The following is a 52,678-nucleotide window of genomic DNA, read 5'->3' on the forward strand; positions in this document are numbered from 1 at the left end:
CGCCGCCCAGGCGCCCGCTGCCGATTTTGTCGAGCGTCGTGCGGCTGGTGTGCAGCCCCTCGCGGTCGTGTGTGCCGTTGGTGGCGACGATGCCGTCGAGCGGGGTCTCGAGCAGGATGTTGCTGATTTCGTCGATGACGTTGTCCGGCATGTCGGGCGATATTTTGAGCATGATCGGCCGGTACTGGTTCTGCCCGCGCCGGAAGTCGAACAGCGGGTCGAGTATCTGGAGGATATGTTCGCGGGTGTGGGTCGTACCTTCGCGGCACGAGTTGTCACAGCTGATGTTTACGGTGAAGTAATCCGCATACTGGTAGAGGTTGCGGAAGAGCTTGAGGTAATCCGCCGCCGCATTTTCAGCGGGGGTGGCGGTGTTTTTGCCGATATTGCAGCCTACGATGATGCCGTCGTGCGGCCGCCGCAGGTGGGTGATGGTCTTCTCCAGCCCGCGGTTGGCCAGGCCGATGCGGTTGATGATGGCCTGGTCTTTCGGGAGGCGGAAGACGCGGGGGCGGGGATTGCCCGCCTGCGGGCGCGGGGTGACGGTGCCCACTTCGATGAAGCCGAATCCCAGGGCGGCCAGTTCGCGGAACGCCTCGCCGTTGCGGTCGAAGCCTGCGGCCAGGCCGACGGGGTTGGCGAACTTGATGCCGAATACCTCGCGCTCGAGCGCCGGGTGCTCCACGGCGTAACATTTGCGCAGCAGCCACCGGCCGCCGGGTATCAGACCGATGACGCGCAGCAGCAACAGCACCGCACGGTGCGCCCGCTCGATGGTAAGCGAGAAAAGGATAGGTTTTATGATTCTCCGGTACATCTCTCCAGTAGCATTGTCCGCGATGCCGCAAAGGTACTAAAAAAGAATTGATTTCACTAAAAGTATTCGCGGCGGTAAGGGTAATGGTCGCGCATCCGTTCGAAATCTGCGGGCTGCGCCTTGAGGCCGCGGCTTTCGGCTTCGATGTCGTATGCGCCGCGGATTGTCGTGCAAAGCTCCTGCCATGTAATCGGACGGGGCGCCGGGGGTGCCGCCTCGGACGGGTACCATTCCGTGAGGGGCAGGCCGAAGAAACGGGCCAGCGTGGCGACCGACATGGCCGTGGCCATGGCTTTGCCCTGCTCGGAATATCCGGCCACGTGCGGCGTCGCGAGCAGCGTGTGCCCGAGCAGCGCCGGGTCGAGGTACGGCTCGTGCTCCCAGACGTCGAGCACGCAGGGGTGTCCGCTTTGCAGCAGGGCACCTCCGTCGACCACCTCCCCGCGCGAGGAGTTCAGCACCACGGCTCCGGGTTTCATTTGTTCGAACAAAGCGCTGTTTGCCATATGGCGCGTCGTGTCGTCGAGCGGCGTGTGGAAGGTGATGATGTCGGCTTCGCGGGCGAGCTCCGCGAGGTGGCGGAACCCGCAGTGCTCGCGCTCTTCGCGCGGCGGGTCGCAGCAGACGACGCGAAAACCCCACATTCGGGCGTATTCCCGTACGAGCGAGCCGACGTGTCCCACGCCGACGATGCCCAGTGTGCGCTGTGCGGGCTGCCAGCCCTGCGAGCGTGCGAGGTAGGCCAACACGGCGCCGACCCATTGCAGTACGCCCCGGGCGTTGCAGCCTGCGGCGGTCGCGACCCGGATGCCGTTCGCTGCGCACCACGCCGTGTCGATGTGGTCGAATCCGATGGTGGCCGTGGCGATTAGCCGCACGCGGGAGCCGGCGAGCAAGCGCTCGTCGCAGCGGGTGCGGGTGCGGATGACAAGGGCGTCGGCGTTGACAACGTCCTGCGGGGCGATCTGGCTGCCGGGCAGGTAACATACCTCGGCCCACGGCTCGAGCACACCCCGCAGGAAAGGGATGGCGCTGTCGGCGATAATCTTCATGGCTGGTTGCTTTTTCCGGATTTCTTTCCTTTACGGGAAGCAAATATAGGGAAAAAATAAAATTTTTGTACCTTTGTTATTTAAAACGAACATTTTCGACAGGCGAAGGCACGGACTGCGGACAGTGCATGCCGGGCACGGAAAATGAAGAATGAAATTCAACCGCATGGAACTGAAAACGTTCGACCCCGATGGGGTCGGTGTGGATAACGGAACCTATTTCGGGCTGCCTTTCGAGCCGGAAACGGCCGAGCTGGTGCTTATTTCGGCGCCCTGGGATGTGACGGTCTCCTACGGGGCGGGGACGGCGTATGCCCCCGACGCCATTATCGAGGCCTCGACGCAGCTCGATTTCCACGAGCCGCTGGCGCCCGGCGCATGGCGCCGCGGCATCGCTACGGCCGATGTGGATTATTCCCTGCAGGAGGAGTCGCAGCGCTTGCGCGGCGACGCCGAGAAGGTAATCGCCCACCTCGAGGCAGGCGGATGTCCCGAGGAGGACTATGTGGTGCGTAAGATACGCCGCATAAACGAAGGCTGTGCGGCCATGAACGCCAACATCGAGGCGCAGGCCGGCCGCTGGCTCGACGCCGGGAAGACCGTGGGGCTGGTCGGCGGCGACCACTCGACGCCCTACGGGCTGATTCGCGCCCTGGGCAGCCGCTGTGCGGAGTTCGGCATCCTGCACATCGACGCCCATTGCGATTTGCGCGACGCCTATGAAGGGTTCGGGTTTTCGCATGCCTCGATTATGTTCAATGTCCTGCGCGACGTTCCTGCCGTGACGAAAATCGCCCAGGTCGCCGTGCGCGACTTCAGCGAGAAAGAGGCGGCGCTGGCCGCTTCGTCCGGACGTGTAATCACCTTCGACGACCTGTCGCTCGCCGCCGCCGGATTCCGCGGCGAAACGTGGGACACGCTGTGTCGCCGTATCGTGGAAACGCTGCCGCAGCAGGTCTATGTGAGCTTCGACATCGACGGCCTGTCTTTCGAGAACTGCCCCCATACGGGTACGCCCGTGTGCGGCGGGCTGACTTTCAACCAGGCGGTCTGGCTGCTCGATACGCTGGTGCGTTCAGGGCGCCGCATCGTCGGCTTCGACGTGGTGGAAGTCACGCCCGTACCCGAGGAGCGCATCGACGCCATTACGGGCGCGCGGGTGCTTTGGAAATTGTGTAATTTAACTTTAAAATCAAACGAACGATAAATGCGACTATTTTCGATGTACCGCTGGGTGCGTGAGCGTCATATGATCGGTATACGCGGCCGCAACTTCCTGGAAGCCCCCTGGGCGGGGGGCGTCGTGCTGCTGGGTTGTGTGATCATAGCCATGCTGCTGGCCAACCTGCCCGCGACTTCGCTTTACTACCGCCATCTGCTCGAAACCGACCTTTCGCTGATGGTGCACAGTCCCGACGGGCTGATCGACTGGGTTTTCCCGCGGGGAATGACCGTCGAAAAGCTGATTAACGACGGCCTGATGGTGATTTTCTTCTTCGCCGTGGGGCTCGAAATCAAACGGGAAATCGTCTGCGGACAGCTTTCGTCGGCGCGGCAGGCCATCCTGCCGGTGTTGGCCGCCGCGGGCGGCATGCTCGCCCCGGCCATTGTCTTCATCGCTTTCAACCACGGCACCATGGCGGCCAACGGCTGGGGTATTCCCACGGCCACCGATATCGCCTTTGCCATCGGCATCCTCTCGATGCTGGGCGACCGCGTGCCCGTGTCGCTCAAGATATTTCTGACGGCGCTGGCCATTGCCGACGACCTCGGGGCCATTCTGGTCATCGCGCTCTTTTACGGCGAGCAGGTGCAGATGGCCTGCCTGCTGGCGGCGCTGGTCATCATGCTCGGCGTCTATTTCATGAAGGAGATGGGCGAGAAACGCATGTTCCTCTACCTGGTGCCTGCGGTGGTCGTCTGGGCGCTGTTCTACTATTCGGGCGTGCATTCGACCATCTCGGGCGTGGCGATGGCCATGCTGATTCCGATGACGCCCCGATACAGCAAGGAGTATTTCGTGCATAAGATGCGCCACCTGAAGGAGCTGATGCTTGCGGCCACTACTTCCGGGGACGATTTCCCCAACGAAAGCCACCGTTTCTACATGCGCCGCATGCGCAGCCTCGCCGCCGATTCGGTCGGCATGAGCTATCGGCTCGAGCATTCGCTCGCCCCGTATGTCACGTTTCTCGTGATGCCGATTTTCGCACTGGCCAACGCCGGGGTCGAAATCACCTCGCTGGAATACCTGAACATTTTCCACTACTCGCCCGAAATCGGGTCGGTAGGCATGGGCGTGTTCTTCGGACTGGTGGTCGGCAAGCCGCTGGGTATATTTCTTGCGAGCTGGGGCGCCGTGCGTTCCGGGCTCGCCGTGATGCCCGAGGGGGCTACGTGGCGCCTGCTGTTCGCCGTGGCCTGCCTCGGCGGTATCGGGTTCACGATGTCGCTGTTCGTCGACTCGCTGGCTTACTCGGAACCCGATCTGATCGACCGGGGCAAAATCGCTATCCTGATGGGGTCGACGGTCGCCGCCGCGGTGGGCTGCCTGCTGATTTTGGTTTTTTCGAAAAAACGGAAATGATATTATGCGTAAGACACTGTTTGTCCTGACGGCCGCCGCATTGCTGGCCGGAGCCTGCTCGAAAAAGACGGGCGGAGGCGTGAAACTCAAGGCCGACACCGATTCGGTAGCCTACATCATCGGTATGAACGTGGGCATGAACCTGCTGAAGATGGATTCGACGCTCAACGTGAACGCCGTGTGCGAGGGAATACGCGACGTGTTCCGCGCGGGGACGAAGCTCTCGGCGGCCGATGCCGAAACCTACTACCTGCGTTACATGAATTATATCCTGCCCGAAAAGGCGCGGGCCTATGAGGAGCAGTTCCTGGCGGATATCGCCAAGACCAACCGCAGCTATGCCCGCACATCGTCGGGCGTGACCTACACGGTCGAGGTGCTGGGCGACCAGGAGCAGATACCCGTTTCCGACCGCGACAGCATCGTCCTGCGCTATGTTATCCGCACGGCCGACGGCGAGCAGGTTTATTCCTCCTACGAGCGGGGCGATTCGCTGCGCACGAACCTCGGCGGGCTTAACAAGGGGATGAAAGAGAGTGTGAAACTGGTCGGCAAGGGCGGTAAAATCAACGCCTGGATGCCCTCGTCCGCAGCTTACGGTGCGGCGGGCGACCAGCAGCTCGGGATACGCCCGAACGCCACGCTGTATTATGAAATCGAGCTGGTCGATGTCGATAAATATGCGAATTGGTCGCGGCGCAATAATTTACGTCGGTAATATTGACCGATAATTCCAATTATTTTATAACTTTGCGCGGGTGAAGCAATAAGCGGACACAAATGATCAAACATATTCGAAAAACAATGAAAAAGATTCTTTTTGCTGCAGCGCTTGCGGGCGCTGCGGTTCTGACCGCCTGCGGCGGTAAGGACAACGGTGTCCGTATGGGCAGCCTGTCCGATTTCGACTCGCTGTCGTATGCGCTGGGTGCCAATATCGGTTACGGCATGAGTTATGAGATGAAGGACGTTCCCTTCGACTACAAGGCTATCGACAAGGGTGTCAAAGAGGGCGCGATGGGTAAGGCCACGATGGAGCACGACAAGGCGCTCGAAATGCTGCGCAACTTCCTGATGAATACGCGCAGCGAGCGTGCACAGAAGATTGCCGCCCAGCGTGCCGAGCAGGACAGCATCCGCCTGGCTGGCGGCGACAGCACGAAAGTGGAGTATCCCGCCGCCGATCCCGCGATGTTCGAGAGCGAGGAGGAGCGTGCCGAGATTTCGTATGCACTGGGCAGCGACATCGGTTACAATATCGGCCAGAGCGGCATGCCTATCCAGCTGATATGGATCGGCCAGGCCATGCAGGACGTACGCGACGGCAATGCGAAGATGTCGGCCGACGAGGTGAACCAGTACCTGCAGTACTATTTCATGATTAAACTTCCGGCGGAAAACCTGGCAGCTTCGAAAGCATGGCTGGAGAAAATCGAGAAGAAATCGGGTGTGAAGAAGACCGAGTCGGGCCTGCTCTACAAGGTTACCAAGGCCGGCGACGAGTCGGTGATGGCAAAAGACCCCCGCGATGAGGTGGAGGTGCACTACACCGGCCGTACGCGTCAGGGCAAGGTGTTCGACACTTCGATTTTCGCCAACCGCACCAAAGAGCAGCAGGAGATGATGAAGAAGATGCGTCCGGACGATTACGACAAGGACGAGCCGGCGAAATTCCCGCTCAACCGGGTGATCAAGGGCTGGACCGAAGGCCTGCAGCTAATCGGCAAGGGCGGTAAGATTACGCTCTGGATTCCGGCCGACCTGGCTTACGGCGCACGCGGCATCGGCCGTGACATCGGCCCCAACGAAGCGCTCGAGTTCGAGGTGGAACTCATTGACGTGACTCCCTACGAGGAGCCGGCTCCGGCGGATTCGACCGCAACGGACGCTGCTCCCGAGGCTGCTCCCGCGAAATAAGCAACGCAACGGATATAAGGAACCCGGACTCGCAAGAGCCCGGGTTCTTTATTAATGCTCCTATATTATAAATGGTACTCCATCGGCGTGTACCGGATGCCGTCGGTCGTGCGCTCGGGGCCAATCGCGGTGAATCCCAGTTTCCGGTATATGCCGACGGCGTAGGGCGACGAGTTGACCGTGAGCCGTGTGATTGCGGGGCCGGTGCGGCAGCTTTCGCAGGCCCGGGCGAAGAGGGCCCGGGCAATTCCCCGGCGGTGGCAGGATTTGTCCACGAAGAGGAGGCTTATGTGGTCGCGATGGGTCAGGGCGATGATTCCGACGGGTGTTTCCTGCCGGAATGCGCCCCACATCAGCATCGTGCCCCGGCGGAGCTGTTCCGCCAAAGCTTCCGGTGCGATGAAACGGTAAAAGGTTTCGGTGCCCTGCGGGGCGTACTCCGGGGCTTCGAATTCGGCGAACACGCGCCTGATGAGCGCCGACGCTGCCGCCATCTCCTCTTCGCGCAGGAGCCGGATGCCGGCCTGCAGGCCGGTTGCTAGGTTTTCCATGACTGTGTCGTAAAATGAACGGCGGCCGGAGTTTCCCGGCCGCCGCTCTGTTTTCATGTCCGATTCAGCATCAGAACGGGAGGTCGTCGACCTCGGCGGACGAAGAGGCGTAGGAGGGCTCTTCGGCGATGGGCGGCATGTCGGGCATCGGGGCGCCGCCGGATACTTCGGCCTGTTTGGGCTGGATGCGCCATGCACGGATGTCGGTGTACCAGCGGCCGTTGTATTCGCGCGACTCGATATTGACCGAAACGGTGTAAGCGGCGCCCTCTTTCAGGCGGGCGACGTCCTCGGGCTTGTTGAAGAACGTCACGCAGATTTTACGCGCGAACGACCCTTCGTTCATCTCGAATACTACGTCCTGGCGCTGCCATTCGCCGCGTGCGGACGTGCCCTTTGTCACGGGCATTATTTTGTAAACTGTTCCTTCGAATTCCATGGTATCGGTATGAGATGTGTTAATATGTTTTATATGGGACAAAGGTAGCAAAAAAATCGGGACATCCGGATTTGCCGCCATCAAAAAACCGAGGGATTTTTTCTGCCGGCCAGGACATAACGGCCGATTTTTTCCTAATTTGCAGGGCAAAACCGAAAAAAACGGAGCGACGGCGCGTTTCCTGCCGTAATTCCATTCGTTTAGTTTAGTAAACTGTACCAGATCTATGTTTCAGACAGAGCGATATGACGCTTTTTTGCGCGAGATCGGCGGATTCGTTCCCCGGGAGCGTATTTATACGGACCACCTGCGGCGGTTGGCGTGGGGAACCGATGCGGGCTTTTACCGGCTCGTTCCGCAAATCGTCGTCCGTTCGCAGGGCGAGGAGGAGGTGGCCCGCCTGCTGCGGGCGGCCTTCCGGCTGCAGCTGCCCGTGACCTTCCGGGCTGCCGGAACCAGCCTTTCGGGGCAGGCAATCAGCGATTCGATTCTGATTGTGGCGGGGAAAAATTGGGAGAGTTATGAAATCTCGCCCGACGGGGAGCGGATTCGCATGCAGCCGGGGATTGTGGGGCAGCGCGTCAACGAACTGCTGAAACCTTACGGCCGGAAATTCGCTCCCGACCCCGCTTCGGTCAAGAGCGCCATGGTGGGCGGCATCGTGATGAACAATGCCTCGGGCATGAACTGCGGTACCCATGCCAACAGCGACAAGGAGCTACTCTCGGTGCGTGTCGTGCTGGCCGACGGGACGAGGCTCGATACGGGCGACGGGCAAAGCCGTGCGGCATTCGCACGAAGCCATCCGGAGTTTATCCGCCGCATCGAGGCACTGCGCGACAGGGTGCGTGCCGACGGCGTGCTCGCCGGGCGTATCCGGCGTAAATACGCAATCAAAAACGTTACGGGGCTGAACATCCTGCCTTTCGTACGTTTCGACGACCCGTTCGAGATTATCGCCCACCTGATGGTCGGTTCGGAGGGGACGCTGGCTTTCCTCTCGGAGGTCGTCATGCGGACGGCCTACGACTATCCCTCGAAAGCGAGTGCGATGCTCTATTTCGGGGATATCCGCGAAGCCTGCCGTGCGGTGGTGGCGATGAAGAAGCTGGTCGACGAGCACGGCGAATGGATTGTCCGGGGCGCGGAGCTGCTCGACAGCAAATCGCTCTCGGCGGTCGGCGATCCGACGGGCGAAGGGCTGACGGCGGTGCTGACCGAAACGATGGCCCGCACGCCGGAGGAACTGCACCGCAATATAAAGGTTATCGAAGCGGCGCTGGCACCGTTCCGCACCTCTGTTCCCGTGCGATTTACCGATTGTCCGGAAGAGTACGCGAAATACTGGGCTGTCCGTTCGGGTATTTTTCCGTCGGTGGGCGGCACGCGTCCGCTGGGGACGACCTCCCTGATTGAGGACGTGGCCTTCCACATCGACGACCTGCCCGATGCGACGGCCGACCTGCAGGAGCTGATTGCCCGCCACGGCTACGACGATGCCTGCATCTACGGACATGCGTTGGAGGGTAACTACCATTTTATCATCAACCAGTCGTTCGGCACGCAGGCCGAAGTCGACCGTTACGAGGCGCTGATGGACGACGTGGTGCGGCTGGTCGTGGATAAATACGACGGTTCGCTCAAGGCCGAGCACGGTACGGGCCGCAACATGGCGCCGTTCGTCCGCAGGGAGTGGGGCGATGAGGCGTATGCCGTCATGAAAGCCGTCAAGGAGCTTTTCGACCCCGGCAACCTGCTCAATCCCGGGGTGATTTTCAACGACGATCCGAAATGCCACCTGCGGAATTTCAAGCCCCTGCCGCTGACCGATCCGCACGTCGACCGCTGTATCGAATGCGGTTTTTGCGAGGTCAACTGCCTGACGTGCGGCTTTACGCTCTCGTCGCGGCAGCGCATCGTCATCCGCCGTGAAATCTCGCGCCTGAAACAGACGGGCGAAGACGCAGCGCGGCTGGCGGAACTGGAGAAGGGTTACCGTTATCCCGGGAACCAGACCTGTGCGGGCGACGGCCTGTGTTCGATGTCGTGCCCGATGGGCATCAACACGGGCGAGCTGACCCACGAACTGCGTCGCGGGGAGCTGCCCCGGGGCGGTGCGGGCTGGCGGGCCGGGGATTTTGCCGCCCGCCATTTCGCAGGGGTGAAATCGGCATTGCGGCCCGTGCTCACGCTGGCCGATACCGCCCATGCGGTGTTGGGGACGAAAGCCATGTCCGGCCTGGCAAACGGCCTGCACAGGCTGGGCGTGCCGCTGTGGACACCCGCCATGCCGAAAGCCTACCGCAAACGCCTCGGACCGGCGACTTCCCCCGAAGTGGTTCCGGAGCCGCTGCGCGTCGTCTATTTCCCGAGTTGTATCAACCAGACGATGGGGCTGGCGCGTCGGTCGCCCGTGGATGTACCGCTGGTCGACAAGATGGAGGCTTTGCTTCGCAAGGCCGGTTGCGAAGTGATTTATCCCCGGAACATGGAGAAGCTCTGCTGCGGTACGATTTGGGAGAGCAAGGGCATGCCCGACATTGCCGACCGCAAGGTCGCGGAACTGGAAGAGGCGCTGTGGCAGGCGAGCGACGGCGGGCGCTATCCCGTGCTTTGCGATCAGAGCCCCTGCCTGCACCGCATGCGGGAGAAGATAGGGCGCATGAAACTCTATGAACCTGCCGGATTTATCTGGACTTTCCTGCGCGAGAGGCTCGAATTTATACCGACCGGGCGTCCCGTGGCCGTGCATGTCACCTGCTCGATGCGCCGCATGGGGCTGGCCGATACGATTGTGGCGCTTGCGAAGCTCTGTTCGGCGCATGTGTTCGTACCTGCGCAGGTCGGATGCTGCGGGTTTGCCGGCGACCGCGGATTCCTTCGTCCGGAGGTGAATGCGTATGCGCTGCGCAAACTGCGGCCGCAGCTTGTGCGCGAGGGGATTGCCGTCGGTTACTCCAACAGCCGCACCTGCGAAATCGGGCTGACGACGCATGCCGGGATTCCGTATGTTTCGATTGCCTACCTGGTCGACGAATGCACCCGTGCGAAATGACCGGGCGGTGCGGCGCCGGGGCCGGTTCTCGTAACCTGCTGTATCTTTTCTGAAATGATATGCCGTGCGACCCGCCCATTTCGGGCGGGCCGCACGTTTTGCGTTGCTGTGGGTCGGAAAGGGGAGCGAATGTTAGAAAACTGATTTTTTGTTTTAGAATTCTGACCTTTTGCATTTTATTTCGTATTTGGATGCGGAAAAGTTAATGAAAACCGCTATATTTGGCTGTAAAGGAAATAAAAACAACCAGAAGCGAAACTAAACCTAATCCATTATGAAAAAAGTATTATTGCTGTTTCCGTTGTTGTTCGGATGCCTGTGGGCTGTTGCCGCGGGCGAATTCCGGGCCGCGGAACTCCGGTGCGATTACCGGGACAATCCGTTGTCCGTCAATACCCTGACGCCGCAGTTCAGTTGGCAGACCCTTTCCGTCGGCCGCGGGTTCCTGCAGTCGGGCTACCAGATTCAGGTCGCCGCCGACCCCGCCGATTTGGAGCGGGGTAAAAAACTGTTGTGGGACGAACGGCGCAAATCCGACGCTTCGCTGCATGTGCGTTATGCGGGTCGTGCGCTGGAGCCCGGCCGCAGCTATTACTGGCGTGTGCGGGTGACCGACCAGTCGGGCCATGTTTCGCCGTGGAGCGAAACGCACTGTTTTTCGGTCGGCCTGCTCGGACGGGGCGACTGGGGCGGCGCCGAATGGATTGCTTTCGAGGAGCTGCCCGACAGCCTGCGCGTGGTGCCGGGACAGGAGTTCAACAAGATTAAAATCGGCGACCGCAAGACGGCGCTCAACCGCCTGCCGCAGTTCCGCCGCGAAGTGGCGCTGGACAAGCCCGTGAAGCGGGCCGTGGTCTATGTGAGCGGCCTGGGGCAGTTCGAACTGTTCCTGAACGGCGAAAAGGTCGGCGACAACTTCCTCGATCCCGCGTGGAGCGATTACGACAAGCAGGTTTGTTACCAGACGTTCGACATTACCGGGGAGTTGCAGCGCGGGGCCAATGTCTTCGGCGTAATGCTCGGCAACGGGTTGTATAACGTGCCGCGCGAACGCTATTTCAAGGCGCTCATCAGTTTCGGATACCCCAAGATGATTTTCAAAGCGGAGATCGAATATGCAGACGGTACGCGTGAAACGGTCGTCAGCGACCGTACGTGGCGCGTGACCGAGAGTCCCGTGACTTACAGCAGTATTTTCGGCGGGGAGGATTACGATGCCACACGCGAGTGTACGGGCTGGATGCAGCCCGCGTACGACGCTTCGGCGTGGAGCGTGCCCCTGGTTACGACCCAGCGCGGCGAGCTGATCGCTCCCGTCGCCGAGCCCGTACGGGTGATGGAGGAGTTCCCGGTGGTGTCGATTCGCAAGACCCGCCACGGAAAATGGCTGTACGACATGGGCCAGAACTTCTCCGGCACGGTGCAAATCGAGGTCAGCGGTAAGCGGGGTCAGCGCGTGCAACTCAATACGACCGAGTTGTTCAATTTCGAGTGCGACTCGATAACCGAGTGCGGCGGTTACCGCGGCGAATACCGCCTTACCTATACGTTGAGGGGCGACGAGTCGGAAACATGGCATCCGCAGTTCACCTATTTCGGCCAGCGTTACGTGCTGGTCGGCGGAGCCGTTCCCGCGGGGGAGGAGAATCCCGACGGGCTGCCCGAAATCATCTCGCTGCGCGGCCTGCACACCCGCAACGCCACGCAGACGGCCGGAACGTTCCACTGCTCGAACGACCTGCTCAACAAGACCGAGCAGCTTATTTCGTGGGGCATCAAGGGCAATATGGTCAGCTATTTCACCGACTGCCCCCACCGCGAGAAACTGCCGTGGATCGAGCAGCTGCACCTGATGTTCGGGTCGCTGCAGTCCAAATTCGACGTTTATACGCTCTATGACAAGATGCTGACCGATATGGAACTGGCGCAGACCCCCGAGGGGCTCATCCCCGACATCTGCCCCGAATACGTTACGTTCCTCGACGGGTTCCGCGACTCGCCCGAATGGGGCAGCGCCTTTGTGCTGGCTCCGTGGCTGGTTTACGAATATTACGGGGATTTCCGCCTGGTCGAGCGGCATTACGAGGCGATGAAGCGTTATGTGGATTACCTCACTTCGAAAGCCGACGGGCACATCCTCTCGCACGGTCTGGGCGACTGGTGCGACCTCGGCCCGAAATATCCCGGACGGGCGCAGCTCACTTCGCTGGCCGGGACGGCTACACCTATCTATTATATGGATGCCGTGACAATCTGCAAGGCGGCTGAAAAGATGGGGCGCAGGGCCGATGCCGCGAAATACGGGCAGCTCGCAAAAGACATTCGTGCCGCCTACAATGCGAAATACTACCATCCCGAAACCGGCAGCTACGACAAGAACAGCCAGGCCGGCAATGCGCTGGCGCTCTATTCGGGCATCTGCGAGCCGCAGAACCGCGACGCCGTGCTGGCAAACCTGGTGCAGGACATCCGCAGCCGCGGCAATGCGCTGACGGCGGGCGACGTGGGGTACAACTACGTGCTTCGCGCGTTGGAGCAGAGCGGGAATTCGCAGGTCATCTTCGACATGAATTCGCGCTATGACGTGTACGGTTACGGCTATATGCTGGCACAAGGAGCTACGGCGCTGCCCGAATCGTGGCAGGCGCTGGCTAAAAAGTCGCATAACCACCTGATGCTGGGACACCTGCTCGAATGGTTCTATACCTATGTGGGCGGTATCCGCCGCGACGATTCGACGCAGGCATACAAAAAGTTCATCGTGCGTCCCGAAATCGTGGGCGACCTGCGCAGCGCCGAGGCGTCGTTCCGTTCGCCGTACGGGTTGATTCGCAGCGAGTGGACGACCGAACAGGGCGGTTTCGATTTGTTGGTGGAGGTGCCTGCCAACACCACGGCGCGGATTTACGTGCCTGCATCCGCCAAGAGCCGCATCAGCGAAAGCGGACTGGACGTGTCGCAGTGCAAGGATGTCGAACAACTCGGCGCAGAGGAGGGCTACCGTATCTTCGGCGTGGGGTCGGGAATCTACCGTTTCAGCGTGCGATAAACAGGCTGGACAGGACAAAAGGGGCCGTACTTTCGGGGTGCGGCCCCTTTTGTTTTCGACGCACGAGCGGTTGTTCCCGCTTGCCGGGCTCCGGCTGCGGGGGCGGGCTGGAATACCTCTGCCGGCAATGTATCCGGCGGGTGGTTGCAGTTTTTAATAATATTTACTATCTTTGCCCCGATGCCTTGTGTGAAAATCCGCATGGATGTTTGTTGGAGGCTGAAATCGGTAACTTGCAAATCGTAACTTCGAAACGCTGTATTTGTGAAAAACCGAGCCGATTTGTCAACTATAAATAAAGAAATGATGTGTGATGCGATTAAATCGATAGCGAACCGTTTGCGCGGGCTGCGCGACGTGCTCGAACTTTCGGAGCAGGAGGTTGCGGACAGTTGTCACCTGTCGGTCGAGGAGTACCGGGCGATGGAGAGCGGCAACGTCGATATTTCGGTGAACGTGCTGCAAACCATATCCCGCCGTTACGGAATCAGCCTCGATGTGCTGATGTTCGGGGAGGAGCCCAAGATGAGTTCCTATTTCATTACCCGTGCCGGGGCGGGCGTGTCGGTTGAACGGCGCAAAGCCTACAAATACGAGGCTCTGGCCTCGGGATTCCGCGACCGGAAAGCCGATCCGTTCATCGTGACAGTGGAGCCTTCGCTCGCCGACGCCCCGATGCACCTGAACAGCCACGAGGGACAGGAGATGAATTATGTGCTGGAAGGGCGTCTGCTGCTTTCGCTGAACGGCAAGGAACTGACATTGAACGTAGGCGACAGCCTCTATTTCGATTCGAGCCTGCCGCACGGGATGAAAGCGCTCGACGGGAAACCGGTTCGGTTTTTGGCTATAATAATGTAAGGCGTATGGTAGAGAGATTTTTGACCCGGACGACATTTTCCTCACAGGAGGATTATATAAGGAATTTTCATATCCGCGTCCCTGAAAACTTCAATTTCGGCTACGACGTAGTGGATGCCTATGCTGCGGAGCAGCCCGGCAAAAAGGCGCTGCTGTGGACGAACGACCAGGGCGCGGAAATCCAGTTCACGTTCGCCGACATGAAACGCGAGACCGACCGCACGGCCTCTTATTTCCAGAGCCTCGGCATTGGCAAGGGGGATGTGGTGATGCTGATTCTTAAGCGCCGCTACGAATTTTGGTTCTCCATCCTGGCGCTGCATAAACTGGGGGCGGTCGTAATCCCGGCGACCCACCTGCTGACCAAAAAAGACGTCGTTTACAGGTGCAACATGGCCGGAATCAAGGCGATTGTCGCGGCGGGAGAACGGGTGATCACCGACCATATCGCGGCGGCCATGCCCGAAAGCCCGACTACGGAGCTGCTGATTAGCGTGGGGCCTGAAATTCCCGACGGGTTTCTCGATTTCCATGCGGGAATAGCATCCGCGGCACCTTTCGTGCGCCCGCGGCATGTGAATACCAACGACGATATCATGATGATGTATTTCACCTCCGGCACGACGGGCGAGCCCAAGATGGTCGCCCACGACTTCACCTATCCGCTGGGGCATATCAGCACGGGCTGTTTCTGGCACAACCTCCACGACGGCAGCCTCCACCTGACGATTGCCGATACCGGGTGGGCGAAGGCCGCCTGGGGCAAGCTTTACGGGCAGTGGATTGCCGGCGCCAATATTTTCGTCTACGACCACGAGAAATTCACGCCTGCCGACATCCTGCACAAAATCGAGCAGTACCGCATAACCTCCCTGTGTGCGCCTCCCACGATTTACCGCTTCCTGATTCGCGAAGACCTCTCGAAGTACGACCTGTCGTCGCTCGAGTACTGTACGACGGCCGGCGAAGCGTTGAACGGTGCGGTTTACGATACGTTCAAACGCCTGACCGGCGTTCGCCTGATGGAGGGATTCGGACAGACCGAAACGACGCTGACCCTCGCCACATTCCCGTGGATGGAGCCTAAGCCCGGCAGCATGGGCGTGCCCAATCCCCAATATGAAATCGACCTGCTGACATCCGGCGGCCGTCCGGCCGAGGACGGCGAGCAGGGGCAGATCGTAATCCGCACCGACAAAGGAAAGCCGCTGGGGCTTTTCAAGGAGTATTACCTGAACGACGAACTGACGCACGAAACGTGGCATGACGGATATTACTATACGGGCGACGTGGCCTGGCGCGACGAGGACGGCTATTACTGGTTCGTGGGGCGTGCCGACGACGTAATCAAGAGTTCGGGCTACCGCATCGGGCCTTTCGAGGTGGAAAGCGCCCTGATGACGCATCCCGCCGTGGTGGAGTGCGCCATTACGGGCGTTCCCGACGAAATCCGCGGGCAGGTGGTCAAGGCTACGATTATCCTCGGGGAGAAGTACCGGGAGCAGGCCGGGGAGGCGCTGGTCAAGGAGTTGCAGGATCATGTAAAGCAGATTACGGCGCCTTATAAGTATCCGCGAATAATCGAATTCGTCGATGAACTGCCCAAGACGATCAGCGGTAAAATCCGCCGTAAGGAGATACGGAGCGGGGATGAGAAGCGGTAGCTTCTCCGTCGGCTCCGGAGGGAAAAACAAAGCGGTTGCGAGAATATCGCAACCGCTTTGTTATGAGTGGACCCAGAGGGGCATGATCCCACGACCTTCGGATTATGAGTCCGCTGCTCTGACCAACTGAGCTATGGGTCCGTCCTGCGGCCTTTGGCGGGCGCCGCGGGCACAAAGATAGCAAAACAAATCCGAATTCCCAATATGGTGCGGCGAATTTTTAGCGTGCGGGCCCTCCGGTATGGCTGTTACCGGCCGAAGATGTCGTTCAGGATCTTCGCCAGCCGGTAGCCGGCTTTCGTGAGCTGCGCTTCGGCCAGCGGCTTGTACTTCATCAGGAAGTCGTGTCCCAATTCGTCCCCCTCCTTTACGTCGTAGATGCACTTCGACACGGCGGCCGACTCGCGGCCCCAGTCGTAAATATCGCCTGCCGTAATCGCAGCCTGCTCCTCTTCGGTGCAGCGGTCGAGCAGGTAGGCGAGGTCGGAAAAACTCCACGGGTGGGGCGCCTGCAGGATGGGGGTGTCCCATATCGTGTGGTAACGGATTTCCGAGCCTTTCAGGACGACATTGAAATAACCGATTGTCTGGTTGCCCGGATAGCGGATGTGTCCGGGGCAGTGCATGTCGCCGAGCGAGTGTACGATGATCTGGATACACGCCATCCTTGTCGAGTCGTCCATCTCGCGGATATGGTTTTTCAGCCGGTCGGCGGATTGTTCGACGTAATAGAGGCAGTTGGCGAGCACCTTGTCGCCGGGCAGCCGGTTGCCGCGGAGCACCTCGCCGTCCTCGCCGACCGAGAAGGTGTGGGGCAGCATGTGCATGCGCGGCCCGTTGGCGGGGGTGTAGCCGAGGTCGACGAGCATCTGCGGCTTGAAATCGTCCATGTGGGAGGCGTAATAGACGATCGAGTTGCCGTCGAGGTATTTGTCCAGGTTGGCTTTGGCTTTTTTTGTCAGGTGCTGTTCGGCGATGTACGCCACCGTGGCGTGTCCGAGCCGTCCCCAGGCGGCGGCATCCCGGAGCGGTGTGAGTGCGGCGATGACCGCGATGAAAAGGAGTTTCTTCATGGTTTCAACGTTATTTGGTTTAAATGTCCGGTCGGGCGGTCCTGTGACCCCGGTATATAATATACCGCGCCGGGGACTGAAATACTTAACCGGGGTTGAAAAAACATGCCCGGAAGCGCGGAAACGGATGCGACCGGGTGTGCCGTCCGGACATATCCTGCCCGCGGGTGGGGTATCTGCGGGCTGTTTCCGGGTGGCCTACCGGGTTGCTGCAAGCGCTTGCCGTTCGGCGTTCCGGCTGCCGACGTAAAGTTTTTTTAGCGGAAAATCCGGCGCGGTGTTGTTTGTTGGAAATAAATTCGTACCTTTGTCCCGCTTAAGCATTAATTAAAAACAAAAACAACGAAATGAAAAAGGGTATTCATCCGGAGAATTATCGTTTGGTGGCGTTCAAAGACATGTCGAACGACCACGTGTTTTTGTGTCGGTCCGCCGTTTCGACAAAAGAAACCATCGAAGTGAACGGCGAAACCTATCCCGTGTATAAGATGGAAATTTCCAACACGTCGCACCCGTTCTACACCGGTAAGATGAAGTTGGTTGACACCGCCGGTCGCGTCGATAAGTTTATGAGCCGCTACGCAAAACGCTACGATAAGAAAAGCACGAAGTAATTGCTTCGGCTTCCACAGAAAAACAACGGGCTGCACTTGGGTGCGGCCCGTTGTTTTCGTTGCGGGGAGTTGTTCCGCGGGAGTCGTTGTGTGTGGGCGTGGATTTGTTGTGTGTGTGGGGCGTTGCGGGGAATTGTTCCGGGGGTGTTGTTGTGAGGAGTTGTCGTAGGTGCGGGCGTTGTTGCGGGAGAGGTATTCCGGGGCGGCTTCCTGGAAATCCGTTCCGGGGTATTTGTTTGGGTGGCTTTCCGGAGTGGCTGGGCGGCAGATCCGTCCGGAGAATTTGTTCCGGATGTCCGTCGGCACTCCCGCTGCATTTCGGTATATCCCGTTTTTTCAATGCCCTCTATGTTCCCTGATGCCCCGCCCCGATGCTTTTCGGTGCGTCTTCTGGCGGTTGCCGGGCTGTTCGGAGTGTGTGCCGGCGGTTTGGTGCCCGTATGATGCGGATTTTTCCGCCCCGGCACGAATTTTTGAACAGGCTATCGTTTTTATGTATATATTTGCCGGCAGAAGGCAAACAATAACTTAAACGTTAGAAAGTTATGAAGCAAGTAATCGTCATGGCGCTGGGAGCGGCATTCGTCCTCGCGTCGTGTGTGAGCAAGAGTACGGCCGTCAAGGTCGAGGTGCAGCGGGATTCGCTCGTTACGGTCGTCGGGGAGAAAGATTCGTTGATCAATGCCGTATTCGAAGACCTTAATGCCATTTCCGAGAACCTGGCGCTGATTAAAACGCGTGAAAACCTGATTTCGGTGGCGGGCGAGACCGAAGGCGGCCGCCGTCCCGTGGCGGAAATCAACAACGATATTGCCGCCATCGACCGCCTGCTGCAGGATAATAAGCGTAAAATCGCGTCGCTGCAGCGCGCTGCGGCGCAATTGCGCAAGGCCAACCTGCGAATCGACGGGCTCGAAAAGATGATAGCCGACATCAATGCGCAGCTTGCCGAGAAGAAGAGTGAAATCGCCGAGCTGCGGGAGAGCCTGACCCGGATGGGGGCCGAGGTGGAGAATCTGACCGAAGAGGTCGCCGTGCAGAGTACCCGGGCCGAGAACCTGACTACCGAAAAACTCGAGTTGGAGAACCAACTCAATACGGTTTACTATATCGTCGGCCCCGAAAAGGAGCTGCGCGAGGCGCAGATTATCGACAAGCAGGGCTTTATCGGCCGGACGCTGACGGTCAACAAAACCGGCAATCTCGAAAGTTTTACGAAAGCCGATTCGCGGCTGCTGTCGGAAATTCCCGTCGGGCGGAAAAAGGTGTCGGTCGTAACGGCCCAGCCAGCGGATTCCTACGAACTGGTGACCGATGCGGACAAAATTGTCGAGAAGTTGCTCATTACCGATCCCGTGCGGTTCTGGGAGGCGTCGAAGGTGTTGATCATAAGCTATAAATAAGGCCCGGGTATTCCGGTGCGATTCAAGTCCCCGCGAAAGCGGGGACTTTTTTGTGTTTATGCCGTCCGGGGTTTGCTGTTCTGAACTTTTTTTGTAACTTTGGAAAGTAAAAAAAACAGGCTTGTTATTATGGATTATCAAACCAAACCACAGTTCGTGGAGTTGGCTTTAAAGGAGAATTGTCCTGCGGATTGTAGTAGTTGTCCCACGTTTCCCGCTCCGTTTCGCCGGATCGGCGACTCCACCTATTGCCGGTTCGCACAAATGACCTTTTCCGCCGGCGAGGGCGTTACTTTTCCGGCCGGCCGTATGGTGCGCATTCTCTTCGTGATGTCGGGCTCGCTGACGATGGAGCACGGACAGACGGTTCGTCTTGTGACTTCGAAACAATATGTATGCCTGGGCCGCGGCGAGCATTTCGTCGCTACGGCGCAGGACGATGCCCGGGTCGTCGTATTGTCGCTGATTCACCGGATTGAATTTTGCGAGCAGGACATATTCGACCGGGTGATGCCTTACGATACGGTCATTCCGAATGACGACGTTCCCAAACTTTCGATGCATCCGTCGATTGAGTTCCTGCTCGACGGACTGTTCGCGATACCCGAGATGAGCGGCTGTGCCCGTTACCACAAGATGAAAGCTACGGAGCTGTTCATGATGATTAAGGTGCTGTATACGCCGACCGAACATGCCTACTTCTTCCAGTCGATGATTCAGCCGCAGGATAATTTCCGCGTCTTCGTATGCAACAATTACGACAAGGCGCAGGGCGTTGCCGAGCTGGCTGCGCTCGCAGGCATGAGCCTTTCGGTCTTCAAGCGGCGTTTCGCCGAGCATTTCGACGACAGCGTCTACCACTGGATGATGCGCCAGAAAGCGCTGAAAATATTTGCGGATATTCGCGACGGCGAGGACAGTACCAAGGTGCTGATGAACAAGTACGGCTTCCGTCACTACACGCAGTTCAGCCGTTTCTGCAAAAACTACCTGCAGGCGACACCCGCCCAGCTGATTGCCTCCATCAAGGAGGGGTAGCCTGCATCACAGGGCAGGGAGCAGGAAAAATAGAACGACAACTTGGGTTTGTTGTCGGATTCCGAAACCGGGGAGGCGCAGGCTTTTCCGGTTTCGGGTTGTATGAAGGAGGGTGTCAGCGGGCCAGCCGGTAGACGTTCAGGTCGGCGAACTCTCCGTCGGAGAGTAGTTCCCCGCGCAGCTCTACGCGGTCGAGCCGGAAGCCGAGGCGCTGCGGGATGCGGTTGCTCGGCAGGTTGCCCGTGGCGCATTTGATTTCGACGTTCTCCATTTCCATTTGTGTGAATGCGATGTCGCAGAGTGCCTGCACGGCCGCCGTCATGACGCCCCTGCCCTGGTACTCCTCCCGGAGCCAGTAGCCGATTTCAATCGTGCGGGTAGCCGTATTTGCCGATTTGAAGCCGATGAGGCCTGCGAAATCCTCTCCCGCACGCAGGGTGTAGACCGGATTGGCCGTGTCGGAGAGCATTTGGGCGACGACCTCCCGGGTCTGCTCGGCGCGTAGCGTCGACGCGACGAACGGCAGCCAGCGTCCGAGGTATGTGCGCTGTGTGTCGATGGCAGTGAAAATGGACGGAGCGTCGTCCGCCCGGAGCGGTCGCAGCCGGAAATCGCCGAACAGGGGTGTCGTTTTCATGGAATAGTTGTTTTGCCGGTAAAGGTAGTGAAAAATCCGGCGCGCAATACAATATATAAATAGGTATTGCGGTGCCGGCGTCCCGGGGTTCGCCGTGTTCCGGGACAGAAGGGGGCGCCGTCGTGGCAACCTTCGGCATCGGGAATGATATTTTTCGCAGATGCTGTTGTAAAATATAAAACTTTTCCTATCTTTGCACCCGATTTCACCCCGGAAACAAAGGCGGTCGAATGATGTTCTTTGAGAAGAGTTAAAAAGTAAAAAATTTATTGGAAATTATTTGGCCGGTAAATTTTTTATGCCTACTTTTGCAATCCAAAACGGTTGATTTTGCCGATGTAGCTCAGTTGGCCAGAGCAGCTGATTTGTAATCAGCTGGTCGGGGGTTCGAATCCCTCCATCGGCTCGGAAAGCCGACGCGAGAGAAGCGAGGGGAGATTTCTCCACAGCGATTGAGCAGCGGCAGGACGAAAGACTCCGGCAGGGAAAAGGCGGACAGCGCAAGCGAGCGAAGCCGATTCCGGAGAACGGGGCAAAATATGGGAAGTTACCAGAGTGGCCAAATGGGGCAGACTGTAAATCTGCTGGCGTACGCCTTCGGTGGTTCGAATCCATCACTTCCCACTAAAAAAGAGAGTGCCGGTTGGAGTTGCAAGATCCTGAACGGTGTCCGCATCGGCGGACGGCGCAAGGGAAAGGTTGACTCTGATACGGTATATTTTTGCGGAAGTAGCTCAGTTGATAGAGCATTAGCCTTCCAAGCTAAGGGTCGCGAGTTTGAGCCTCGTCTTCCGCTCCAGACGCAGCAGCGCGTGATACGAACGGATCTGTCGGATGACAGGACGTTTGTGTCGCCCGCTCGTTCTGCGAAATGAATTTTAAAACTTTAAAGCAATTTTTAACAATACTTTAAATACTTAATACTATGGCAAAAGAAAAATTCGACCGTTCGAAACCGCATGTGAACATCGGTACCATCGGACACGTTGACCACGGTAAGACCACCCTTACCGCCGCTATCACGACCGTTCTGGCAAAGAAAGGTCTGTCGGAGCTCCGCTCGTTCGACTCCATCGACAACGCTCCCGAGGAGAAAGAGCGTGGTATCACGATCAACACCTCGCACGTTGAGTACCAGACGGCCAACCGCCACTATGCTCACGTGGACTGCCCGGGTCACGCCGACTATGTGAAGAACATGGTTACCGGTGCCGCTCAGATGGACGGTGCCATTCTGGTAGTTGCCGCAACGGACGGCCCGATGCCCCAGACCAACGAGCACGTGCTGCTCGCGCGTCAGGTGAACGTTCCCCGTATCGTTGTTTTCCTGAACAAGTGCGACATGGTGGACGACCCCGAAATGCTCGACCTTGTCGAGATGGAGGTTCGCGACCTGCTTTCGAAATACGAATACGACGGCGACAACGCTCCCGTTATCCGTGGTTCCGCACTCGGCGGCCTGAACGGCGAGCCGGCATGGGAGGAGAAGATCATGGAGCTGATGGACAATGTGGACAACTACATTCCGATTCCGCAGCGTGAGAACGAGAAGCCGTTCCTGATGCCTGTCGAGGACGTGTTCTCGATTACCGGCCGCGGTACCGTTGTTACGGGCCGTATCGAAACCGGTATCATCCACGTGGGCGATCCCGTTGAGATCGTAGGTCTTGAGGAGAAGACCCTCACTTCGACCTGTACGGGTGTCGAGATGTTCCGCAAGCTGCTCGACGAGGGCGAGGCCGGCGACAACGTAGGTCTGCTGCTCCGCGGTATCGACAAGAAAGAGGTTAAGCGCGGTATGGTAGTCGCTAAACCCGGTTCGATCACTCCGCACACCGAGTTCGAGGCCGAGGTCTACATCCTGAAGAAAGAAGAGGGTGGCCGCCACACGCCGTTCCACAACAACTATCGTCCCCAGTTCTACCTGCGTACGATGGACGTAACGGGTGAGGTTCACCTGCCCGCAGGCGTCGACATGGTTATGCCCGGCGACCACGTGACCATCACCGTGAAGCTGATCTACCCGGTAGCTATCAACGAAGGTCTGCGTTTCGCAATCCGCGAGGGTGGCCGTACGGTAGGTGCAGGTCAGATCCTGAAAATCGTGAAATAATTTTCACAACCCATAGAGAAGCGGTGTTCCGCACCGCTTCTCACTTTTAGGAGCATAGTTCAAGGGTAGAATAGCGGTCTCCAAAACCGTTGATGGGAGTTCGAATCTCTCTGCTCCTGCCAAGAGTAAAAGAAAAAAGTTATGTTCAATTACGTTAAAGAATCCTACAACGAACTTGTAAACAAGGTGACGTGGCCTACGTTCCCGCAGCTCCAGAGTTCTACGATCGTCGTGATGGTGGCTTCGGTCATCTTTGCCGTCGTCGTGCTGGCTATGGACTTGACGTTCGAGAACCTCATGGCACTCATTTACAAGACCCTGGGTAGTCTTGGCCGTTAATTGTTGCTGAAACGATGAGCGAGATTAAGAAACAGTGGTATGTCGTTCGTGCCATCGGTGGTAAGGAGAACAAGGTCAAGGAGTATATCGAGGCCGAGATTCGCCACAACCACCTGGAGGACTATATATCCCAGGTGCTGATTCCCACAGAGAAGGTTTATACCATCCGCAACGGTAAGAAGGTTTCCAAAGAGAAAGTTTCTTATCCGGGTTATGTGTTGGTAGAAGCCGCGTTTGTAGGTCAGATTCCGATTATAATTCGTAACACTCCCAATGTGCTGGGTTTCCTCGGCGATACCAAGGAAGACAGTCGCAAGATGAATGCCACGCCTCTGCGTCCACAGGAGGTAGCGCGCATCCTCGGCCGCGTCGACGAGATGAATGCCATGGAGGAGGAAAACGAAGTTCCATTCTTTGTCGGCGAGACCGTCAAGGTCACCGATGGCCCTTTCTCAAGCTTCCAGGGTACCATCGAAGCCGTCGACAACGAGCGCAAGAAACTCACGGTATCGGTGAAGATATTCGGGCGCAAAACTCCTATGGAGTTGGGTTTCACACAAGTAGAAAAAGAATAATTAACCAAGGAAAACTATGGCAAAAGAGGTTGCTGCATTTATTAAATTGCAGATCAAAGGTGGTGCCGCCAATCCTTCGCCCCCGGTTGGTCCCGCATTGGGTTCCAAGGGAGTCAATATCATGGACTTCTGTAAGCAGTTCAATGCGCGTACCCAGGACAAGGCAGGAAAAGTTCTTCCGGTCATCATCACGGTTTACAGCGACAAATCGTTTGATTTCGTTGTAAAACAGCCGCCTGTAGCTATTCAGCTCAAGGAAGCAGCCAAAGTGCAGAAAGGTTCCGCACAGCCTAACCGCGACAAAGTCGGTCAGGTGACGTGGGATCAGGTGCGCGAGATTGCCCAGGACAAAATGCCTGACATGAACTGCTTTACCCTGGAAGCTGCTATGCGTATGATTGCTGGTACCGCTCGCAGTATGGGTATCAACGTCGTCGGTGAATTTCCTAATATGTAATCGAAGATGAGTAAGTTGACAAAAAATCAAAAGATCGCCTACGCAAAGGTGGAAGCCAACAAGGCTTACAAGCTCTCGGAGGCTGCCGCTCTTCTGAAGGAAATTACGTTCACGAAATTCGACGCGTCGGTTGATATTGACGTACGCTTGGGTGTCGATCCCCGCAAAGCGAACCAGATGGTTCGCGGCGTGGTGACGCTCCCCCACGGTACGGGTAAGCAGGTGCGCGTGCTCGTGCTCTGCACCCCTGAAAAGGAGGCGGAAGCACAGGCTGCCGGCGCCGATTACGTAGGTCTGGACGAGTATGTTGACAAGATCAAGGCCGGCTGGACCGACGTTGACGTCATCATCTGTACGCCGAACGTGATGGGCAAGGTGGGTGCGCTGGGCCGTATTCTGGGTCCCCGCGGCCTGATGCCGAACCCCAAGACCGGTACGGTTACGATGGAGGTAGGCAAAGCCGTTCAGGAGGTGAAATCGGGTAAAATCGACTTCAAGGTCGACAAATTCGGTATCATCCACACTTCGGTAGGTAAGGTTTCGTTCTCGGCAGATCAGATCGTGGATAACGCGAAAGAGGTGCTGAACATGATCCTCAAACTGAAACCGGCTGCTGCGAAAGGTTCTTATGTGAAGAGTATTTATCTCTCGACCACGATGAGTCCCGGCTTGCAGATTGATTCCAAATCAGTAGAAACCAAATAAGAAGGAGGAGAGAAGAGATGACAAAGGAAGAAAAACTGGTTGTTATTAACACCATTGCCGAGCAGCTCCAGGCTTATCCTCACTTCTATATCGCCGACATCGAGGCGCTCAACGCCGAGCAGACCGCTGCCCTGCGCCGCAAGTGCTTCGAGAGCGACATCAAGCTGATCGTGGTGAAAAACACGCTGCTGTCGAAGGCGCTCGAGAAAGTCGAGAAGGCTGATGCTGAACTGGTAAAAGTATTGGAGGGTCCGACCTCGATTATGTTCGCAAACGTTGCAAAGGCTCCTGCGGTTCTGATCAAGGAATTCCGCAAGAAGTCCGACAAGCCTGTCCTGAAAGCGGCTTTCGCCGAGGGATGCGTTTACGTGGGCGACAATCAGCTGGACGCTCTGTGTAACATCAAGTCGAAGGAGGAGCTTATCGGCGACATCATCGCACTGCTCCAGTCTCCTGCGAAGAATGTTATTTCTGCATTGCAGGCTAATGCAGGCCAAAAGATTGCGGGCATCGTGAAGACGCTCGAATCGAGAAACAACTAATCACAACAAGAATTAAAAACAAAATTTAATAAGCTTACAACTATGGCAGACGTAAAGAAACTTGCTGAAGAACTGGTAAACCTCAAGGTTACCGAGGTAAACGAATTGGCTACCATCCTCAAAGAGGAGTATGGCATTGAACCGGCTGCTGCCGCTGTTGCCGTTGCAGCTCCCGCTGCCGGCGCAGGCGAGGCTGCTGCCGCCGAGAAGTCGACTTTCGACGTGATCCTGAAGAGCGCCGGCCAGGCTAAACTCCAGGTTATCAAAGTCGTTAAGGATATCGCCGGCCTTTCGCTGGGTGATGCCAAAGCGCTCGTTGACGGTGCTCCCAAGGCCGTTAAGGAGGGTGTTTCCAAAGAGGAGGCCGAGTCGGTTAAGGCTCAACTCGAGGAGGCTGGTGCTGAAGTTGAGCTTAAGTAGCATTGCTGCTTAAGTCGTTTCAGACGATTCAGGTATAGGGCTTACCGGCGTGTAAGCTCTATGCCTTTTCTTGGTCTAAAGACTGGAAGTGCCGAGCAGGAGCTGTGTCCACTCTTTGGAAGAAAGGATGCTCCCGGGGCGAAATACGCCTGCAAACGGGGGCATTGGCGGGATAATCAAATACCCAGCAACTCGGGGAGCGTAACCCACCAGAATTACACTTCAACATAATTTGGATTTTACGATGTCCACAGCAAAAACACAACAAAGAATTAGCTTTTCGACAGTCAGGAACCGGGTGCCTTATCCGGATCTGCTGGAGGTACAGCTTAAATCATTCCGGGACTTTTTCCAGATGGATACCACGGCCGAAAATCGTAAAAACGAGGGGCTGTACAAGGTATTTCAGGAGAATTTCCCCATTACGGATACCCGGAACAATTTCGTTCTGGAGTTCATCGACTACTATATCGACCCGCCGCGCTATTCGATCGAGGAGTGCCTCGAGCGCGGGCTTACGTACAGTGTCCCCCTGAAAGCAAAGCTCAAGCTTTACTGCACGGACGACGAGCACGAAGATTTCGGTGTTGTCGTCCAGGACGTGTACTTCGGTACGATTCCCTATATGACCGAACGGGGTACGTTCGTCATCAACGGTGCGGAGCGTGTCATCGTATCCCAGCTGCACCGTTCGCCGGGTGTGTTCTTCGGACAGAGCATGCACACCAACGGCACCAAACTCTATTCGGCGCGAATCATTCCTTTCAAGGGTTCGTGGATAGAGTTCGCTACGGACATCAACAACGTGATGTACGCTTACATCGACCGTAAGAAGAAGTTGCCCGTCACTACGCTGCTGCGCGCCATCGGTTACGAGGCCGACCAGCAGATTCTTGAGATTTTCGACCTGGCGGACGAGGTGAAAGTCACCAAGTCCAACCTGAAGAAAGCCGTGGGCCGCAAACTGGCCGCACGCGTGCTTTCGACGTGGGTGGAGGATTTCGTCGACGAGGATACGGGAGAGGTGGTTTCCATCGAGCGTAACAACGTAATCGTGGATCGTGAAACGGTCCTCGAGGAGGAGCATATCGACCAGATTATCGAGAGCGGTGCCAAGACGATTCTGCTGCACAAGGAGAACCTGTCGGGTGTCGATTTCTCGATTATTTACAATACCCTGCAGAAAGACCCCTGCAACTCCGAAAAGGAGGCTGTCGTATACATTTACAGGCAGTTGCGCGCTTCGGAGCCGCCCGATGAGGCTACGGCGCGCGACGTCATCGAGAAGCTGTTCTTCTCGGACAAGCGTTACGACTTGGGCGACGTAGGCCGCTACCGTATCAACAAGAAGCTGGATTTGGACATCGATCCGGCCATCCGCACGTTGACGCGCGAGGACATCATCGCCATTATCAAATACCTGATTCAGCTGATTAACTCGAAGGCAGACGTCGACGATATCGACCACCTGTCGAACCGTCGTGTCCGCACGGTGGGCGAGCAGCTGTCGAACCAGTTCTCGGTCGGTTTCGTGCGCATGGCGCGTACGATTCGCGAACGCATGAACGTGCGTGACAACGAGGTGTTTACACCGGTAGACCTGATTAACGCCAAGACGCTGTCGAGCGTAATCAATTCGTTCTTCGGTACTTCGCAGCTCTCGCAGTTCATGGACCAGATCAATCCGCTGGCCGAAATCACGCACAAACGCCGTCTGTCGGCCCTCGGCCCCGGCGGTCTGTCGCGCGACCGCGCCGGCTTCGAGGTGCGCGACGTGCACTACACGCACTACGGCCGCCTCTGCCCGATCGAGTCGCCGGAAGGCCCGAACATCGGTCTGATTTCGTCGCTGTGCGTTTATGCGAAGATTTCGCCGATGGGATTCATCGAAACCCCGTACCGCACGGTCGAAAACGGCAAAATCGACTTGAACAACGGGGATATCCGTTACTACTCGGCCGAAGAGGAGGAGGGCAAGATCGTGGCGCAGTCGAACATGCCGATCGACGACGCGGGCAACTTCCTGCAGCCCGACCGTATCAAGGCGCGCCAGGGTGCCGATTTCCCCGTGGTTACGGCGGACGAGGTGAACCTGATGGACGTGGCCCCGAACCAGATTGCCTCGATTGCGGCGAGCCTTATCCCGTTCCTCGAGCACGACGACGCCAACCGTGCGCTGATGGGCTCGAACATGATGCGCCAGGCCGTGCCCCTGGTGACTACGGACGCTCCTATCGTCGGCACGGGTATCGAGAAGGACATGATTTCCGACAGCCGCATCCAGATTGTGGCCGAGGGCGACGGCGAGGTCACTTTCGCCGACGCGACGAAGATACAAATCAAGTACGAGCGTACGGAGGACGAGGTACTCGCTTCGTTCGAGCCGGAAATTACGACCTACGAACTTCCGCGCTACCGCCGTACGAACCAGAATACCTCCATCACGCTGCGTCCCATCGTACTGACGGGCGACAAGGTCGTGAAAGGACAGATTATTACCGAGGGTTACTCGACGCAGAACGGTGAGCTGGCCCTCGGCCGCAACCTGAAGGTGGCGTTCATGCCCTGGAAAGGTTACAATTTCGAGGACGCCATCGTGATTTCGGAGCGCATCCAGCGTGAGGATATCTTCACGTCGGTGCACGTCGACGAGTACATCATGGAGGTGCGCGACACCAAGCGCGGTGTCGAGGAGCTGACCTCGGATATTCCGAACGTGAGCGAGGACGCTACCAAAGACCTCGATGCGAACGGTATCATCCGTATCGGCGCCAACGTACATCCGGGCGATATCCTGATCGGTAAAATCACCCCGAAAGGCGAGAGCGACCCCTCGCCCGAGGAGAAGTTGTTGCGTGCCATCTTCGGCGACAAGGCCGGCGACGTTAAGGACGCTTCGCTGAAAGCCCAGCCGTCGCTGCACGGCGTGGTCATCGACACGAAGTTGTACAGCCGCGCCAGCAAGGAGGGCAAGAAGGGCAAGAGCGCCGAGAAGGTGCAGCTCGAGAAACTCGACGAGAAGTTCGCAGCCGAGATTTCGGAGTTGACGAAGCGCCTGGTGGCCAAATTGTGGACGCTGCTCCAGGGCAAGTCCACAATCGGTATCACCGATTACTTCGGGGTGGAACTCTATTCCGCGGGTACGAAATTCTCGCAGAAGCTGCTCGAGGAGATCGCCCGCAAGTCGACGGACGAGAAGACCGGCGTGGTGATGGGGTACCTGAACCTCGGCTCGTGCAAATGGACGGGCGACGCGCATACCGATGCGCTCATTGAGGCTACCATTAACAACTATACCATCGAGTGGAAAAAGGCGGATGCCGCCATCAAGCGCGAGAAGTACAACATCACCAACGGCGATGAACTTCCGCAGACGGGCGTTATCCAGATGGCCAAGGTTTACATCGCCAAGAAGCGCAAGCTGAAGGTGGGTGACAAGATGGCCGGCCGCCACGGTAACAAGGGTATCGTTGCCCGTATCGTGCGCGACGAGGATATGCCGTTCCTCGAGGACGGAACCATCGTCGACATCTGCCTGAATCCGCTGGGTGTGCCTTCGCGAATGAACCTCGGCCAGATTTACGAAACCGTGCTCGGATGGGCCGGCCGTGAGCTGGGGCTGAAATTCGCAACGCCGATTTTTGACGGCGCTTCGCTCGACCAGATCAACGAGTACACGGCCAAAGCGGGGATTCCGCACAGCGGCCGCACGTACCTCTACGACGGAGGCACGGGCGAGATGTTCGACCAGCCGGCTACCGTGGGCGTGATTTACATGCTCAAGCTGGGCCACATGATCGACGACAAGATGCACGCCCGTTCGATCGGCCCCTACTCGCTCATCACGCAGCAGCCGCTCGGCGGTAAGGCCCAGTTCGGCGGCCAGCGTTTCGGTGAGATGGAGGTTTGGGCGCTCGAGGGTTTCGGCGCCGCGAACATCCTGCAGGAGATTCTGACCATCAAGTCCGACGACGTGATGGGCCGTGCCAAGGCTTACGAGGCGATCGTCAAGGGCGAGAACCTGCCCAAGCCGGGTATTCCCGAGGCCATGAACGTGCTGCTGCACGAGCTCCGCGGCCTGGCCCTGTCGGTCAAACTCGAGTAAGGTATATTTAGGATAAGAAAAACGAAGAACAAATATGTCAATTTCCAAAGACAATAAGACGAACAATGGTTACAGCCAGATTTCGATAGGCCTGGCCTCCCCCGAGGAGATCCTGGCCCAGTCGAGCGGCGAGGTGCTCAAGCCCGAAACCATTAACTATCGTACCTACAAGCCCGAGCGCGACGGTCTGTTCTGCGAGCGTATCTTCGGCCCTGTCAAGGACTACGAGTGCCATTGCGGTAAGTACAAGCGCATCCGCTACAAGGGTATCGTCTGCGACCGCTGCGGTGTGGAAGTGACCGAGAAGAAAGTGCGCCGCGAGCGCATGGGCCACATTTCGCTGGTCGTGCCGGTGGTTCACATCTGGTACTTCCGTTCGCTGCCTTCGAAAATCGGCTACCTGCTGGGTATCCCGTCGAAGAAGCTGGAGGCGATTATCTACTACGAACGTTACGTGGTTATCAACGCCGGTGTCGCTGCCGAGCAGGGCATCGAGCGTCTGGCCACGCTTTCGGAGAAGGAGTACCTCGACGTGCTGGCCGCGCTGCCGAAGGGCAACCAGGCCCTCGACGACAGCGATCCCAACAAGTTCGTCGCCCAGATGGGCGCCGAGGCCGTGTACACGCTGCTCAAGCAGGTGGACCTCGACACGATGTCCTACGCCCTGCGCCACAAGGCTTCGACCGAAACGTCGCAGCAGCGCAAGAGCGAGGCGCTCAAGTGCCTGAACGTCATCGAGTCGTTCCGCGCGTCGGAGGGCAAGAACAAGCCCGAGTGGATGGTGCTGAACGTCATTCCGGTGATTCCGCCCGAGCTGCGCCCGCTGGTGCCGCTGGACGGCGGACGTTTCGCCACGTCCGACCTGAACGACCTCTACCGTCGTGTCATCATCCGCAACAACCGCCTGAAACGCCTGATTGAAATCAAGGCTCCGGAGGTGATTCTGCGTAACGAGAAGCGTATGTTGCAGGAGGCTGTCGACTCGCTGTTCGACAACTCGCGCAAGAGCAATGCCGTGAAGAACGAGTCGAACCGACCGCTCAAGTCGCTGTCCGACTCGCTCAAGGGTAAGCAGGGCCGCTTCCGCCAGAACCTGCTGGGTAAGCGTGTCGACTACTCGGCCCGTTCGGTTATCGTCGTCGGACCCGAGCTGAAGATGCACGAGATGGGTATTCCGAAAGACATGGCGGCCGAGCTTTACAAGCCGTTCGTGATTCGCAAGCTCATCGAGCGCGGCATCGTCAAGACGGTGAAATCCGCCAAGAAAATCATCGACCGGAAAGACCCCGTTATCTGGGGCATTCTGGAGAATGTCATAAAGGGACACCCCGTACTGATGAACCGCGCCCCGACGCTGCACCGCCTCGGTATTCAGGCCTTCCAGCCCAAGCTGATCGAGGGTAAGGCAATGCAGCTCCATCCGCTGGCATGTACGGCATTCAACGCCGACTTCGACGGCGACCAGATGGCCGTGCACCTGCCCCTGGGCAATGCCGCCATCTTGGAGGCCCAGCTGCTGATGCTCGGTTCGCACAACGTGCTCAACCCGGCCAACGGCGCGCCTATCACCGTGCCGTCGCAGGACATGGTACTCGGCCTGTATTACATCACCAAACCCCGCAAGGGCGTGAAGGGCGACGGCCGCATATTCTACGGCCCCGAGGAGGCGATTATCGCCTACAACGAGCACCAGGCCGACCTGCATGCCATCGTGAAGTGCATGGTGGACGACATCGATGCGGACGGCAACCCGATTCGCGAACTGAAGGAAACGACCATCGGCCGTATCCTGTTCAACCAGGTGGTTCCCAAGGAGGTAGGTTATATCAACGAAATCCTGACGAAGCGTTCGCTGCGCGATATCATCGCCGTGGTGATGAAGAAGGCCGGTGCCGACAAGGTGGCCGCTTTCCTCGACGACATCAAGGATATGGGGTACCGGATGGCTTTCCGCGGAGGACTGTCGTTCAACCTCGACGCCGTGATTATCCCCGAGCAGAAAGAGAAACTCGTGCAGGAGGGCTACGAGCGTTCGGACTCCATCATGGAGGACTACAACATGGGTCTTATCACCAATAACGAGAGATACAACCAGATTATCGACGTCTGGACGAACATCAATACCAAGCTGACCAAGGCCGTGATCGATACGCTGATCAAGGACGACGACGGTTTCAACCCGGTATACATGATGCTCGATTCGGGCGCCCGTGGTTCGAAAGAGCAGATTCGCCAGTTGAGCGGTATGCGAGGTCTTATGGCCAAGCCGCAGAAGTCGGGCGTCGAGGGTGGCCAGCAGGTCATCGAGAACCCGATTCTCTCGAACTTCAAGGAGGGCCTTTCGGTGCTCGAGTACTTCATCTCTACGCACGGTGCCCGTAAGGGTCTTGCCGACACCGCACTGAAGACGGCCGACGCCGGTTACCTGACGCGCCGTCTGGTCGATGTCGCACAGGACGTGATTATCAACGAAGAGGACTGCGGCACGCTGCGCGGCCTGACGGCCACGGCCATCAAGCGAAACGACGACGTGGTGCAGACCCTTTACGACCGTATCCTGGGCCGTGTGGCCCTGAACGACGTGATTCACCCGCTCACGGGCGAGGTCATCTGCAAGGCCGGCGAGGAGATTACCGAGGCGATTGCCGAGGCAATCGAGAAGTCGCCGCTGGAGTCGGTGGAGATTCGCTCGGTGCTGACCTGCGAGGCGCGCCGCGGCGTCTGCGCGAAGTGCTACGGCCGCAACCTGGCTACGGCCCGCATGGTACAGAAAGGCGAGGTCGTCGGTGTGATTGCCGCACAGTCGATCGGCGAGCCCGGTACGCAGCTTACCCTCCGTACGTTCCACGTCGGTGGTGTGGCCGGTGGCTCGGCTGTCGAAACCAATGTCGTTTCGAAGTACGAAGGCCGTCTGGAAATCGACGAGTTGCGCACCGTCAAAGGCAAGAACGCCACGGGCGAGGCAATCGACATCGTCATTTCGCGCCAGTCGGAGTTCCGCATCGTCGATCCGAAGACCGAGATTGTCCTCTATACGCACAACCTGCCCTACGGCTCCACGCTCTTCATGGCGGACGGCGCCGAGGTCAAGAAAGGCGACCTGATATGCGAGTGGGATCCGTACAATGCCGTTATCATCTCCGAGTACGAGGGTAAGGCCGTTTATGACAGTGTCATCGAGGGTATTACCTACCGCGAGGAGCGTGACGAGCAGACGGGTCTTTCGGAGAAGGTCGTTATCGAGTCGAAAGACAAGACCAAGAACCCCGTCATTAAGATTGTCAACAAGGAGGGCGAGGAGGTCAAGCAGTACAACCTGCCCGTTTCGGCTCACGTCGTGGTGAAGGACAATGCCAAGATTAAGGCCGGCGATATCCTGATTAAAATCCCGCGTGCCGTCGGCAAGTCGGGCGGTGACATCACCGGCGGTCTGCCGCGCGTTACCGAGCTGTTCGAGGCCCGTAACCCGTCCAATCCGGCTATCGTGTCGGAGATCGACGGCGAGGTTTCGTTCGGCAAGATCAAGCGCGGTAACCGTGAAATCATCATCACCTCGAAGCAGGGCGACGTGAAACGTTACCTCGTGCCCCTGTCGCGCCAGATTATCGTGCAGGAGAACGACTACGTGAAGGCGGGCAACCCGCTGTCGGACGGTGCCATCACCCCGAGCGACATTCTCAACATCCTCGGCCCCACGAAAGTACAGGAGTACATCGTCAACGAGGTGCAGGAGGTATACCGCATGCAGGGTGTGAAGATCAACGACAAGCACTTCGAGGTCATCGTTCGCCAGATGATGAACAAGGTCAAAATCGAGGATCCGGGAGATACCCGCTTCTTCGAAGACCAGGTGGTCGACAAGTGGGAGTTCATGGATGTCAACGACGAGCTTTACGACAAGGTGGTCGTTACCGACGCAGGCGAGTCGACCTCGCTGCAGCCCGGCCAGATCGTTTCGCTGCGCAAGCTGCGCGACGAGAATTCGAGCCTCAAGCGCCGCGACATGAAACCCGTGCAGGTGCGCGACATCGTTCCCGCAACCTCGACGCAGGTGCTGCAGGGTATCACCCGTGCCGCTTTGCAGACTTCGAGCTTCATTTCGGCGGCTTCGTTCCAGGAAACCACCAAAGTGCTCAACGAAGCGGCTATCCAGGCCAAGGTCGATCCGCTGGAAAACCTCAAGGAGAACGTTATCTGCGGTCACCTGATTCCCGGCGGTACGGGCCTGCGCGATTACGACAACCTCGTGGTCGGTTCGAAAGCCGAGTTGGAGTCGCTCCAGCAGGCGCAGTAAACCGAAGTTACACACATACGATTCGAAAGAGGCCGTTCCCTGCGAACGGCCTCTTTTTTTGCCCGGCCGGGAGTTTCTCCATGCCTTTGCGCCGTCGCTATTTTAGAATTATGCGGAAATCGAGCCGGTTCGTGGTGCCGGCTATTGTATCGGCTGCACTTTTTTTCTGGCCGGATGCCTTATCGGTTCGGGCAACGGAAAATCACGTACTGCGAAGAGCGCAAATCCCGGAGCCATAGGCTCCGGGATTTGCGCTGTGGATAGCTGTGGCGGATTATTTCTTGCGTTCGTAACGCTTGGCAAGCCCTCCCTCCGACGTTTCGCGGTAAAGGCTCGGGAGGTTGTGCCCCGTTTCGTTCATCACCTCCACTACCTTGTCGTACGATACCAGGTGCGAGCCGTCGGAAAGCGTCGCGTAGATATTGGCGTCGAGGGCACGCGCCGCTGCAATGGCGTTGCGCTCGATGCAGGGCACCTGCACCAGTCCGCATACCGGGTCGCACGTAAGTCCCAGGTGGTGTTCGAGCCCCATCTCGGCGGCGTACTCGATTTGCGAGGGGGTGCCGCCGAAGAGCTGGCAGGCCGCAGCCGCGGCCATGGCGCATGCGACGCCCACCTCGCCCTGGCAGCCGACCTCGGCGCCCGAAATCGATGAGTTGGTTTTGGCCACGTTGCCGAACAATCCGGCTGTGGCGAGAGCCCGCAGGATGCGGATGCGCAGGAAGTCGCGCGAGGTCGCCAGGTGGTACAGCACGGCCGGCACGACGCCGCAGGAGCCGCATGTGGGGGCTGTCACGACGATGCCGCCCGAGGCATTCTCCTCCGAGGTGGCGAGCGCATAGGCGTATATCTTTGCGCGCGATTTGAGCGAATCGGCGTAGCTTTTCGACTTGACCCAGTAGGTCGAGGCCTTGCGGGCGACTTTGAGCCCTCCGGGCAGTACGCCGTCGTTGTTCAGGCCGCGCTGGATTGTTTCGCACATCACCGTCCATATTTCGTCGAGGTATTCCCATATTCCGGGGCCCTCGCAGTCGTTCACATATTCCCAATAGGTTTTGCCCTCGCGGTAGCACCACTCCTTGATTTCGGAGATTGTCGTCAGCGGGTAGATGCTGCTGGGCACTTCGAGCCTCGACGTTTCGTTGGCCAGCGCGCCGCCGCCGATGCTGTATATCGTCCAGCTGTCCGCGACCTTATTCCCCTTCAGTCCCTCGAAGAGCATGCCGTTGGGGTGGAAGGGCAGTACCGTTTCGGGCTTCCAGACGATTTCGGTCGGCGCTACGGGCTCCAGTACCGAGAGGATTGCCGTGTCGGTGAGGTGTCCTTTGCCCGTTGCCGCCAGCGAGCCGTAGAGCGTCACGCGGTAGGCGTCGACGTCGCGGCACCGTTCGGCGAAGCGTTCGGCGGCTTTCCGGGGCCCCATCGTGTGGCTGCTCGACGGGCCGGTGCCGATTTTATAGAGTTCCTTGAGCGATTCCATTTTTCAGTCGTATTTACGGGGCAAAGATAGGAAATCAATCCGAAAATCGCATGGGTTACCCAAAAACCGGAAAAATATATTAGTTTTGCAGGAGGAGGGGTTTTCCGGTGGCGAAAAGTCCGAATATCCGAAACTCACTCCGTACTTATTCCGGTTTTTCCTCCGAATTTTCAACAGGTTGACCCATATGGACAGGAAGTCGTGTTTTATCCTGCTGTTGTGCTTTGTGCTTTTCGGCGGCTTTTCGGCGGCGTGCGCAATGAAGCCCCGACGGGAGTATGTCAGGGCGCAGCGGGAGCTGCTGAAAGACTATTTTCTTTGTGTTTGTATCGGCGAAGGTTTTCGCGATTTGCGGATTTCGGAGCAGGATGTGTCACAGGCCGTCTATTTCGATACCGGCAGGTATGCGCCGGAAGCTTTCCGGGAAGTTGCCGGGTATGCGAAAAAATTCGTCGAAAGTATCGGGCCTACGGATGTCGAAGACCTCGGCCGGAAAAAAGCCGTTATCCTGAATTGTATCGATAAATACAAAAGCCGGGAAATCGACCGGTTTATCGAATCGATGGACCGGTATATGCTCGGTGATTGACCTTCGCGCACGGCCCGGGATGCGGGCGTATATTTATCAATAAAAACGTTGCAGATCTATCATCTGCAACGTTTTACGTTTGGTAGCCTCACCGCGACTCGAACGCGAATTTAGGGTTTAGGAAACCCTCGTTCTATCCCTTGAACTATGAGGCCGTATAAAATTGCGGTGCGTTCCGTTGTCGGAAACGCACCGCAAATATAGTAATTTTTCCCGGTTTTAGAAACTGAATCCTACGCCGATGGAAAAGACGTTGGCGTGGAGTTTATAATTGCCCGAGAAAACCTCCTCGAGGCTGCCGCTCGTATAGCCGTAAACGGGATAGGAACCGGTGCGCTCGGGGTCGGCCGACGACACGTAGCAGTAAGCCAGGTCGACGGACATGAATTTTGTGGGGCGCAGGCTGACGCCGGCGGTATAGGCCACTTTGGTCATCGACGGGGTTTCGGGATTGAGGTAGTCGCTGCTTACGGGGCTTTCGTCGACGTACATACCCATGCGGGCCGTGATGAAGTCGGTCGCGCGGTACTGCGCTCCGAAGCGGAACGCCAGTGTGTTCGAGTAATTCTTCACCGAATAGATGGGTTTGATGCCCAGTTCCTTTTCATTGAACTCGACGTTCAGGGCTTTGTAGGCCGACCATCCGCTCCATTGCAGGTCGACGGCCAACTCCCACTTCACGGCCGGGCGGAACGATACGCCCCACGTAACGGTCGTCGGCAGGGGCAGTTCGGCGTTGAACGTGCCTTTGTCGAGGCCCGGGATCAGTTCGGTGCCCGGGGAGAGCTGACCGAGCTGCGCGATGAGTGCCGCAGCCTTCGGGTCGATGTTCATCGTTGCGTGTCCTTTGCCTACTTTCATGTTCAGGCGCGAACGGTAGGTCATGGCCAGCGACCACTCGTCGGTGATGTCCCACAGGAAGCCGGCGTTTACACCGATGGCGACGTCGGCGTTGCCTTCGAGTTTGGCCGACACAATCGACTTGTCCATGGTGCTGTCGAGGTAGCCTTTGGCGCCCTGCAGCATCTGGAGCTGCGCGATGGCCTGCTGTTTTTGCTCACCGTCGGGAAGCATGGCAATGGCGCCTTCCAGTTTGGTGATGTTGGGGTCGATCATGCCTGCGATGAGCCCGCGTCGTGTGGTGGGCGAGAGCAGCGAACGCGACAGGTCGAAATTACCCCACGAAACCATCAGGCCCGCGCCAATCGAGAGGCGGTCGCAGATTTTGTACGACACGGTGGGCTGGATGGTGAACGCCGAGAGGTTGATCTCCTGCACGAGGTGTGCGCCCGACCAGTTGTCGCCCCAGTTCATCGAAGAGCCGTAGGGGGTATAGAAGCCCAGGCCGACGGCCAGTTTGTCGGTGGGTTTATAGTTGAAATAGAGGTGGAGCGGAGTCGAAAGTTTGTTGTCGGATTTTTCGATCGGCCCGCTTGTGTAATTGTTCTCCAGCGTGGGGAGCGATTGGTAACGCACGTTCGAAAGGATGCCCGTGGCGCCGACCGAAATGTCGAACCGGGACGTCTGGTATGCCGTGGCGGCCGGGTTGAAGAATATCGATTCCGAATTGAGCTTCATGGCCGTACCCACGTGTCCCATACCGGTCTGCTTGGCCGACATGTTGTTCACCTGATAACCCTCGGCGTATGCTCCCGAAGCGATGGCAGCGGCGGCCAGAAGTAGGAAAAGTTTTTTCATAACGTATTGGTTTGGTTAATACTTGTCTGCACCCGCAGGGCGCAAAAAATCGAGGGCAAAAGTATAAAAACTATCCACGTCGGCCAAACTTTTTGGCCTAAAATTCCCTAAAATTGTACTGAATGGTATAGGTTTGGCCGAAAGGGTGGGTGCGGCGTAAGCGATGTCCATAAAAAAGGTGCGGCATTTTCCGTGCCGCACCCGTATCGGATTCCAGAGCGTTTATTTCCGTTTGTTGTAGGCTTCGAGCGCCTTGCCCAGTATGAGCAGCGAGCGTTCGAGGTCCTCTTTCTTGAGCACGTAGGCGATGCGGACTTCGTTGCGGCCGCATGCCGGATCGGAGTAGAAGCCCGAAGCGGGGGCGAGCATCACCGTTTCGCCCTCGTATTCGAAATCCGAGAGGCACCATGCGCAGAAATCGTCGCTGTCCTCCACCGGCAGCCGCGCCACGGTGTAGAAGGCGCCCATCGGAATGGGCGAATAGACGCCCGGAATGCGGTTCAGTCCGTCGATCAGGCATTTGCGCCGCTCGATGTATTCCTCGTATACCTCCGTGGAGTAGGAGCGGGGAGCGTCGATCGAGGCTTCGGCGACAATCTGCCCGATGAGCGGGGGCGAAAGTCGCGCCTGGCAGAATTTCATCACGGCGTTGCGGAGCGTCCGGTTCTTGGTGATGAGCGCCCCGATGCGGATGCCGCACTCGGAGTAACGCTTCGACACCGAATCAATCAGCACCACGTTCTGCTCGATGCCCTCGAGGTGGCAGGCCGAAATATAGGGCGAGCCGGTGTAGATGAACTCCCGGTATACCTCGTCGGAGAAGAGGAACAGGTCGTATTTTTTGACCAAGTCGCGGATGCGGTTCATCTCTTTGCGCGTATAGAGGTAACCCGTGGGGTTGTTGGGGTTGCAAATCAGGATGCCGCGCGTCCGGTCGTTGATGAGTTTCTCGAACTCCGCCACGTCGGGCAGTGCGAATCCCTGTTCGATAGACGACACCACGGGCCGGATAACGGCTCCCGCCGAGATGGCGAACGCCATGTAGTTGGCGTAGGCCGGCTCGGGAACGATGATTTCGTCGCCGGGGTTCAGGCACGACATAAAGGCGAACAGCACCGCTTCGGAGCCGCCCGTGGTGACGATGATGTCGTCCGGCGAGAGTTTAATCTGGAACTGCTCGTAGTAGCCGACCAGCTTTTCGCGGAGCGAGCGGTAACCGTCGCTCGGACTGTATTCCAATACTTTGCGGTCGATTTTTTTGAGCGCGTCGAGGCCGTTTTTCGGCGACGGCAGGTCGGGCTGTCCGATGTTGAGGTGGTATATTTTCGTACCCCGGGCCCGTGCGGCTTCCGCCAGCGGAACGAGTTTGCGTATCGGGGAAGCCGGCATCTGCTCGGCGCGTTGTGAAATTTCTGGCATGTGTGAGAATGTGTTTGAATGACGCAGTTACTCGAGTTCGACGGTGGGCCGGAATTTGACGGCCTTGCGGGGCGGGATTTTCACGGGAGCCCCCGTGCGGGGATTGCGGCCCATGCGTGCCGGTTTGTGCTGCACGCTGAATGTCCCGAGGCCCGTCAGGGTAAGGCGCTCTTCTTCGCGAAGAGCCTGTACGGTCATCCGGATGATGGAGTCGACTGCTTTGCGCGCGTCGACTTTCGAGATGTTCGCGTCGAGGGCGACTGCCTCGACCAACTGCGCTTTGTTCATGTCGTATGTTGTGAAAAGTTGCGTCCTTACCTAACTTGTTGACAAAGATATGCAATTTTCCTAAAAGTCAAAAATAATCTATCCGAATCGGAACTTTACCGCCGTCCGCAGGGAAATAATCGGGATGAAGATTTGGCAGAATGGAAAATCCGTGCTACTTTTGCCTCCGGAAAGATGGCAGAGTGGTCGATTGCGGCGGTCTTGAAAACCGTTGAGCTGCGAGGCTCCGGGGGTTCGAATCCCTCTCTTTCCGCCAGAAGGACAATATCCGGGTTGCAAACGAAAGGTTGCAGTCCGGATTTTTTTCGCCCCTCCCCGCGTGCCTGAAACCAAAAAAGACCCGAAGCCGGGCCTTTTTTGGTGCGTATATTTTTCCCTGACGGGATTTTTCCGGAGGCTATTTCCGCTTCTTGCCTTTCGCGGCGATGCGCTGGGCGGCCGTGACTGTCTTTTTCGGGGTTTTGCGGACGCTTTTGGCGGTTTTGCCTTTGCCTTTCCCCTTGCCGTTTTCGTCGCGGCCCCATTTCTCGCCGTCGTCGAATTTCATGAACGCCGACCAGTCGAATCCCTCGTTGGACATCTTGCTGAAATCGGGGATTTCATCCTGTGCGTCGGCTTTGGCCCGGGTTTTCGGCTTGCTGCGCGGTGCGGCGGATTCGTCGGTGTCGGCAGGGAACGCCTGCTTCGGGGCTGACGGCTTCTCCTTGCGCACCGGCTTTGGGGGCGCGGGGGCGTAGGTTTGCCCGCCGGTTTGGTAGTCCGTGCTTTTCGTACGCCGGGGTTGGCGTGCCGGGGCTTCCTGCTCTCCGTCGCGGGCGATTTCGGCCATGGGCCGCTGTCCCCGGTTCAGCCGGTTGAGCTTGCGGACAATCTCTTCGGCGTCGCGGAAAGGAACGCTCACGAACGAGAAGTTGTCTGAGATACGCACGTCGTCGATTTGTTTGTCGCGCAGGCCGCACTTGAATTTGAGCATGTCGACCAGTTTGCGTGCCGTGTAGCCGTCGCGCTTGCCCACGGCAAGGAACAGCCGCGCCGTACCTTTGCGGTCGACCGAAAACGACCTGATTTCGGGATAGCTGCTCTGGTCGAGTTCGCCGCGGAACGCCAGGCGCAGCAGGGCGCCGAGCGCCACGTCGGGCGTGTATTCCGACAGGAGCTCTTCGGCGAACGTTTTGTAGTCGTCGTAGCTTTCGTTTTCGACGATCTCCTGCATGTCCTCCCTGATTTTCAGCCGTTTCATCTCTACGATGTCCTGCGGCGAGGGGAGGGTTTCGCGTTTGATCTCGACTTTGATGTCGCGCATCAGGTTGTTCAGTCCCCGGAATTCCGAAGGCGATACGAACGTGATGGCCGTGCCCTGCTTGCCGGCGCGGCCCGTACGGCCGATGCGGTGTACGTAACTTTCGGAATCCTGCGGCAGCGAGTAGTTGATTACGTGGGTCAGGCTGCCCACGTCGATACCCCGCGCGGCCACGTCGGTGGCTACCAGTATATTGATGCTCTTGTCGCGGAATTTGCGGAGTATTTTCTCACGCTGCGCCTGCGATACGTCGCCGTGCAGCACCTCGGAGGCATAGCCGCGTGCGGCGAGGCGCGAGGCGGTTTCGTCGGCTCCGATTTTGGTGCGGGCGAAGATGATGCCGTAGAACTCCGGCTCGACGTCGATGATACGTGTCAGGGCGTCGAACTTGTCGGCCTCGCGCACCTCGAAATAGATTTGTTCCGTGAGGTCGGCCGTGATTTGCTTGTGCTCGACGCGCACGATTTCTGTGTCGCGCATATAGGTTTTCGAGAGGCGGATGATGCGTTCGGGCATCGTCGCCGAGAAGAGCAGTACGCGCCGCTCGTCGCTCGTGTGGCTCATAATCTCTTCGACATCCTCCACGAAGCCCATGTTGAGCATTTCGTCGGCTTCGTCCAGTACGAGGTAGCGGACGTTCGCGAGTTTCATCGTGCCGCGGCGGATGTGGTCGAGTACGCGGCCGGGCGTACCGACGACGATGTCGACCCCTTTGGCGAGGCGCCGCAGCTGTTCGCTCATCGCGGCGCCGCCGTAAATGGCGGTAATCGAGAGCCGTTTTTCGCGGTTGTAGGAGAGCAACTCTTCGGCGGCCTGCAGCGCCAGTTCGCGCGTCGGTACGAGGATGATGGCCTGTACGGGGCCGTGCGCCGGTTCGAGCGACTGGAGTATCGGCAGGCCGTAGGCTGCGGTTTTACCCGTGCCGGTCTGCGATTGGGCGATGATGTCGTTGGTTTTGGTGAGCAGGTGGGGGATGGTGAGCTTCTGGATTGCGGTGGGCATCTCGAATCCCTTGGCCCGGACTGCAGCGAGCATTTGCTCGGAGAGCCCAAGGGCACTGAAATCGTCTGTAATAGTCATGTGTCTGTTTTAATCGGGGACAAAGGTACGATAAATTGGCGGATAAATGTGCAAACGGCGAAAAAGCTGCAATTTACGTGTCGTTTTTTTTGAAAACGGGAGGTGCGGCGTCGGCAGCCCGCATGCGGGAATACCTGTTTTCCCCGGTGCAGGAATTCTGGTCTGCCGGGAGCCTGCGGTGCGGGGTTGGAGCCCCTCCGGCCGTGGCCGCCGCCGGCGTGGGCGGATGTGTTTTCGGGCGGTTCGGTGCTCGAATTCAAATATTTTTGTTACATTTGCCCGAATTTTTAATCTAAAATAGGATGGCATACAATTTATTGAAAGGTAAGAAGGGCCTGATTTTCGGAGCACTCAACGAGCAGTCGATCGCATGGAAAGTGGCGGAACGCGCCGTCGAGGAGGGAGCCGAAATCGTCCTCACGAATACTGCCGTATCTATTCGCATGGGTACAATCGGCCAGTTGGCTGAAAAATGCAATACGATTGTCGTTCCGGCCGACGCCACGAGCGTCGAAGATCTGGAAAACCTGATCGACAAGACGATGGAGCACTTCGGGGGCAAGTTCGACTTCATGCTCCACTCAATCGGCATGTCGCCCAACGTCCGCAAGGGGCGTACGTACGACGATTTGGATTACGATTACCTCTCCAAGACGCTCGATATTTCGGCGATTTCGTTCCACAAGGCGATTCAGGTGGCGCGCCGCAAGGACGCTATCAACGACTGGGGCTCGATTGTGGCGCTCTCGTACATCGCCGCGCAGCGCACGCTCTACGGCTACAACGACATGGCCGACGCCAAGGCGCTGCTGGAGTCGATAGCCCGCAGTTTCGGCTATATCTACGGCCGCGAGAAGCATGTCCGCATCAATACCGTGTCGCAGTCGCCGACGCCGACAACGGCAGGCAGCGGCGTGCTGGGGCTGGGCGATTTGATGGAGTTTGCCGAGAACATGTCGCCGCTGGGCAACGCTTCGGCGAACGACTGCGCGGACTATGTGCTGACGCTCTTTTCCGATCTCACGCGCAAGGTTACGATGCAGAACCTCTATCATGACGGCGGTTTCTCGTCGATGGGTATGAGCCGCCGTGCGATGAAGACCTACGAGAAGGGCCTGCGTTTCGACGACGTGCAGCAGAACAAGTATCCGTTCGGGACACCGGAGGAATAGCTTCCGGAAGATGTGCCCTTCCCCCAGGGCGGTAAGGCCTGCGGGAAAACCTCTCGGGGCCGGCAGGGTGAATATCCCTCTGCCGGCCCCGAGTAATTTTCGGATGGGAGGCCGGTCCCTCCCCGGTGACGGAGCCCGGTCGCATGTGTTCTTATTCTGCCGGCTGCGGCCGGTCGGCATGCAGCGGGGAGCCCCCTGCGTTCTGTTTGGCGGCTTCGAGTATCTCGACGACGGTCACGTTGTTCTCAAGTGCCGACAGGTCGTACGGGGACATCGTTATTTCACCGCGGATCAGGGCTGCGAAGTAACGGAACGAATCGTCGCAGGGGGCCTGCAGCCGTGGCGGGGCCAGGGTCGTTTCCTTGCCGCCGGTGTACACGCGCATGGAGGTCGGGGTGTCCTGGTAGATATATCCGCGGCTGCCGTAGATGTGCATGTCTTTGCGGTTCATCGGCCAGTTCCACGATGCCATTATCTGTACGGTAGCCGTCGGATATTCGAGCACAATCGTGGCGTCGTCGTCCACTTTGGGGTAGATATGCGGTTTCTGCTGTTTGAGCACGCCGGTGACTTTCAGCGGTTTTTCGCCGAGGAACATCTTCGTGGCGAGGTTCGCTCCGTAGCATCCGAAATCCGTGACTGCGCCGCCGCCGTTCAGTTCGGGGTCGGTCAGCCATGCCAGGAACTCGGGTCCGCATCCGATTTCCACCGGCCCCTGATGTCCGTCGAAGATATTCATCCGGGTGATTTCACCTATTTCGCCCGTGCGGACGAGCCGGAATGCCTCCTCGTTGGTGGCGTACCACGTGGTTTCGTAGTTCGTCATCACGATAATGCCGTGGCGGCGGGCCAGGTCGGCGATGCGGTGCGCATGCGCGACACTGACAGCCAGCGGTTTTTCGACCATTACGTGGATACCCCGCGGTGCGCATGCTTCCACCACCCGCAGGTGGTCGTACACCGGCCCGAATGCCACTACGGCTTCGGGTTTCGTCGCGTCGAGCATGCTGTCGAGGTCGGCATGGAACAGCGCTCCGTCGACCTTGTCGTGCAGACGGGTGGCGGCACGGAGGCTGTCGTTTGCTTCCCATACGCCCACGACCGTGAAATCCCCGCGGTGGGCTTTGCTTATCACTTCGTAGATATGTCCGTGCGACACGCCGGCGACACCTATGCGGAGCGGTTCGGCGGCCCGGAGGGCGAACGGCGCGCACAGGGCCGCCGCCATTATCAGAACTTTGGTTTTCATTCGGATGAATCGGTGTTTCGGTGCAAATCAGTATTGGTGATCGTCGCCGCGTATCTCTTCGCGGGTGATGGATTTGCGGTTCATCGCCCGCCATGCGTACCAGATATAGGCCGCGACAAAGGGAATCATCAGCGAAACGATACTCATCGCCTTGAGCGTGAAGAGGCTCGACGAGGAGTTGTAAATCGTCAGCGACGACTGCATGTCAGCCAGCGAGGGGTAATAGGCCGTGTCGTTCCACCCGGCGCAGAGCAGCAGCGCCAGCACCGTCAGCACCGTGCCTGCGCCGCCGAACCAGATGGCGTTGCGCCTGCCGCGCCATCCCAGGAAGATGCTCCACAGCACAGCTCCCACGCCGATGAGCAGCACGGCCGCCACATAGGGCATTGCGAGCAGGTTGTGCAGGTATTTGTAGGACTCGATGGAAATCCGGCCTGCCGTGTCGACCGCCCGGCCGTCGGAAAAGAGCAGCCACACGAAGAACGTCAGGAAAAATACGAGGAACGGGACGGCGAATATGGCCATGCGTTTGCGTGCGCGTTCATGGATGGTCTTGTCGTCGATATTGTTCATGAAATACTGGCAGGCGAGCGTCATGGCGAGGAACAGCACGGCCAGTCCCAGCGCTACGTTGCGCAGGTCGCCGAGCGCCTCCAATCCGTGCCACGGGGTCGTCCACTGCGAGATGACCGTCGCGCTGCCGCTGCCCGCGCCGTTGGCCAGGTTGAGGCGGTCGACCGTGAAGTTGGCACCCGTGAAGAGCGTGCCGACGGCCGTGCCCAGCAGCAGCGGGCCTGCGATGCCGTTGATTATCAGGAATACGTTGAAGGTTTTTTCGCCGAAGACGTTGCCTGCCTTGCGGCGGAACTGGTAGGCTACGGGCTGGATGACGAAACTCAACAGAATCGCCATCCATACGTAGTATGCGCCGCCGAACGAAGTCGAGTAGAACAGCGGGAAGGACGCGAAGAACGCGCCGCCGAAGGTCACGAGCGTCGTGAAGGTGAACTCCCATTTGCGGCCCAGCGAGTTGACGAGCATGTTACGCTCCTCTTCGGTCTTGCCGATGCCGTAGAGTATCCCTTGTCCGCCCTGCACGAAGAGCAGGAATACCAGCAAGGCCCCCAGCAGGGAGATAATAAGCCACCAATAGTGTTGCAAAAGTATCAGGGTATCCATAGTCGTTTACTGTTTTTCGTTTTCGGGCCCGATTTTAATCTGGCGGAACAGGATGCTCAATTCGGCAATCAGCAGCGCCGTGAACAGGACGAGGAAGATGACGAACGTGGCCGTTACGGAGGTGCTGCCGATTTTCGACGCCGCGATGCCCACGGGCATCAAATCCTGAATGGCCCACGGTTGCCGTCCGACCTCGGCCAGCACCCATCCGGCCTGCGAGGCGAGGTAGGCCAGCGGAATCGACCAGATGGCGACCCACAGCAGCCAGCGTTTGCCGGCCAGCCTGTCCCGGCGGTTGAGCCACCATACCAGTCCCAGCAGCAGGATGAAGAAGCAACCTGCGCCGACCATCACGCGGAACGAGTAGAAGAGCAGCGGCACGTTGGGAACGATGTCCTGCGGGGCGTTGAGATAGCCGTAGCCGAAATAAGCGAAGTATTCGCGCAGGAACTCCTTGCCTTCGGGCGTCGAGGGGTCGAATTTGGCCGTGACCTCGTCGATTACCGTCCGGTCGCCCGCCTCGAGCGCAGCACGGTAGCGGGCCAGCTCGCCCACGGCGAGGCGTCCGCGCTCCATTTTTTCCGAGGCCGACATCACGCCGTACTCCTCGTTGCCGTCCACCAGGTCGTTGATGCCTGCCACATAGGCGTCGGCGTCACGGAAGCTCATGATGGAGAGCAGTTTCGGGATGTCGATTTTGAAGTAGAATGCGTCCTCGTTCGAGGTGCGCTCCGCTTCGGGCTTCACGATCCCGATAGCCGTCAGGGGCGCACCCTGCTGTCCGTCGTACAGCGCCTCCATGGCGGCGAGCTTCATCGGTTGCACGCGGGCGATGACGGCGCCCGACTTGTCGCCCGTCATGGCCGTGACGAGTGCGAAGACGAAGCCGAAAGCCGAGGCGATGGCGATGCTTTTGCGGGCCATCTCCCGTTCGCGGCCTTTCAGCAGGTACCAGGCGCTGACGCCCACGACGAAGAGCGCCGCCAGTACGAACGACGAAGTAATCGTGTGGAAGAATTTGTTCATCGCCACGGGCGAGAAGAGCACGTCCCAGAACGAGGTCATCTCGTTGCGCACGGTCGCGAGGTTGAACGTACAGCCTACGGGGTACTGCATCCACGCGTTGGCGACCAGTATCCACAACGCCGAGAGGTTGGCCCCGATGGCCGTGAGCCACGTCGCCGTGAGGTGGAAGCCTTTGGAAACCTTGTTCCAGCCGAAGAACATGACGGCGATGAAGGTGCTCTCCATGAAGAAAGCCATGATGCCCTCGACGGCCAGCGGTGCGCCGAAGATGTCGCCTACGAAATGCGAGTAGTTCGACCAGTTGGTGCCGAACTCGAATTCGAGGATGATGCCCGTGGCAACTCCGATGGCGAAGTTGATGCCGAACAGGCGCATCCAGAATTTGGTCGTGCGTTTCCAGAATGCGTCGCCCGTGCGGACATAAAGGGTTTCCATGATGGCGATGATGAACCCCAGTCCCAGCGTGAGCGGAACGAAAAGCCAGTGGTATATGGCCGTCATGGCGAATTGCGCACGCGACCAGTCGACTGTTTGCAGGTAATCCGATAACATATCTGAAAGTTATTTTTCGGGGGTTAGTTCTTTCATGACCGAGCGGCTGCGCTCTTCGGGGCTCTGCCCGGCGAGGAAGTCGGGGAAGAAGAAAATCTTGAGGATTGCGAACAGGATGAACAGTTTGACGAGGATGATGGCCCACAGGGTTTTGCCCACGGTCATGCCGCGGAATCCGTCGATGTAGAACCGAACAACCTTTTTGAGAGTCTGAACCGCCATTTTGCGTTAAGTGAGTATGTTTTATCAAAGTTAGGCAAAATATCGGAAATACAAAAAGGGCGGGGCCCGAAAAGCCGCACTTACCTATCATCCGGCCGGAAAAGGCTACCTGCGGCGCCGGGCATGCGGGTTTTTTATAAGTTTTTCGTATTTTTGCCGCTTGTATGGTTAATGAGAATCCGAATCTGAAAGACAACCGGGCGAAACTGCCCGCGGCGTGGGTGTCCGCCGTGCCGCTGGCGGTGCTGACGCTGCTCCTGTACGTGGTCATCCGCGGTTTCGGGGGCGATGCGATCAACGGCGGTAGCCAAATCGCCCTGCTGTCGGCCACGTCGGTCTGCGTGATGCTCTCGATCGGCATCTACCGTTGCAAATGGTCGGTGCTGGAAGAGGCGATTATCGACAATATCCGCGCCTCGGCGTCGGCCATCGTCATTTTGCTGCTTATCGGCGCCATCGCCGGGTCGTGGATGGTGAGCGGCGTGGTGCCGACGATGATTTACTACGGGCTGAAAATCCTGCATCCCTCGTTTTTCCTCGTCGCCTCGTGCCTGATTTGCGCCGGGGTGTCGCTTATGACCGGCAGTTCGTGGACGACCATCGCCACCATCGGCGTGGCGCTGATGGGCATCGGGCAGGCCATGGGTTTTCCCGAGGGGTGGATCGCCGGCGCGATTATCTCGGGCGCCTACTTCGGCGACAAACTCTCGCTGCTTTCCGACACCACGGTGCTGGCCTCGTCGACTGTCGGCGTGCCGATTTTCACGCATATCCGGTATATGCTCTACACGACCATCCCGTCGTTCGTCATCGCACTGGCGGTCTTTATCGTCGCGGGACTGATGCTGGACCATACAGGGGGTGCGCACGCCGGGCTCTACGCCGATTCGCTGCGCGCCGCGTTCCGCATTACGCCGTGGCTGCTGCTGGTACCCGTAGCCACGGGCGTGCTGATTGTGCGCAAGCTGCCGGCCATCGTGACGCTTTTCTGCGCGGCGGTCTTCGCCTGTGTCGCCATGCTGCTGGCCCAACCCGAAATGGTGGCGAAAGTGGCGGGCGTCGGAAGCCTCGATTTCATGTCGGGGTTCAAGGGCGTGCTGATGAGCTGCTTCGGCCCGACGGCGATTCCGACCGGAAGTCCCCACCTGGACGAGCTGGTCGCCACGCGCGGCATGGCGGGCATGCTCAATACCGTGTGGTTAATCATCTGCGCCATGTGCTTCGGCGGCGTGATGACGGGCAGCGGCATGCTGCGTTCGCTGACCGCTATCTTCCTGCGTTTCGTCCGCCGTACGTTCTCGACCGTGGCCTCGACCGTCGGCGCGGGTATCTTTTTCAACCTCTGCACCGCCGACCAGTATATCTCGATTATCCTGTCGGGGCGCCTGTTCCGTGAACTTTATGCCGAGCGGGGGCTCGAGCCGCGACTGTTGAGCCGCTCGGTCGAGGATTCCGCCACGGTGTGCTCGGTGCTCGTGCCGTGGAACTCGTGCGGCATGACGCAGGCCACGGTGCTCGGGGTTTCGACTTTCGTCTATATGCCTTACTGTATTTTCAATATCGTCAGCCCGCTGATGTCGCTCGTCGTGGCGGCTGCGGGCTGGAAAATTAAAAAGGCCGCAGGAACTGCCGGCCGCCGTCCTGATTATGGAAAAGAATAGGAATACCGATTTGGTCATCTTTGACCTCGACGGCACGCTGCTCAATACGATCGGCGATTTGGCCGTCGCGTGCAACGCCGTATTGGCCCTGCGCGGACTGCCGCAGCATACTTACGACCAGTACTGTCATTTCGTGGGCAACGGCATCATGCGCCTGGTGGAGCGGGCGCTGCCCGAAGAGCTGCGTACGCCCTATACGGTTGCGGCCGTGCGCGCCGACTTCGTGAAATACTACACGGAGCATATCGACACCCATACCGAGCCATACGAAGGTATTCCGGAGCTGGTGGACGGGCTCGTGCAGCGGGGTATCCGCATGGCCGTGGCTTCGAACAAGTTCCAGGCAGGAACCGAGAAGCTCGTCCGCCTGTTTTTTCCCGGCGTGGAGTTCGCCGTGGTGTTCGGACAGCGCGAGGGCGTGCCCCTGAAACCCGATCCTGCGGTGGTGGGGGAGATACTCTCGCTCACGGGCGCGGCGAAAGAGCGGGTGCTTTACGTGGGCGATTCGGGCGTGGACATTCAGACCGCAGCCGCAGCCGGTGTCCGGTCTGTGGGCGTTACGTGGGGATTCCGCGATCGTGCGGAACTCGAAGAGGCGGGCGCGCAGCATATCGTCGACACGCCCGGGGAAATTTTCGAGTTGCTTTAGGCAGCCTCTTTCGTACCTGCCGGGCGGTGTTTTCCCGTTTCCCGAAATTTTTATGCCGTGGAATTTGCTTATTACCGGACGGCTTCCTATATTTGTTCCCGATTAGTAACATATGAAATGATAAACGGGAAAACGGAACGGGACAGGGAGGCGACGGAGCGGCGTTTGCTGGAGGCGGTCGGCGACGAGATTCGCGAAAACGGGTTCGAGCGGCTCGGCATCAATGCGGTCGCGGCCCGCTCGGGGGTGTCGAAGATACTTATATACCGCTATTTCGGCTCGCTCGAAGGGCTGATGGCGGCCTACATCCGCCGGCACGATTTCTGGATTAATTTTCAGGACGGCATCCCTGCCCGGGAAGAGCTGCCCGCTTTCCTGAAAAAGACGTTCCGCGACCAAATCGGGCAGCTGCGCGGCAATCCGACGCTGAAGCGGCTGTACCGCTGGGAACTGTCGTCGGACAACGAACTGATTGTAAAGCTGCGGGAGCAGCGCGAACGAATCGGTATGGAGCGCATACGCGAGGTCTGCCTGCGCTCGGGACATGCCGAAGAGGAGATTGCGGTGCTGGCGGCTTTCCTGACGGCTTCGGTGACTTACCTGGTGCTGCTGGGGGAGTTCTGCCCCGTTTACAACGGGATTCCGATTGCGGAAGATGCGGGGTGGGAGCGCATCGGCCGGGGAATCGACAAACTTGTCGATTTATTTTTCCATATGTGACGGGCTCCGCGTCACTTTTTTTTAAACCGAATGTTACCGAATGGTAACAAATTATTGAAACGAAAAGATGAAAAAAATGATGATGATTTGGATTTTGCCGCTCGCACTCCTTTGCGGCTGCGAGAAGGATTTGGTGGTGTACGGACACGGAAGCCTGGAGGTTTCCGTCGAACAGGGCGATGCCTGGCTGCACGATTTCCCGCTGTTGCTGGGAATCAAAAAGAAGAATCCGCCGCAGATAGCGGTCTGGTTGGAGGACACGGAGGGCAACTACCTCGCGACGGTTTACGCAAGTCATAAAATCGCCACCCGGTCGTGGCTGGCGGCCGGCGGAAACCGCCGCCGGGAGGCTTTGCCGCACTGGTGCCATTGCCGGGGTGTGCGCTATCCGGACGGACTGTACCTGCCGACCGAGGAGGAGCCGTTGGCCGACGGCATCTCCGGGGCGACGCCCCGCGGCAGTTTCGGCGTGAAATTATGCCCGGCCGGCGGGTTGACGCGGTTCGTCGTGAAAGTCGAGGTGAACCATTCGACCGATTTCAACGAAGCCTATCCCGCGTCGGCAAAGGCGGGGGAGCCCGGTTACTCGGGCGGACGGCATGGAAGCGGCCAGCCTGCCGTGGTCTACGCCGCCGATGTCGACCTGTCGTCGGGCGTAACGGAGTTCGGGGCCGTGCTGGTCGGGCACAGCAGTCCGGACGGCAGCTCCGGGGATGTGTCCTCCGATGTTTCCGCACTTACGACGGCTTTGCGGATTGTGAAACGGATAACGGTCAGCATACGATGAAAAGGTTCGTGTTGCTGCTGTTTGCGGCGTTGGCCGTGCGGGCGGCCTGCGGACAGGCGCCGCGGCGTTTTTGCTTTTCGACGGCTGTCGGTACGGGCATCGCCTTGAGCGAGCCCGCGTCCACGCCCCTCGTCTGGCGGGTTGCGGGGTATTGTCGTGTCGGGCGGCGGTTCCTGGCGGGCGCCGGAACCGGGCTCTCCTTTTACGAAAAGACGCTGGTACCCCTCTTTGCCGATGTGCGGCTGCTCGTTACGCGCCCCCGGCGTTTTACGCCTTATGCAGGATGTGCAGCCGGCTATGCTTTCGCTCCGGGCCGGGAGGCCAACGGCGGGGTTATGCTCAACCCCTCGGTCGGGGTGCGGTATGCGCTGCGCAGCGGGACGGAGCTGTTCCTTTCGGCCGGTTACGAAATGCAGGAACTGGAGCGGCTCAAAAAATACGCGGGTGCGCATTTTGCGGCCGAATTCGGCGAACGGCTCCGTCACGGCACCGTGCTGCTGCAGGCCGGAATCCTGTTTTAGGGACGCCGTCAGCAATATGCCTTTACGTCGTCGAGCGTAATCCGCTCCTCGCTCAGGATGATGAGCCGTTCGATGACGTTGCGCAGTTCGCGGATGTTGCCGCTCCACGGCATCGACTGCAGTTCGCCGAGGGCGTCCGCTTCGATGCGTTTGGGCGGGATGCGGTATTCGGTGCAGATTGCGCCGATGAAGTGGTCGACGAGCTGCGGAATGTCCTGTGCGTGTTCGCGCAGTGCCGGGACGCGCACCACGACCACCCCGATACGGTGGTAGAGGTCTTCGCGGAAATTGCCTTTCTTAATCTCCTCGCGCAGGTTCTTGTTCGTCGCAGCGATGACGCGCACGTCCACGTCGATGTCCTTGTCGCTGCCCACGCGGCTGATTTTGTTCTCCTGCAGCGCACGCAGTACCTTGGCCTGTGCCGCCAGCGACATGTCGCCGATTTCGTCCATGAAGAGCGTGCCGCCGTCGGCCTGCTCGAATTTGCCTTTGCGCTGTTTGATGGCCGAGGTGAATGCGCCCCGCTCGTGGCCGAAAAGCTCGCTTTCGATCAGCTCCGAGGGAATCGCCGCGCAGTTGACTTCGACGAACGGCGCCGCGGCACGGGCGCTTTTGGCGTGCAGCCAGCGCGCCACCAGCTCCTTGCCCGTGCCGTTTTCGCCCGTAATCAGTACGCGGGCCTCGCACGGCGCGACCTTGTCTATCAGCACGCGGACGTGTTCGATTTGCGGCGAGGTGCCGATGATATGTTCCGTATGTACGCTGTGCGTGCGGCGGGT

The 52,678-nt window shown here is 58.4% G+C and carries 43 protein-coding genes and 7 tRNA genes; 32 read left to right on the plus strand and 18 right to left on the minus strand.

Annotated elements, in window-relative coordinates; genetic code table 11:
* Positions 1–817 (minus strand): quinone-dependent dihydroorotate dehydrogenase (locus QZT71_RS05435; RefSeq protein WP_295913596.1); only part of this gene is annotated, 817 nt, incomplete at its 3' end.
* Between the two features lie 56 nt (positions 818–873).
* Entirely contained in the window at positions 874–1,869 is a 996-nt protein-coding gene (locus tag QZT71_RS05440; protein WP_295913600.1) for a 4-phosphoerythronate dehydrogenase, read from the minus strand.
* A gap of 166 nt (positions 1,870–2,035) precedes the next feature.
* On the opposite strand from QZT71_RS05440, the gene QZT71_RS05445 reads away from it, so the two are divergent.
* The 4 genes from QZT71_RS05445 to QZT71_RS05460 all read left to right on the plus strand — a co-directional run bounded on the left by QZT71_RS05445 (position 2,036) and on the right by QZT71_RS05460 (position 6,373).
* A complete protein-coding gene (locus tag QZT71_RS05445; protein ID WP_295913692.1) occupies positions 2,036–3,076 on the plus strand; it encodes an agmatinase family protein in 1,041 nt (346 codons plus the stop codon).
* Entirely contained in the window at positions 3,077–4,456 is a 1,380-nt protein-coding gene (gene nhaA / locus QZT71_RS05450; protein WP_295913602.1) for a Na+/H+ antiporter NhaA, read from the plus strand.
* Between the two features lie 4 nt (positions 4,457–4,460).
* Entirely contained in the window at positions 4,461–5,174 is a 714-nt protein-coding gene (locus tag QZT71_RS05455) for an FKBP-type peptidyl-prolyl cis-trans isomerase (RefSeq protein WP_295913605.1), read from the plus strand.
* Positions 5,175–5,260: 86 nt separating this feature from the next.
* Complete coding sequence (locus QZT71_RS05460; RefSeq protein ID WP_295913607.1) at positions 5,261–6,373, plus strand: FKBP-type peptidyl-prolyl cis-trans isomerase N-terminal domain-containing protein; 1,113 nt, start codon at positions 5,261–5,263, stop codon at positions 6,371–6,373.
* A 65-nt stretch (positions 6,374–6,438) separates the two neighbouring features.
* Here the strand turns inward: QZT71_RS05460 and QZT71_RS05465 are convergent, their stop codons facing one another.
* Together QZT71_RS05465 and QZT71_RS05470 are read right to left on the minus strand one after the other, a co-directional pair.
* Complete coding sequence (locus tag QZT71_RS05465; RefSeq protein WP_295913609.1) at positions 6,439–6,924, minus strand: GNAT family N-acetyltransferase; 486 nt, start codon at positions 6,922–6,924, stop codon at positions 6,439–6,441.
* 70 nt (positions 6,925–6,994) lie between these two features.
* The gene (locus tag QZT71_RS05470) at positions 6,995–7,363 is read right to left on the minus strand and encodes a DUF3127 domain-containing protein (protein WP_295913612.1); all 369 of its coding nucleotides are present in this window, start codon (positions 7,361–7,363) and stop codon (positions 6,995–6,997) included.
* Positions 7,364–7,589: 226 nt separating this feature from the next.
* On the opposite strand from QZT71_RS05470, the gene QZT71_RS05475 reads away from it, so the two are divergent.
* The 4 genes from QZT71_RS05475 to QZT71_RS05490 all read left to right on the plus strand — a co-directional run bounded on the left by QZT71_RS05475 (position 7,590) and on the right by QZT71_RS05490 (position 15,992).
* Positions 7,590–10,418, plus strand: a complete 2,829-nt coding sequence (locus tag QZT71_RS05475; RefSeq protein WP_295913614.1) for an FAD-binding and (Fe-S)-binding domain-containing protein — start codon at positions 7,590–7,592, stop codon at positions 10,416–10,418.
* A gap of 274 nt (positions 10,419–10,692) precedes the next feature.
* Positions 10,693–13,467, plus strand: coding sequence for a family 78 glycoside hydrolase catalytic domain (locus tag QZT71_RS05480; protein WP_295913616.1), 2,775 nt, complete (start codon positions 10,693–10,695; stop codon positions 13,465–13,467).
* 306 nt (positions 13,468–13,773) lie between these two features.
* Entirely contained in the window at positions 13,774–14,328 is a 555-nt protein-coding gene (locus QZT71_RS05485; RefSeq protein WP_295913694.1) for a cupin domain-containing protein, read from the plus strand.
* Between the two features lie 5 nt (positions 14,329–14,333).
* Positions 14,334–15,992 carry an AMP-binding protein gene (locus QZT71_RS05490; RefSeq protein ID WP_295913618.1) on the plus strand — a complete coding sequence of 553 codons (1,659 nt, stop codon included), beginning with the start codon at positions 14,334–14,336 and terminating at the stop codon, positions 15,990–15,992.
* Positions 15,993–16,059: 67 nt separating this feature from the next.
* Here QZT71_RS05490 and QZT71_RS05495 read toward each other — a convergent pair.
* Both QZT71_RS05495 and QZT71_RS05500 read right to left on the minus strand, forming a co-directional pair.
* Positions 16,060–16,133, minus strand: a tRNA-Ile gene (locus QZT71_RS05495).
* 107 nt (positions 16,134–16,240) lie between these two features.
* Positions 16,241–17,065 carry a S1/P1 nuclease gene (locus QZT71_RS05500; RefSeq protein ID WP_295913621.1) on the minus strand — a complete coding sequence of 275 codons (825 nt, stop codon included), beginning with the start codon at positions 17,063–17,065 and terminating at the stop codon, positions 16,241–16,243.
* A gap of 347 nt (positions 17,066–17,412) precedes the next feature.
* On the opposite strand from QZT71_RS05500, the gene QZT71_RS05505 reads away from it, so the two are divergent.
* The 3 genes from QZT71_RS05505 (at position 17,413) to QZT71_RS05515 (ending at position 20,120) form a co-directional block, all read left to right on the plus strand.
* Complete coding sequence (locus QZT71_RS05505; protein ID WP_295913622.1) at positions 17,413–17,679, plus strand: type B 50S ribosomal protein L31; 267 nt, start codon at positions 17,413–17,415, stop codon at positions 17,677–17,679.
* Positions 17,680–18,224: 545 nt separating this feature from the next.
* Positions 18,225–19,082: a hypothetical protein gene (locus QZT71_RS05510; RefSeq protein ID WP_295913625.1), complete on the plus strand. Its 858-nt coding sequence runs from the start codon at positions 18,225–18,227 to the stop codon at positions 19,080–19,082.
* A 129-nt stretch (positions 19,083–19,211) separates the two neighbouring features.
* The gene (locus QZT71_RS05515) at positions 19,212–20,120 is read left to right on the plus strand and encodes a helix-turn-helix domain-containing protein (protein ID WP_295913628.1); all 909 of its coding nucleotides are present in this window, start codon (positions 19,212–19,214) and stop codon (positions 20,118–20,120) included.
* Positions 20,121–20,235: 115 nt separating this feature from the next.
* Here QZT71_RS05515 and QZT71_RS05520 read toward each other — a convergent pair whose 3' ends face one another.
* The gene (locus QZT71_RS05520) at positions 20,236–20,757 is read right to left on the minus strand and encodes a GNAT family N-acetyltransferase (RefSeq protein ID WP_295913630.1); all 522 of its coding nucleotides are present in this window, start codon (positions 20,755–20,757) and stop codon (positions 20,236–20,238) included.
* A 332-nt stretch (positions 20,758–21,089) separates the two neighbouring features.
* Here QZT71_RS05520 and QZT71_RS05525 point away from each other — a divergent pair.
* The 13 genes from QZT71_RS05525 to rpoC all read left to right on the plus strand — a co-directional run bounded on the left by QZT71_RS05525 (position 21,090) and on the right by rpoC (position 34,307).
* Positions 21,090–21,163, plus strand: a tRNA-Thr gene (locus tag QZT71_RS05525).
* 135 nt (positions 21,164–21,298) lie between these two features.
* Positions 21,299–21,381 (plus strand) — tRNA-Tyr (locus QZT71_RS05530).
* A 99-nt stretch (positions 21,382–21,480) separates the two neighbouring features.
* Positions 21,481–21,556 (plus strand) — tRNA-Gly (locus tag QZT71_RS05535).
* Between the two features lie 126 nt (positions 21,557–21,682).
* Positions 21,683–22,870, plus strand: a complete 1,188-nt coding sequence (tuf, locus tag QZT71_RS05540; RefSeq protein WP_295913632.1) for an elongation factor Tu — start codon at positions 21,683–21,685, stop codon at positions 22,868–22,870.
* 48 nt (positions 22,871–22,918) lie between these two features.
* Positions 22,919–22,992 (plus strand) — tRNA-Trp (locus QZT71_RS05545).
* Positions 22,993–23,011: 19 nt separating this feature from the next.
* Positions 23,012–23,209 carry a preprotein translocase subunit SecE gene (gene secE, locus QZT71_RS05550; protein WP_295913634.1) on the plus strand — a complete coding sequence of 66 codons (198 nt, stop codon included), beginning with the start codon at positions 23,012–23,014 and terminating at the stop codon, positions 23,207–23,209.
* Between the two features lie 14 nt (positions 23,210–23,223).
* Positions 23,224–23,784: a transcription termination/antitermination protein NusG gene (gene nusG, locus QZT71_RS05555; protein ID WP_018696710.1), complete on the plus strand. Its 561-nt coding sequence runs from the start codon at positions 23,224–23,226 to the stop codon at positions 23,782–23,784.
* A 16-nt stretch (positions 23,785–23,800) separates the two neighbouring features.
* Positions 23,801–24,241 carry a 50S ribosomal protein L11 gene (rplK, locus tag QZT71_RS05560; RefSeq protein WP_009596474.1) on the plus strand — a complete coding sequence of 147 codons (441 nt, stop codon included), beginning with the start codon at positions 23,801–23,803 and terminating at the stop codon, positions 24,239–24,241.
* 6 nt (positions 24,242–24,247) lie between these two features.
* Positions 24,248–24,946, plus strand: a complete 699-nt coding sequence (rplA, locus tag QZT71_RS05565) for a 50S ribosomal protein L1 (RefSeq protein WP_295913644.1) — start codon at positions 24,248–24,250, stop codon at positions 24,944–24,946.
* Positions 24,947–24,963: 17 nt separating this feature from the next.
* Positions 24,964–25,488, plus strand: a complete 525-nt coding sequence (gene rplJ, locus QZT71_RS05570) for a 50S ribosomal protein L10 (RefSeq protein WP_295913647.1) — start codon at positions 24,964–24,966, stop codon at positions 25,486–25,488.
* 42 nt (positions 25,489–25,530) lie between these two features.
* Positions 25,531–25,908 carry a 50S ribosomal protein L7/L12 gene (gene rplL, locus QZT71_RS05575; RefSeq protein ID WP_295913650.1) on the plus strand — a complete coding sequence of 126 codons (378 nt, stop codon included), beginning with the start codon at positions 25,531–25,533 and terminating at the stop codon, positions 25,906–25,908.
* Between the two features lie 244 nt (positions 25,909–26,152).
* Positions 26,153–30,013, plus strand: coding sequence for a DNA-directed RNA polymerase subunit beta (gene rpoB, locus QZT71_RS05580; protein ID WP_295913653.1), 3,861 nt, complete (start codon positions 26,153–26,155; stop codon positions 30,011–30,013).
* 34 nt (positions 30,014–30,047) lie between these two features.
* On the plus strand, positions 30,048–34,307 hold the full coding sequence (rpoC, locus tag QZT71_RS05585; protein WP_295913655.1) for a DNA-directed RNA polymerase subunit beta': 4,260 nt from the start codon (positions 30,048–30,050) through the stop codon (positions 34,305–34,307).
* Between the two features lie 274 nt (positions 34,308–34,581).
* Here rpoC and QZT71_RS05590 read toward each other — a convergent pair whose 3' ends face one another.
* Positions 34,582–35,787: an L-serine ammonia-lyase, iron-sulfur-dependent, subunit alpha gene (locus tag QZT71_RS05590; RefSeq protein ID WP_295913657.1), complete on the minus strand. Its 1,206-nt coding sequence runs from the start codon at positions 35,785–35,787 to the stop codon at positions 34,582–34,584.
* On the opposite strand from QZT71_RS05590, the gene QZT71_RS05595 reads away from it, so the two are divergent.
* A complete protein-coding gene (locus tag QZT71_RS05595) occupies positions 35,774–36,376 on the plus strand; it encodes a hypothetical protein (RefSeq protein WP_295913659.1) in 603 nt (200 codons plus the stop codon). The two genes, QZT71_RS05590 and QZT71_RS05595, sit on opposite strands and share 14 nt — an antisense overlap.
* A gap of 80 nt (positions 36,377–36,456) precedes the next feature.
* Here the strand turns inward: QZT71_RS05595 and QZT71_RS05600 are convergent.
* From QZT71_RS05600 to QZT71_RS05615, 4 genes are all read right to left on the minus strand, one after another.
* Positions 36,457–36,531, minus strand: a tRNA-Arg gene (locus tag QZT71_RS05600).
* Positions 36,532–36,595: 64 nt separating this feature from the next.
* On the minus strand, positions 36,596–38,074 hold the full coding sequence (locus tag QZT71_RS05605) for an OmpP1/FadL family transporter (RefSeq protein ID WP_295913661.1): 1,479 nt from the start codon (positions 38,072–38,074) through the stop codon (positions 36,596–36,598).
* Between the two features lie 222 nt (positions 38,075–38,296).
* Entirely contained in the window at positions 38,297–39,493 is a 1,197-nt protein-coding gene (locus QZT71_RS05610; RefSeq protein WP_295913664.1) for a pyridoxal phosphate-dependent aminotransferase, read from the minus strand.
* 27 nt (positions 39,494–39,520) lie between these two features.
* Positions 39,521–39,781, minus strand: a complete 261-nt coding sequence (locus QZT71_RS05615; RefSeq protein ID WP_295913667.1) for an HU family DNA-binding protein — start codon at positions 39,779–39,781, stop codon at positions 39,521–39,523.
* Positions 39,782–39,949: 168 nt separating this feature from the next.
* Between QZT71_RS05615 and QZT71_RS05620 the strand changes: the two genes are divergently transcribed.
* Positions 39,950–40,037: transfer RNA gene (locus tag QZT71_RS05620), tRNA-Ser, on the plus strand.
* Positions 40,038–40,178: 141 nt separating this feature from the next.
* Here the strand turns inward: QZT71_RS05620 and QZT71_RS05625 are convergent.
* Positions 40,179–42,161 (minus strand): DEAD/DEAH box helicase, encoded by a 1,983-nt coding sequence (locus tag QZT71_RS05625; protein WP_295913670.1) that lies wholly within the window; start codon positions 42,159–42,161, stop codon positions 40,179–40,181.
* A 302-nt stretch (positions 42,162–42,463) separates the two neighbouring features.
* On the opposite strand from QZT71_RS05625, the gene QZT71_RS05630 reads away from it, so the two are divergent.
* A complete protein-coding gene (locus QZT71_RS05630; RefSeq protein ID WP_295913673.1) occupies positions 42,464–43,333 on the plus strand; it encodes an SDR family oxidoreductase in 870 nt (289 codons plus the stop codon).
* A 151-nt stretch (positions 43,334–43,484) separates the two neighbouring features.
* Here QZT71_RS05630 and QZT71_RS05635 read toward each other — a convergent pair whose 3' ends face one another.
* The 4 genes from QZT71_RS05635 to QZT71_RS05650 are packed head-to-tail and all read right to left on the minus strand — an operon-like array spanning position 43,485 to position 47,561.
* Positions 43,485–44,561, minus strand: coding sequence for a Gfo/Idh/MocA family oxidoreductase (locus tag QZT71_RS05635; RefSeq protein ID WP_295913696.1), 1,077 nt, complete (start codon positions 44,559–44,561; stop codon positions 43,485–43,487).
* Positions 44,562–44,609: 48 nt separating this feature from the next.
* The gene (locus QZT71_RS05640; protein ID WP_295913675.1) at positions 44,610–45,761 is read right to left on the minus strand and encodes a cytochrome d ubiquinol oxidase subunit II; all 1,152 of its coding nucleotides are present in this window, start codon (positions 45,759–45,761) and stop codon (positions 44,610–44,612) included.
* Between the two features lie 6 nt (positions 45,762–45,767).
* Positions 45,768–47,339 carry a cytochrome ubiquinol oxidase subunit I gene (locus QZT71_RS05645; protein WP_295913677.1) on the minus strand — a complete coding sequence of 524 codons (1,572 nt, stop codon included), beginning with the start codon at positions 47,337–47,339 and terminating at the stop codon, positions 45,768–45,770.
* 9 nt (positions 47,340–47,348) lie between these two features.
* Positions 47,349–47,561 (minus strand): DUF4492 domain-containing protein, encoded by a 213-nt coding sequence (locus tag QZT71_RS05650; protein ID WP_295913680.1) that lies wholly within the window; start codon positions 47,559–47,561, stop codon positions 47,349–47,351.
* A 185-nt stretch (positions 47,562–47,746) separates the two neighbouring features.
* Between QZT71_RS05650 and QZT71_RS05655 the strand changes: the two genes are divergently transcribed.
* The 5 genes from QZT71_RS05655 to QZT71_RS05675 all read left to right on the plus strand — a co-directional run bounded on the left by QZT71_RS05655 (position 47,747) and on the right by QZT71_RS05675 (position 51,899).
* Positions 47,747–49,222 (plus strand): Na+/H+ antiporter NhaC family protein, encoded by a 1,476-nt coding sequence (locus QZT71_RS05655; RefSeq protein WP_295913698.1) that lies wholly within the window; start codon positions 47,747–47,749, stop codon positions 49,220–49,222.
* Entirely contained in the window at positions 49,209–49,871 is a 663-nt protein-coding gene (locus QZT71_RS05660) for an HAD family hydrolase (RefSeq protein WP_295913682.1), read from the plus strand. The genes QZT71_RS05655 and QZT71_RS05660 overlap by 14 nt, the downstream gene beginning before the upstream one ends.
* 117 nt (positions 49,872–49,988) lie before the next feature.
* Positions 49,989–50,591, plus strand: coding sequence for a TetR/AcrR family transcriptional regulator (locus QZT71_RS05665; RefSeq protein ID WP_295913683.1), 603 nt, complete (start codon positions 49,989–49,991; stop codon positions 50,589–50,591).
* A 67-nt stretch (positions 50,592–50,658) separates the two neighbouring features.
* Positions 50,659–51,378, plus strand: a complete 720-nt coding sequence (locus QZT71_RS05670; protein ID WP_295913687.1) for a hypothetical protein — start codon at positions 50,659–50,661, stop codon at positions 51,376–51,378.
* The gene (locus QZT71_RS05675; RefSeq protein ID WP_295913689.1) at positions 51,375–51,899 is read left to right on the plus strand and encodes a hypothetical protein; all 525 of its coding nucleotides are present in this window, start codon (positions 51,375–51,377) and stop codon (positions 51,897–51,899) included. The genes QZT71_RS05670 and QZT71_RS05675 overlap by 4 nt, the downstream gene beginning before the upstream one ends.
* An 8-nt stretch (positions 51,900–51,907) precedes the next feature.
* On the opposite strand, the gene QZT71_RS05680 is transcribed toward QZT71_RS05675, so the two are convergent.
* The coding region (locus QZT71_RS05680) for a sigma-54-dependent Fis family transcriptional regulator (RefSeq protein ID WP_295913691.1) at positions 51,908–52,678 on the minus strand (771 nt) is incomplete at its 5' end.

Source organism: uncultured Alistipes sp. (assembly GCF_902388705.1).
Classification (GTDB): domain Bacteria; phylum Bacteroidota; class Bacteroidia; order Bacteroidales; family Rikenellaceae; genus Alistipes.

Bases quoted from the DNA above. Each gene is read 5' to 3' on its own strand.
- QZT71_RS05440 (WP_295913600.1), bottom strand. From the start codon at position 1,869: ATGAAGATTATCGCCGACAGCGCCATCCCTTTCCTGCGGGGTGTGCTC.
- QZT71_RS05445 (WP_295913692.1), top strand. From the start codon at position 2,036: ATGGAACTGAAAACGTTCGACCCCGATGGGGTCGGTGTGGATAACGGA.
- nhaA (WP_295913602.1), top strand. From the start codon at position 3,077: ATGCGACTATTTTCGATGTACCGCTGGGTGCGTGAGCGTCATATGATC.
- QZT71_RS05455 (WP_295913605.1), top strand. From the start codon at position 4,461: ATGCGTAAGACACTGTTTGTCCTGACGGCCGCCGCATTGCTGGCCGGA.
- QZT71_RS05460 (WP_295913607.1), top strand. From the start codon at position 5,261: ATGAAAAAGATTCTTTTTGCTGCAGCGCTTGCGGGCGCTGCGGTTCTG.
- QZT71_RS05465 (WP_295913609.1), bottom strand. From the start codon at position 6,924: ATGGAAAACCTAGCAACCGGCCTGCAGGCCGGCATCCGGCTCCTGCGC.
- QZT71_RS05470 (WP_295913612.1), bottom strand. From the start codon at position 7,363: ATGGAATTCGAAGGAACAGTTTACAAAATAATGCCCGTGACAAAGGGC.
- QZT71_RS05475 (WP_295913614.1), top strand. From the start codon at position 7,590: ATGTTTCAGACAGAGCGATATGACGCTTTTTTGCGCGAGATCGGCGGA.
- QZT71_RS05480 (WP_295913616.1), top strand. From the start codon at position 10,693: ATGAAAAAAGTATTATTGCTGTTTCCGTTGTTGTTCGGATGCCTGTGG.
- QZT71_RS05485 (WP_295913694.1), top strand. From the start codon at position 13,774: ATGTGTGATGCGATTAAATCGATAGCGAACCGTTTGCGCGGGCTGCGC.
- QZT71_RS05490 (WP_295913618.1), top strand. From the start codon at position 14,334: ATGGTAGAGAGATTTTTGACCCGGACGACATTTTCCTCACAGGAGGAT.
- QZT71_RS05500 (WP_295913621.1), bottom strand. From the start codon at position 17,065: ATGAAGAAACTCCTTTTCATCGCGGTCATCGCCGCACTCACACCGCTC.
- QZT71_RS05505 (WP_295913622.1), top strand. From the start codon at position 17,413: ATGAAAAAGGGTATTCATCCGGAGAATTATCGTTTGGTGGCGTTCAAA.
- QZT71_RS05510 (WP_295913625.1), top strand. From the start codon at position 18,225: ATGAAGCAAGTAATCGTCATGGCGCTGGGAGCGGCATTCGTCCTCGCG.
- QZT71_RS05515 (WP_295913628.1), top strand. From the start codon at position 19,212: ATGGATTATCAAACCAAACCACAGTTCGTGGAGTTGGCTTTAAAGGAG.
- QZT71_RS05520 (WP_295913630.1), bottom strand. From the start codon at position 20,757: ATGAAAACGACACCCCTGTTCGGCGATTTCCGGCTGCGACCGCTCCGG.
- tuf (WP_295913632.1), top strand. From the start codon at position 21,683: ATGGCAAAAGAAAAATTCGACCGTTCGAAACCGCATGTGAACATCGGT.
- secE (WP_295913634.1), top strand. From the start codon at position 23,012: ATGTTCAATTACGTTAAAGAATCCTACAACGAACTTGTAAACAAGGTG.
- nusG (WP_018696710.1), top strand. From the start codon at position 23,224: ATGAGCGAGATTAAGAAACAGTGGTATGTCGTTCGTGCCATCGGTGGT.
- rplK (WP_009596474.1), top strand. From the start codon at position 23,801: ATGGCAAAAGAGGTTGCTGCATTTATTAAATTGCAGATCAAAGGTGGT.
- rplA (WP_295913644.1), top strand. From the start codon at position 24,248: ATGAGTAAGTTGACAAAAAATCAAAAGATCGCCTACGCAAAGGTGGAA.
- rplJ (WP_295913647.1), top strand. From the start codon at position 24,964: ATGACAAAGGAAGAAAAACTGGTTGTTATTAACACCATTGCCGAGCAG.
- rplL (WP_295913650.1), top strand. From the start codon at position 25,531: ATGGCAGACGTAAAGAAACTTGCTGAAGAACTGGTAAACCTCAAGGTT.
- rpoB (WP_295913653.1), top strand. From the start codon at position 26,153: ATGTCCACAGCAAAAACACAACAAAGAATTAGCTTTTCGACAGTCAGG.
- rpoC (WP_295913655.1), top strand. From the start codon at position 30,048: ATGTCAATTTCCAAAGACAATAAGACGAACAATGGTTACAGCCAGATT.
- QZT71_RS05590 (WP_295913657.1), bottom strand. From the start codon at position 35,787: ATGGAATCGCTCAAGGAACTCTATAAAATCGGCACCGGCCCGTCGAGC.
- QZT71_RS05605 (WP_295913661.1), bottom strand. From the start codon at position 38,074: ATGAAAAAACTTTTCCTACTTCTGGCCGCCGCTGCCATCGCTTCGGGA.
- QZT71_RS05610 (WP_295913664.1), bottom strand. From the start codon at position 39,493: ATGCCAGAAATTTCACAACGCGCCGAGCAGATGCCGGCTTCCCCGATA.
- QZT71_RS05615 (WP_295913667.1), bottom strand. From the start codon at position 39,781: ATGAACAAAGCGCAGTTGGTCGAGGCAGTCGCCCTCGACGCGAACATC.
- QZT71_RS05625 (WP_295913670.1), bottom strand. From the start codon at position 42,161: ATGACTATTACAGACGATTTCAGTGCCCTTGGGCTCTCCGAGCAAATG.
- QZT71_RS05630 (WP_295913673.1), top strand. From the start codon at position 42,464: ATGGCATACAATTTATTGAAAGGTAAGAAGGGCCTGATTTTCGGAGCA.
- QZT71_RS05635 (WP_295913696.1), bottom strand. From the start codon at position 44,561: ATGGCGGCGGCCCTGTGCGCGCCGTTCGCCCTCCGGGCCGCCGAACCG.
- QZT71_RS05640 (WP_295913675.1), bottom strand. From the start codon at position 45,761: ATGGATACCCTGATACTTTTGCAACACTATTGGTGGCTTATTATCTCC.
- QZT71_RS05645 (WP_295913677.1), bottom strand. From the start codon at position 47,339: ATGTTATCGGATTACCTGCAAACAGTCGACTGGTCGCGTGCGCAATTC.
- QZT71_RS05650 (WP_295913680.1), bottom strand. From the start codon at position 47,561: ATGGCGGTTCAGACTCTCAAAAAGGTTGTTCGGTTCTACATCGACGGA.
- QZT71_RS05660 (WP_295913682.1), top strand. From the start codon at position 49,209: ATGGAAAAGAATAGGAATACCGATTTGGTCATCTTTGACCTCGACGGC.
- QZT71_RS05665 (WP_295913683.1), top strand. From the start codon at position 49,989: ATGATAAACGGGAAAACGGAACGGGACAGGGAGGCGACGGAGCGGCGT.
- QZT71_RS05670 (WP_295913687.1), top strand. From the start codon at position 50,659: ATGAAAAAAATGATGATGATTTGGATTTTGCCGCTCGCACTCCTTTGC.
- QZT71_RS05675 (WP_295913689.1), top strand. From the start codon at position 51,375: ATGAAAAGGTTCGTGTTGCTGCTGTTTGCGGCGTTGGCCGTGCGGGCG.